The sequence below is a fragment of the Helicobacter saguini genome, assembly GCF_000762875.2.
Taxonomy (GTDB): domain Bacteria; phylum Campylobacterota; class Campylobacteria; order Campylobacterales; family Helicobacteraceae; genus Helicobacter_A; species Helicobacter_A saguini.
This window is the reverse complement of sequence record NZ_JRMP02000011.1, coordinates 1-57,671: the sequence shown is the minus strand read 5'-3', so window position 1 is coordinate 57,671 and position 57,671 is coordinate 1. Positions and strand designations below refer to the sequence as shown.

The following is a 57,671-nucleotide window of genomic DNA, read 5'->3' as shown; positions in this document are numbered from 1 at the left end:
AAATGCTTCTTAGAATCTCTCTTTACAAAAAAGGCGGAGTAAATTTGCAAGACTGCGAAAATATCACAAATTTAATCTCGCCCTTACTTGATGTGGAATGTCAAGAGCTAGAAAACTACACACTAGAAGTAAGCTCACCAGGGCTAGAGCGAGTGCTAAAAAAAGAACGACATTTTTTACTAAGCAAAAATGATTTAATACAAATAAAAATGAATGATAAAAGCACAATTAAGGGCATTTTAAAAGACTTTAAAGATAATATTTTAAGCGTGGAAGTAAAAGATTCTAAAGATTCCAAAACCTTACAAATCCCACTTAGCGAATGCAAAAAAGTTAAAACATTTTTTGAGTTTAACTCATAAACATATATTTATTATATAATGGTCGGTCTTTAAATATTCCCACCAAAAGGACACCTATGAAATTTTTTCAAGTTATAAAAAATCACGGCTCAAAAGATGTAAGATTATTTAACATTTCGCTATTTAAACGTGAAAGACAAGTGCTAAATGCAACGGGGGGGGGGGGGGTAGAGTATGTTAGATATCGTTATAGAATCTTAAATATCCCCATTTACCGCACTTATATACTTACAGAGCCCATACTTTATGATGGCATTTATCAAAATCCTATTAGCAAAGCCGTGAGCCTCCTTGATATTATGTGGCAAAGCCAAATTCAAGGTGTGCCATATCGCGGGCAGCTTGGGCAAGATTTAATCGCTTATGTGATTTTTAAGGGTAAAAAAGATGGCTTTTTTGCCGACATCGCCGCACATGATGGTGTGAATATCAATAACACTTATATGTTTGAGAAGCTCGGCTGGCAGGGCTTTTGTGTCGAGGCTAATCCTAAGACTTTTGAGACTTTGCGACAAAATCGCAAATGTGACTGCTACAATGTCGCTGTGTTTAGCGAAAATATCGGCAAGACGCGATTTGCCATTACAAATGATGCGACTTCTGTGCTAGATTCACTAGAGCTTACCTTGAGTGATGCTCATAAGAAACGCATGGAAGATTCAGCCAAGATGAATGTGGAGTATATCGAGGTGCAAACGACTACCTTTAATGAGCTGATGGCACATTATCCAAATGTAACACATATTGATTTTCTATCCCTTGATATTGAGGGTGGTGAGCTAGATGTGCTAAAGGGCATTGATTTTGATAAATATAGCTTTGGTCTTATGACAATTGAGCATAACTTTATAGAATCTACGAAGCGTGAAATCATTGATTTACTGCGACAAAAAGGATATAGAATCTTATTTCAAAACGGCTGGGATATTATGTTTGTAAAAGACGATAGAATTATTTTTGTGTAAAAGTTTGTTTTAGAATCTTTCAAATTTGTTATAATTGTGCTATATAAAAAGGAGATTTTTTATCTTCCTTTACGTAAAATTTATAACTTTTGGCTTTAAAAATGATTTATATTTATTATTTTTTAATTTGTTTTCTGCATATTTTAGCTCTTCCTGTTCTAATTTTTCTAACTTTTAAGGAAAAATATAAGGAAAGTATCCCGCTTAGATTCTTTAAACCGACTAACTTTAAGGACAAAAAGTTTCATATTTGGATACATGTTTGCTCTTTTGGTGAAGTAAATTCTTTACAAAAAATTCTAGATTCTATAACTTTTGATAAAAATATTTTCTTAAGTGTAATCACACACACAGGATTTTCACAGGCTAAAAAATTATATGGAAGCAGAAAAAATGTTACGATTAGTTACCTTGCTTTTGAATCTCTGTTACCTTTTGTAGCACCAAAATGTGAAAAATTATTTGTTTTTGAGGCAGAATTATGGCTAATGCTTTTTTATTTAGCTAAAAAAAATGGCGCGAAAACTAAGCTAATAAATGCGCGAATTTCTACGCGGAGCTTCCCACGTTATCGCAAACTAAAGTTTTTTTATAGCTACCTTTTTAGCTTTATAGATTCTATACTCGCTCAAAGTGAAATTGATAAAATTCGCTTGGAGTCTTTAAACGCGAAAAATGTGAAAATTATAGGCAATATAAAGGCACTCAATGATATAAATGTTACAAAATGCTACATTAAGCCAGAGCGACTTGTGATTTTGGCTGCTAGCACGCACGCGGATAAACCTTTGAGTGAAGAAGAGCAGATTCTAAAAGAGTTAGAAAAATTGCAACTTTTTTGGGATAAAGTTATAGAATCTAAGTTGCAAGATTCTAACATAGATTCTAAAGAATTTATAGAATCTAAACTGCATAATTTTGCTCCTACAAGCCATATAAATAAAGATTTAAAACAGGCTAAAAACGCCCTATTTATCGTAGTTCCACGTCATCCAGAAAGATTTCTTAGCGTATATAATACTTGTAAAAAATATTTTTCAACGATAAAATTTAGCGAGATTTTAGATTCTAAAAAGTTACAAAATTCACAACAATTTAAAGAAAAAATTATAGAATCTAATTTGCAAAACCAAGATTCTAAGTTACAAAATTCCCAACTTAATACACAAAAAGTTATAGAATCTAACCCCATAGATTTGAATAAAATCACACAAAAAGTTCTAATAATTGATACTTTAGGCGAGCTAATTAATTTTTACGCGATAAGCGATATTGTGATTTTAGGCGGCGGCTTTGCTAGCGTTGGTGGGCATAATCCACTAGAGCCAGCCGCATTTCACAATATCCTACTTAGCGGTAAAGAAATTTTTAATCAAAACGCCCTATTTTCCTGTGTGCAAAATTACTACATTATAGAATCTAGTGAAATTTTTGAAATTTTAAAAAACTACAACGCCCTATACACCGCCCAAATCGCCCTAGATTCTAAAGAAATACTAAACGAAATTTTAGAATAATAACACAGATTTTAAATCTCAAAGAAACTATACACGCAACCAAAACTCTTTAACCTAAATCATATACAATGCAAAGGTAATAATATATTTAAGGAATCTAGTTTTATAAAAATAAAAGCAAACTTCAAACAATAAAAAAAGCTTTAATAAATGGTATTTGCAAACTTAAAAAACTTTGTTAAAATTACACTTTTAAAAGGATAAAAAATGAAAATAAGCTTAAAAAACATAGGTATGCTAGATTCTGCAGAGTTTGAAGTGGGAGAGTTAAGCCTTATTTGCGGGGAAAATAATACCGGGAAAACTTATGCTACTTATAGTCTTTATGGATTTTTAGATTTTATGCGAAATATACAAAAAAATACTCTTGAAACTACAGCAAAAGATTTTGATAAAATGATGAGAAATATGGATAAATATAAAAAATTAAAAGATAGTAAAATAGATATTCAAATTGATGATGTTGTAAAGTTATCATTTGAAGAAATCAAGGAAAAATTTGAAGCATCTATGCGTAAAAAAGAAAAGATTTATGTAGATTTTTACCTAAATGAAATGTTAGCAGGAAAAAGGAGTGATTTTTTAGATTCTACATTTAGTATCAATTTTATAACTTTAGATAAACTCAAACAATCTATAAAAACAACTTTGAATAATATTCCACCTACTTTTAATAGTATATTTAAATTTGATATTAATGAAGAGTTTTTAACTATAACCATAGTAGATTTGTATAAAGATAAAAAGGAGAGTTTGGATATATATATACATCAAATATTTGAGTATATCTTGATAAATTTGTTGCCAGAACATTTTATTTTAAGCGTTGAGAGAACAGGAGCGGCTATATTTAGAGAAGAGCTTGATTTTATTAGCCTAGCACAGCTAAAGACTATCAAGGAACTCACAACACAAGCTCGCATAAAATTACTTAATATGGAAGAAGAAGTAAAAGAAAAACAAGAGTTATATCCAAAGCCTGTGCGTGATAATATTGATTTTATTAGAAATATAAAGCAAATTGCTAAAAAAGAAAGTATGTTTAAAAAAGAAAAAGAAAAATATAAAGAAATTTTTAATCTTTTAGCAAAAATCTTAGGTGGTAAATATAAGGCTACGGATGCTGGAATCTTATTTCAACCTAAAAAATCTAAAAAGGCTTATAATATTGAAATTTCTTCTAGTTCGGTGCGTTCGCTTTTAATGCTAAATTATTACATTTTGCATATAGCTCAGCCAAATCAGATTCTAATGATAGATGAGCCAGAGCTAAATTTGCATCCTAAAAATCAAATCTTAGTCGCGCGTCTTTTGGTATTGCTAGTAAATGCGGGGGTCAAAGTCTTTATCACTACGCATAGTGATTATATCGTGCGTGAGTTTAGTAACTGCATTATGCTAAATAATCTAAGTGATAAACAAATCGCAAATTTAGAAGGCTATACAAAGGAATTAAAGTTAGAATCTAATAAGGTGCGAGCCTATATCGCGGAAAATAAAAAGGGCAAAAATGTGCTAGATTCTATAAAAATAGATTCTAAACAGGGCATTTTTATGAAGACTTTTGATGAACCTATCGATACGCAAAATGAAAATCAGGGCTTAATTTTTGAAGAAGTGTTGAAAAGTGAGAATCTAAATGAATAATGTAGCACTTAAGGATTTACAAAATGCCTTACATAAAGATTTAAAAATCTTACCAAAAGGTAGCAATTTTATTGTTAAAGAAAATGCTGAATGTAGCGCCATAAAAGAAATTCATTTTACATTTAAAAATAAAGATGATATTGTTATTATAAGGCAATTTGAGAATATACATACAATAGATTTATTTGATAAAATTTCTACAAATTGTTTTTGCGACTTTATTGTGTTTATGAATATTAATAATAATTTGCAAATTGCTTTATGTGAGTTAAAATCAAGTTATTGCGATAAACATTTAAAAAAAGCGATAGAGCAGTTTAAATCTTCCAAATTATTTTTGCATTATCTGCTGCATTCTTATGTATATTATTTTGAAAACAACGACTTTGAAAGTATCAATTTAGATTCTATAATAAAGTTGTATTATATCTATCCAAAACCTCCTATTTCAAATAAAAAATCCACACACATAAAAAATATCACACAAGAAAATATTATTTTTAGAGAAATTGAAATTACCAACAAGATTCATATATGTAGTGATGGTTATGAATTTTTTAACAAAAGATGAAAAATGACAAATGGAAATTTAATATTAAAGAAATAAATTTGAGTTTTGTAAAATCTTGCAATTGCCATTCTATATTATTATTCACTCACATCATTTGTTTGTATTAGTCTGGTTGCCATTTTCATACTTTGGCGGAGTTCCATTATTTCGCGTCCCTTACTACGGATAAGTTTCTCGTTTTCTTTACTCTCGTTGGTTAAAAGTGTGGAAATTGCGCTAAATTCCTTTGAGCCTAAAGTGCAGAATAAATTGCTTATTTCCAAAGGTAAAAACTCAATTATAGAATCTATTATAAAATCTCTATCCACTGCCTTTATCTGTGCGACTTGTCGCTCTTTTGCTAGATTCTTATCATTTTGAAATTTATCATTCAATTTTTGTATCACGCACTCTAGCAAAATCTTTTTAGTCGTATCCACCCAAATACTAAGCGTCAAAAGCCTTGTGTGAATGTTATCCACATAATCTTTAAGCGTATCAAAATGCGTAGCCGTAAGGCGATTAAACGCACCCAAATTAAACTCTTCTAGGCTAAAATATGTATCCATACTTATCACATTTGGCTTTTTTTGCAGCACTAAATGATGCCCTTTTTCTATCCACTCTTGCACCACATTCCCAAAGTCCCGCAGGGAATCTTGTATATTTTGCTCGATATAGATATTAAAATGATTTATACGCGTAATTAAACTTTTGTGTTTTCTAGCCAAAAAGCTTTGTGAATCTAATAGCTCCTTAAAAATCCCATCGCTATTTACCTGAAAGCTATTATACACAATAAGCCTATTTGTAAGATTATCAAAAAAGCTAGGATTTGCCGGACGCGTTCGCACCTTAATTACTTCAATATTATCAAGTATAGAATCTACGATAGAATCTAAATATTTTTTAATGCTTTTGCTAATGGTATTTCGCACATCTTTATTAAATTGGTCATTTAATTGCAAAAACTTGCTAATTAGCTTCAAAGTCGCGGCGTGATAGGCATTATCAAGGCTTTTATAATGCTGGAATAGAATCTTATAGTGAGAATCTACTAGCTTATTTTGATTTAGGGCTTCTTTTAGCAAGGTTTTGCTGCGTTTATTTCGGGCAAATTTTAGCTTAGATTCTATAAGCTCACTAATTTTACTTAGCTTATCGCTTGATGTTTTATCATTTGTTTGTAGTGTAGGGTTTTCTTCTTTTTGTGAGTAAAAAGATTCTATATTTGTTTTGGCATTTTTTAAAGAATTTAGGGCATTTTCTAAACTCTTAGTCTTACTTAAAATGGCTTGTTTATTAAGTGTGCCAAAGGTTTTATAAAATACAAATTTTTCATCCAAGCGATATTCATAAAAAAGATTCCATAAATTTATATCATAAATATCATTTAGCCCAAAGGTTTTATCTAGATTTTTACTCTCGCTTGATATTAGCTCAAGTAGTTCTTGCTCCTCATAAGTCTTATTAATATGCGTTAGTATCGTAATACTTTGTTTCTTTTTTAATATTTTTTCTACAATATCAACTTTATTAATCTTACTTTTTAAATCATATATCCAAAGGATTAAATCCGCACTTTTAGAATCTTTTAACGCCTTTTTATCCAAAGTATCACAATCTTTTATAATCTCAATATTTTTCAAAATCTCAGCATTACAAAACACTTCAAAATACTCGACATCATCTAATAAACTCATATCAAATGTATGCAAATTAATAGGCATCATATCAGCCTTGTAAAAATAAGCACGCACAAAGGAATTACTCGCATTATATTTAATAATAAATTTCTTAGCCAAAAGGGCGTTATTACTAATAGGAATGATAGAATCTTTAGCCAAAACATTGATAAAAATAATCTTAGATAATGCACTACTACCCAAAAGATACACGCTATAAGCCTCGCTATATCGCTCTTTTAAGGCTTTATAGAATCCTTTTAGCTCAGCGGTGGGGTGGAATTTAGGATTAGTCATAATCTTTTCTACTTGACGAATTTCATTTAGCCCATCGCTTAGATTATCCTTTGCCGCCTTATTCAAACTCTTGTAATAAAGCTCGTTATACTCGCTTAAAAACTGATTTAGAATGCTAACGCTACTCATATTTTCTCCTTTTATTTTGGATATTATAAGATAAAAATACAATTTAGATTCTATAAATTTTATTAAAATATAAAAAAGGATAATTTATGGGTTTTTGTGAATGCGAATATAATATTACAGAATCTATTAAAGCTACTAAGTTTTTAAGACGTTTAGGATATACTAACGCGCAAACTCAAAAGATTTTAGATAAAAAACGACTTTATCAACATGGAAAAATAATAAAAAAAGGTGATATATTACAGGTAGGACATGTGGTTTTAATTGAGTTTATACCAAAAGATTTAGGTTTGAAACCTATATTTAGTGATAGCTTTCATCTAGATTCTATAAATTAAATAGATTTTAATATAATTTATTTTTAGAAATATCCAAAATAAACCAGTACTTTTTATATAAGATTCTAATAAATTTAATACATATAAGGTTTATAATATGCAAAATAACGACATTATCCTAAAAATTGAGCGAGTAGTCCTATCTGCCATACTTTTTAACCCTGATAAGTTTGATGATGTGGCAGATTTTATAGAATCTAAGGACTTTTTACAACCTTTGCACGCAAAGATGTTTCAAGCCTTTGGGACATTGCGTAAGGAAAATAAGGCGGTAAGTCCAGAGATTTTATGTATGGAAATCAAAAAATCAATGGATGTAAGTCTAGATGACATAGCCAACATCGCCGCAGAATCGCCCATTGCCGATATAGACACTTACACAAAAGAGATTAAAAACGCTTCAATGAATCGTGCTTTAATAAAACTAGCCAGCCAAATCCGCGATGAAAGCATGAAAGATGGCGCACAGGCAAAAGATATACTAGAAATAGTCGAAAAAAATGTGTATGCGTTAAGCCTAGATGACTATCAAAGCGACTTTAGGGACGCACGTGAAGTAATAGCCGCCGCACTAGAGCTAATCAAGCTAAATAAGGCAAGAGAAGGGGCACTAAAAGGCATTGACACGGGCTTTAGCGAGCTAAATATCGCTACTACAGGCTTTAATGCGGGCGATTTAATCGTAATCGGCGCACGACCAGGAATGGGAAAAACGGCACTAATTCTTAGTATGGCGTTAAAAATGCTAGCAAGTGGCGAAGGCATTGCACTATTTAGCCTTGAAATGCCAGGTGAGCAATTAATGCTAAGAATGATGTCGGCACGAAGCCAGATTCCATTGCAAAAGTTGCGTTTGGGCGATTTGGACGATAACGAATTGCAACGACTAAGCCAAACATCAAGCGAGCTATGCGACAAAGCAAACTTTTACATTGATGATAGCACAAATATCACATTAGCAGGACTTCGCTCCAAAATCCGCAAATTAAGCAGCAAAGATAGCGGCGTAAAAGTCATAATGATAGACTACCTGCAACTAATGGAAGGTGCGGAAAAATCTAATGCGTGGGCAAGACATGAAGTAATCGCTGAAATTAGCCGTGGCTTAAAAAACCTAGCACGTGAGGTAAAAATGCCCATAATAGCACTCTCCCAGCTAAATAGAACACTAGAAAGTCGCGAAGACAAACGCCCGATATTATCGGATTTAAGAGAGAGCGGTGCAATCGAGCAAGACGCTGATATAATCATATTTTTATATAGAGATGAAGTCTATAAAGAGCGAGAATCTAAGCAAAACGCCAAGAAAAAACAAAAAGAGGGCGTGCCAAAAGAGCAAATAGAAATCCACAAAGCCCCACTCATAGAAGATGTCGAGCTAATCCTAGCCAAAAATCGAAACGGCGAAACAAAAACTATCAAAATCGAATACAAAAAACAATACACACTATTCCAAGACAAAAACGAAGACAAACTAAACACATTAGCCATGCAAAACGCCACGACATTCAACATCGACTCATTTAACGACTTTCAAATTGACGAGCAAATCGACAGCAGCGAAATGCCAAGTTTTTGAAATATCATGTATTTTATGGAATCTTTATGCAATAATATAAATATTTGATTTTTAGGTATTTTTTATTGCAATATTATATTTTTTTAAGTATATTTTTAAGTTTAAAACACAACTAAGATTCTAATAAATAGGGCAGATAAAGGCGTAAAATGCGGCATTTTCTAACGATAAATGATTTTAGCAAAGATGAGATTTTGGCTATGCTAAAACTTGCCATTGATATAAAGCATAAGCACGAGCGTGGAGAGCAAACGCCCTATTTAGCGGGTAAAACCTTAGCTATGATTTTTGAGAAAAGCTCCACACGAACGCGCGTTAGCTTTCAGGTTGGAATCTATCAGCTTGGTGGTTTTGGCATTTTCCTATCAAATAGCGATTTGCAGCTAGGGCGTGGCGAGATTATCCGCGATAGCTCGGCTGTGATTAGCTCGATGGTGGATATGATAATGATTCGCACGCACATGCACGAGCGGCTTTTGGAGTTTGCGAAGTATTCGAGTGTGCCTGTCATCAATGGTTTGAGTGACGCCTTTCACCCTATGCAGCTTTTGGCTGATTATCTAACAATGATTGAGAATGGAATCTATGTTGATAATAAGATTCTAAACACGCCACAAAAGTGCGTCTCACAGCCGATTGTAGCATATATCGGCGATGGGAATAATATGGCAAATTCTTGGCTTATGCTAGCTAGCAAACTTGGCTTTGAGCTGCGGTTAGCTTGTCCTAAAGCATATTCTCCTAAAAAGGAGATTCTAGATATTGCTTACAAAAATGCTGAATCTAGCGGGGCAAAAATCACTTTATGCGAAGATATTTTTGAAGTAGCAAAGGGTGCAAATGTGATTACGACTGATACGTGGGTTAGCATGGGACAAGAAGCGGAGAAAGAGCAAAGGATGAAAGATTTTAAGGATTATAAAGTAGATTCTAAAGTGATGAGCTTGGCAGAAAAGGGCGCGATTTTCTTGCATTGTCTGCCGGCATATCGCGGATTAGAAGTGAGCGAAGATGTGATAGATGGAGCGCAAAGTCGCATTATACAAGAGGCGCACAACCGCCTGCATGCGCAAAAAGGAGTAATGGTATGGCTAGATTCACAAAACAGCAAAAAAGCGACACTACAAATATAGAATCTTTTAAGCTTGATTCTATGGAATCTAAGGGCATTTTAGATTCTAAAGATTCTAATTCTAAGGCTTCTAAGGCTTCTAAGGCGGAGCGAAAAGATTCTAAATACGACCCGCAAAAACTCGCCGCTAGCCTTAATAGCGCGGATAATATCGCCTATTTGAAAGGCTTGGATAACGACACTTTTGCCCTGCGGTTTGTGCATGGGAGCTTGCAGGAAAATGAGGCGACTTTCATTAAAAGCGAGGAGGGCGATGAGTTTGTCATGCTGCCAAAGGAGGCAATAACGCATATTTTAAGCATTTTGCAAGATACTCGCGAGGAGAGCCTAAAAATTATGCTGCGATATGCAATCCGCGATTTAATGCCCTTTGATTTAGAGGATGCAATGGCAGTAGCCTTAAGCGAGTTAGAATCTCAACGGCTAGATAATGGCAACCTCCCCTTTATTGATATGAAAATCCTAGCGAAAAAAGTGCGCCTAAAACACCCGAACCTCTTTTTTGCATAAGAATTGTAATTTTGGAATCTTTTCACACTTAGATTCTAATATTTTCAAAACTTTTATAGAATCTAGCAAATGGCGAGGGCGGTGTAAAGCGTGAGTTTAGATTCTATAAATTGTGTGGCTAGACGTTTGATTTCGGCTAGATTTTCGCTGTCGCTTTCTAGAATCTGTCCGTTTTTTACATGCTTTCTATCTTGCGGTTTAAATGCCGCGAAAACATACTGCGTAAGGTAAGAAATTAACGTTTCTTTATTATTAGAATCTATTTTTAATCTAGGGGAAAACGCGATAGAATCTAAAGCGATAGAATCTAAATTAGATTCTAAAGAAGCACGATTGTTAGAATCTAAAACCCCCGATTCCAAAGAAGCCACAACACTAGATTCTAACGCACTAAACAATTCCACCAAATTATTCTCCACGCCGCTATTTTCAGCCAAAAAAGAAGCGAAAGTAGCGTCACGCTCGCACAGCTCATTATACGCCTTTGCAAAAATCTGCTCACTCTCACTCATCACAACCGCGCACGCCGCCACAGGAGACGCCACATAAAGCGAACTTAAACGCATACTTTGCTCCTTAAACAAAAACGCGTTATACGCCCTAGTTTGCGATAAAATCGCCGCATTTACATCTTGAGCCACACTTGCCATTCCTTGATGGATGAGAACCATTATCGAACTCATCGCCTGTGGAAAAGTAAGCCTTGATAGCGTAATAATCTCACGCAAACTCTTTGGCTGATACGCACTAGACGCAAGAATTTCAAGCAAATTTTCATATCTGTCACGCATTAAATCAATCACGCCGCGCGCCGTATCCGCCTTAAAATCAAACTCGCTTTTAAGCCGCGTTAGCATAAATTTGGTATTTAATAGCTTTTCGCGCGCCTCAAAAATGCTAATACGCCGCATAGCGCGCGCAAATAAATCCACCCGAAACTGCCGATTTATAAAATAATCCTTAAGCTGCTCTCTAAAAATCTTATTATCGATTGTATTTAGGAATGCCACGCCCTCTGCGGTAATGCTAAACTCCTCAAAATGTTCAATTACTTTCCCGCTGCAAAGGAAACTTAGCTTCGCTTTATCAAGCAATTTCACCATATCGCTAAAATAAAAAATCTCCCAGTCAGCGTTAAGATACTCGTGTGCGATGTAGCTTTTTTGGGAGTTTGGCAGGTTTTTCATTTGTTCTAAAAAGTCTAAGTTTTGCGGATTTAACTTAGAAAACATAGGCTCACAGGCTAACAATTTCTCAAAAAAAGTTACACAATTTGTAATTCTATCAAAAGGCGCATCGTGGGCGAACTGATTATACAATGCAAAAATGTGCCGCGCAGGCATTTTAGACGCCCAGCCGGGCAGACAATTATAGCCATTATACACAACGCCGCCTAGCTTTAAATATTTGCGAATAATTCGCAGAATTATCTCTTGATTTTCCTTATTAATCCACGAGAAAACGCCGTGCAGCACGATATAATCAAACTTTTTGAAGTCCGGGGCGTCCACTCCTATGGTGGAATCAAGGCGAGATTCTAACTCCGCGAAACTATCATCATAGATTTTAATATCAGCGCCACTTGCCCTGCCAAAAGTGCGTGCGTATAGGGCTTGAGCGGGGTTAAAGTCATTGCCTATGAATGTGGCTAAGGAACTTGCGGCATGGACATTTAGGCTTGTGCCTTTGCCAAAGCCTAGTTCTAGGTATTTGTAGGGTTTTAGGCTGCCGATTTTGTTTGGTTTTTTATTTTTAATAATAGGGTGGTGGGTGGGCGATAAGGTGTTTTCTTTAGAAGGGCGGTGGGTGGGCGAAAGGTTAGAATTTTTAGAATCTTTAATGTGAGAATCTTGCGAATTTCCTAACTTAGATTCTATATTATTCTCATTAATAGGGTGGTGGGTGGGCGTTAGGTTCGTAGAATCTTCTAAATTTCCTAACTTAGATTTTATATTATTAGAATTTTTAGAATCTTCTTGCGAGTTAGATTCTATAGAATCCCCTTTATTTTTCAAACTAGATTCTATAGAATCTTGCGAAAAATCCTTATAATGTTTCGAAATAAAATGGCGATATTTACGATGATTTGTGCCTTTAGATTCTGTGTATTCAAGGCTAGAATCACAATCAAACCCAGCAATTGTAAGATTTAAATCAATATTTAGCGGAGATAGCTCGTGCGTATAACCATCATAGACTTCCAAATCTGTATAATACCCTTGATTCCAACTATTTTGCATTTTTTATCCTTAAATTCTAAAGTGGATAAATTTTAGCTTGAATGTGTTAAGAACATTAAGAACCTAATTTGGCACCTTAATTTCAAAAAACTTCCCATGTGTTGGTGTGGCGTTACTTGCACTCATTACGCCATTATGCGCGGTAGCAATTTGCTGAGATAGGGCTAGACCTAGCCCGTGACCTTTCAGCTTTGTCGTTTTAAAGGCTTCAAAAAGGGAGTTTATATCTTCTATTTCCTTGCCATTATCATAGATTCTACACACGATAAACTCGCTATTTTCACCCCCATTTTCCGCCCTATTTTCAGCTCCGGCAATTCCCAAAATATTAGAATCTAAACTACCAGATTCCTTAAAAAAACAAATCTTAATCTCGCCCTTTTCACACTCGCCCTCTTCAATCGCGTCAATCGCATTACACAGCATATTATGCAACACAATCTCAAATAGCGAAAAATCCACCATCAAATCGCCACTATATCGCAGCTCAAAGGCAAAATCAATCTCTTTTGTATAACCATACTCGCTAATGACCTGCTCCAAACTCTCCTTAAACTGCCCTACATTGCAAAGTTGCCGTTTTGCCTGCACGCCTTTTGAAAACAAAAGAGTGCTTTTGATAATACGCTCCACACGCCAAATCGAGCTTTTCATCTCATTGACAATCTCCATAGAATCCGCATCCACACGCTTACTTAGCACACCAGCAAGTAGCGAAATCGACCCGATAGGATTGCGTATTTCGTGTGCCAAATGCGCGCTAACCTGCCCCATATTTGCTAGTCGCTCTTGACGTTTTTGCTCCGTGATATTCGTGGCTGTAATGATTTGCTTATGCGAGACCTTGCTACTTTGCACCAAATATGTATTATTGTCTATTTTCAATTCCATTTCGCCACTTTTTGTAAGCTCGCTAAAATCGATATTTTGCAAACCGCTAAGCACGGATGCCTTTTTATTTTGGTAAAAAAGACTGCCATTGTCATTAAAAACAAGCACCGCCTGTGGTATCATTTCAAGCACAGATTCAATCAAAACCTTAAAATCCTTAAACTCCTTTTCAATCTTATAACTTTGCAAAATTAGCTCGTGCAGCAAGTTCAAAAGGCTTTGCGTATCGCCACCAAGTTCAAGTGCGTTTTTAATCTCAGCAGCTTTAGCCTCATCGCCTTTATACTCTTCAAGTGTAATTGTGTTTTTACTTAGCTTTTCATCTTTGTAATGCTGCTGTTTTTTTGTGTTTTTAGAGTGAATTTTGCGTTGGATTTTTTTCATATTTTACCTTTTTTAGATTCTATAGAATCTAGTTTTAAAAATTCCTTTAAGTCTTTGTATTCTTCTTTGTTAAAATAGCGTGATTTGCCGCAAGGCAGGGCGTTTAGGTTGATAAAGCCATAGCTAACACGCTTTAAATCAAGCACATTTGCGTTAAAGTGTGCGAAAAAGCGGCGGATTTCGCGGTTTTTGCCCTCATTTAAGGTTAGCTTAAGTTTGGAAAAATTCCCATTTTTAATGATTTTATACTCCATTTTTGGAATCTCCATTTGGCTAATTTTAGTGCGTGAATGCCCGCCACGACTATCTTTCAGGCTTACTCCATTTTCTAAACCATCAAGCATTTTAGAAGTGATTTTGCAATCAATTTTCACAATATAAGTGCGCGGCAGGCTAGATTCCATAAGTTTTGAGACAACTTCCTTGCTATCACTCAACACTAAAAGCCCCTCACTTGCGTAATCAAGCCGCCCAACAGGCATAAAATGCGCGAACTTAGAATCTAAACTATCAAAAATTAAGCGGCGATTTTTAGAATCTTTTTTGCTAACAAGCTCACCCTTTGGCTTATGATAAACTATCGCTGTATAGGGCGTTTCTTTGTAGTATTTTAGCTCGGTGTTATTAATAAAGATTCTAAAATTTTTAATGGCTTGACTTTTAGATTCTATAACTTTTATATTATTTTTATTAGAAATATTAGAATCTTTAGAATCTATTTTAGAATCTCTCGCCCCAAAATCTTTTAGCCCAAAATCTTTTTTGCCACAAAAATAATATAGAATTTCAAAAGGAATTTGGCTGTGCTGCGTTGCAATTTTATGATTAATTTTTACCGCGCCCTGCAGTATTAGCCTGTCTGCTTCACGCCGACTATACTTACTAAATAGCGAAATAAATTGATTTAAGCGCATATTTTCCCTTGCAAGATTCTATATAAAGATTCTATAAAAGCTTATTTATAATACTTACTGCCGCTTTGGAGTTTTTTATTTTGGGCGCGTTCACGCGTGGTTTCTTTTGTTTTGTATTTTGGTTTGGAATCTTTTCGCATTTTAGATTCTCTAGAATCTTTAGAATCTTTGCGAGATTTAAAGCTTGGTTTTGAATCTTTTTTAGGAGTATTGCGAGAAGATTTTGGGCTAACTTTTTTGCTATCAAGTTCTAAATTTTCTAACTTTGCGTTTTCCACTTCTTCCTTGCTTAAACCTATGCGAGAATTATTCTTAAGATATACGCTTAAAAGTCGCAAGATTAGCTGTGCGTTATCAATTTTATCTTTTACGCTTTCATACAAATCGATTGCATTATCGCTAACTTTTGCATTCAAAATGTTACGAATTATAGAATCATCACTCTCACATGGAATCTCATAAAGCTCCAAAGTTGAACGCGTCTCACTTTGAATCTTTTTTAAATCCTTATACTCAAGCGGCGTAGCAAGCGTAATTGCAATGCCCTTTTTACCCGCACGTCCTGTGCGACCTATGCGATGGACATAAGATTCCGTATTTAGCGGGATGTGATAGTTAAAAACATGGCTAATATCGCTAATGTCAAGCCCACGCGCCGCGACATCGGTGGCAACCAAAATATCAGCCTTATTATCGCGAAAGGCTTTGATAGAATCTCGCCGCAAATACTGGTCCATATCGCCGTGCAGCTCGACACTCGCATAGCCCTTTTCTTGCAAAAAGGCGTTTAAATCGTGCGCCTCGCGTTTGGTGCGTGTAAAAATGATACTTTTTGTAGGGCTTTGCGTGTCAATTAGCCGTACAATCGCGTCATTTCGCTCATTCTCATTGATGATATAATATCGCTGCGAAATGTCGGTATTTGCGACTTTGTTTTGCGTGATTTTTATCCGCACAGGCTCACACAAAATCTTATCAGCTAGCTGCATAATGCGCTCTGGCAGGGTCGCGGAAAAAAGCAGGGTTTGCACATTGCTAGGGATAAAATTGAAAATCTCCTCAATGTCGTCAATAAAGCCCATATCAAGCATTTCATCGCTCTCATCTAGCACGACAACGCTTGGGGCGAAATTTTTAATGCGGCTATTTTTAAGATTGTCAAGTAGCCGACCGGGCGTGGCAATCATCACTTGCGGTTTTTTTTCATTCATTAGCTCGACTTGCTTTTTGACACTTTGCCCGCCATAAAGGCAGATGGTTTTGGTTTTCAAAAACTTGCCGAGTTTGAAAATCTCCTCACTAATTTGCATTGCTAATTCCCTTGTGGGCGTGATTACAAGGGCTTGGATTTCTTTTGTATTTTTTAGATTATTTAGGATGGGAAGGGCGAAGGCGGCGGTTTTTCCCGTGCCTGTTTGGGCTTGGGCTATCACATCTTTTCGCTCTAAAATGGGCGGAATTGCCTTTGCTTGAATGGGGCTAGGCGTGGTGAAACCAGCCTCATCAATGCCTTTTAGCACTTCTTTTTTTAATCCTAAGGTGGCAAAAGATTCTAGTTTTTGGTCTAGTGGTTCGATGTTTTTAGAATCTTGTTTATGTTTGCTTGAAGCCTTCTTATAGAAATTAGATTCTATATCATTTGTGGTCTGCGTGATACTTGTGTTAAATGATTCTGTATTTATAGAATCTTTTTTGTGCGATTTTGCTTTTTCTCGTTTATTTTTATGTCCATGTGTGGAATCTAGATTGTATTTTTTATCCATTGTTGCTCTTTTTTAAGTTTTGCGTTATTATAGCAACTTTTATTTTATAATTGTGAAATTTTGAAAGGCACGAATGGTTATTTATGGGAAATATATTTATAAGAATCCAACTAAAAGCTTAGTAGCATTTGATTATAATGAATTATGTGAAATATTTAATGTAATAGAAAAATGGAGAAAAGATTCTAAAAAATCATATAAAAACTACAATTTTGCAAAATATTTGGTAGGCTATTTAAGCTATGAAGCTGGGGTAATATTGCAAGGATATTTACATAAAGAACATTCACTTTTTAATATCGCTAAAGATTTAGAATCTAAGCTAAAAGATTCTAAAATGCCACTGGCATATTTTAGATTTTTTAACAAACGAGTAAAATTTAAATATTCTAAAATTAATAATTTTATTAATAAAAAATTAGATATTATAGATTCTTTAGATTATCAAAAATACAAAATAGGTTTTAATAAAGCAAAAGAATTTATATCACAAGGAGATACCTATCAAGTGAATTTCACACAAGAAATCACATTAGAATCTAATAAACATATTAATGATTTTATGCTATTTAATGTATTACAAGGTAAGCAAAACACAAGATTCAAAGCATTTGTGGAAAATAAATATATTAAGGTTTTATCTTTTTCCCCTGAGTTATTTTTTAAACTAAAAGGAAATAAAATAAAATTACAACCTATGAAAGGCACTGCTAATAGAGCTTCTAAAGAATCTAAAAAAGCCTTAAAAAAAGATAGTAAAAATAGAAGTGAAAATGTTATGATAGTTGATTTACTTAGAAATGATTTGAGTAAAATTGCCAAAATCAACACTTTGAAAGTTACAAAACTTTTTAAGATTCTAAGTCTCCCTAGTCTTTATCAAATGGTTTCAAATATTAAGGCAAGGCTTCGCAAAAAATGCACACTTTTAGATATTTTTAAGGCTCTTTTTCCATCAGGTTCAATTACAGGTGCTCCAAAATTAGAAACAATGAAAATTATTTATGATTTAGAAAATCGACATCGTGGTATTTATTGTGGTGCTTTGGGTGTTGTATCACGCAAAAATGCAACTTTTAGTATTCCTATTCGCACACTTTTTTGCAATAACGGCGAAAAAGTTTTTTTATATGGTGTTGGTAGCGGTATTGTGTGGGATTCTACTCTTAAGGATGAATTTAGTGAGTTAGAGTTAAAATGCAAGTTTTTAGATTCTATGTAGTATGTGGTTTTTTACGATGTTAGAATCTAGTAAGAAGTTATCAGCTCTTGTGTTTAGGCTGGAGAAAATCTCGTTTATGTCGGCTTTTGTGATGTTATAAGATTTAAAATCTGTGCTAATGTTTAGTGTTTTAAAAAGATTTATTAAAGGCTTTTGGTAAGGTTTTAGAATCTTTTGGGCGTTTTTTAGGGCTTTTATAGAATCTATATTAGAATCTAAAATTTTTGCTTTTTTAGAATCTAAAGAATCTATAAACTTTTTTGTAGCAAAGTAAGAATTAGATTCTAAATTTTGCGTAGAATCTTGAGTGTTTTGTGAGAAAAAGTGCGAATTAGATTCTAAAGATTTTATAGAATCTGGGACGTTTTGAGATGAAATGCACGAACTAGATTCTAAGTTTTGCATAGAATCTTGGCTTAGCAAACACTCCAAAAGCAAGGGCAAAGTAAAGCTACACGCAAGTCCGTGCGGCATATCAAATTTCATACTTAAAGGGTAGCTAATAGCGTGGGCTAGAGCAGTCTTTGTATTGCTAAAGGCAAGGGCGGCGTAAATACTCGCAAGGGCTATTGTTTCGCGTAAAATCTTAAGTTTATTATAAATTTTAGAATATAGATTGATTTTAGATTCTATATTTCCTAATTTTTTATAATTTAAACTCGATTTTTTAGAATCTAAACGCCCTTTTAGCGAAATAGATTCTATAGAATCTAGTAGCTTTACTAACTTTGGCAAATTTGTCAAAATCAATTTTATAGCACCACACGCATATTGCGTAGAAATGGGATTTGCGTTTTTATTCCAAATAGATTCTATACTATGAGATAGGGCGTCAAGGGCAGTGTAAATGCTTAAATTTCGTGGCATAAAAGTAAGCAGCGAAATGTCATAAATAGCACATTTACAATACAAATCATCTAAGTGCAGTGAATACTTTTTATTTTTTTTCTTATCCCAAATGGTAGCCCAAGGGGTTAGCTCACTACCGCTACCTGAAGTCGTGGGAATGGCGTAAATATCGCTTTTTTTGATACTAGATTCTATATTTTTGCAATCTTTAGAATGTGCGGAGTTTTTATTTTTAGAATCTTTAGAATCTAACTTGCCAAATTTTAGCAAATTCTCAAATTCAGCGAAACTCACTTGCAAGCAAAACGCTTTAGCGCTATCAATCACGCTCCCACCGCCAAGTGCTACAATATCGTTAAACCTGCGCGTTTGCTCCCACATTTGCAAAATAAAGTCAAGCTGTGGATTTGGCGGAATGATTAGAATCTTCTTTGCATTGATTTCTTTTCGCAAAGCTTTAGCCTTATCTAAAAAGCTATTTGTGGTTAAAATCATAGAATCTTTTTTTATTTTTTCCTTTAAAATATCTATAAAACTAACATTAAAATAGATTCTAACAGGATTAAAATATCTAAATCTCATAACTTTTTCCTTAAAAAATAATTAAATTATAACAAGTTATCGTTTAATATTTTGTAAAATTATATCCCACGTTTCTTTGTTAAAACGTTTAGAATCTAATCTAGTGTATTTTCTTGCTCCCACATTTTTGCATAGATGGCGTTACGCTCTAAAAGTTCATTATGTCTCCCATGTTCTGCTATTATGCTACCATTTTTGGTTTTTTCTAATACGATAATGTTATCACAATGACGGACACTACGAAGTTTATGTGCGATTATTATTACACTTTTTTGTTTAGTTAGTGCATTTATTGCTTGCTGCATTTGCACTTCATTTTTTATATCTAGACTTGAAGTGATTTCATCTAGCAATATTATAGGAGAATCTTTTAGCAAACTTCTAGCGATTGATAGCCGCTGTTTTTGCCCACCACTAAGATTTTTCCCACCTTCTGCTATTGAGTAATTTAGGGTATTTTTTATAGAATCTAGTGAATTAGATTCTAAAAACTCTAGTGCATTTGCCTTTTTTAGCACATCTAGCATCTCAGCTTCACTTGCATTATCTTTAGCAAAGGCTAGATTTGATTTCACATTTCCTTTAAACAAATACACTTTTTGAAATACCATTGAAAATTTCTGCATTAAACTTTCATAATCTAATGTAGCGATATTTTTTAGTCCTTTAGAATCTGCCAAACTAGATTCTATACAATCTCCTATATAAATCTCCCCACTACTTGGCTCATAAAAACGTGCTATAAGTTTTACTAATGTGCTTTTCCCACAGCCACTCTCTCCTATTATAGCAAGACTACTTTTTGCTTTAATCTCTAGGTTAATATTATTTAATACAGGCTTTTCTCCATAGCTAAAGCTCACATTTTTTAGCACAATATCATTTCCTTTTGGCACATCTTTATCACTCCCGCTTATCACAGGCGTATTAAGAAGTGCTAAGATATTCTCCCCAGCCTTTGAGAAATATCCTAGCTCAATAAAATTAATACAAAAGGTCATAAGTGGCACAAATGCCTTGCTACCAAGTAGCAAAATAGCAATATACTCAATCACATTAATTTCTCCACTAATTAGCTCATTTCGCCCTACAATTACCATAATGCCTATTCCAGCCCCCATACAAGTAATCACACTTAGTGCAAAAGGCATAAGGCTTACTTCTATCCTAATACTCTCTTTTCTTAATCTATCAAACGTTTTTTCAAGTCGCTCAAACTTGCTACCTGCCATATTATTCGCCTTAATTGTAGTAATGCCATCGATATATTCATTTATCACATTTGAGGCATTTAGTATCGCAGAGCGGTGTCGCAGGGTTAAAATGCTACTTAGTCTCCTTACACCATAAAGGATAATTAAGGCTAAAGGCACACAGGCAAAAAGGGCTAATGCCATTTTAAAATTATAAATACTAAGGGCAACAAAGACTAAAATAGCTAGTATGAGTGAAGAAAAAAGTTGGGGTAAAAGGTGCGAGTTAGCCCCTTCTAGTGCGGCAAAATCACTCATAAGGCTGTGACTAAGCCTTGAAGGGTTACTAGATTCTAAAAAGCCTAAGGGAAGCTTACGAATATGCTCTGCTAGCTCTAGTCTCTTTTTGGCTGACTGCTTATATGTGCTTTCATAATTTGCTTTATACGCCGGGATTAATGCAAGATAATAAAGTATCATATATACAAATGCACTTATACAGATTCCATACATTAATGCTGGGCTTACTTGCGTATCATTTGTAAATGTTTTTAACATCACACTTACAAAATATATGACAATGAATATCCCTAAAAAGCCTACCATATCGCCAAACACGCTAAGTGCCAAAGATTTATAGAATCTTTTCGTATCATTTAGTGTTACATTTTTTATGATTTTAAACATTGTTGCTCCTTTTTATTTTTAATTAATAGGTTAAATATTTTTATAGAATCTAGATTCTATATTTCGCTTCGCTCATTTCCTATCGCCCACCCACCGCCCTTTGAGTGGATAGAATCTATTCTTGCCACCACCACCCTTTTAGAAAACAGAATCTAGCTTTTCCTATCGCCCACTCTTTTAGTGGATGGCTTAAATCACGCTCCACTCCCTTGCTTTATGCTGCATTTGCCACATATCTTTATACATTTGACAAGATTGCAAAAGCTCACTATGACTGCCAAAGGCAATAAGTTCACCTTTATCAATTAGGGCGATTTTATCAGCATATTTCACACTTTGTAATTTATGAGTTACCATTATTATGGTTTTATCTTGCTTTGATAGTGTAGAAATTGATTTATTTATCGCATTCTCATTATGCGTATCAAGATTTGCAGTAATCTCATCTAGTAAGAATATGGGTGCATTTTTTAGCATAGCACGAGCAATATTTACCCTTTGAGTCTCACCACCGCTTAAAGAATCTTTATTTATTATAGAATCTAGCCCGATTTTTTGGACTATCTTAGCACAATTAGAATCTTTAATTGCCTTTAGCACTTCTTTTTCACTAGCATTTTTACACCCAGCCTTAATATTTTCACTCAAAGTATCTAAAAATAAAAAGCTATCTTGAAATACCAAGCTTAAAAGATTCATTAAATCCTGCGTTTTAATATCTTTAATATTTACTCCACCTATTTTAATTTCACCAGATTCTATATCAAAAAATCTTGCAAGTAGCGAAAGTATCGTGCTTTTGCCTCCGCCACTTTGCCCTAAGATTACTAAAAATTCTCCTTGTTTTAGTGTAAAATTAATATTTTTTAGAGCAAATTTTTCCGTTTTAGATTCTGTAGAATTTGCATTAGAATCTTTAGAATCTAAAGGATAAACAAAATTTACATTTTTAAAAGTAATATCATAGTTTTTTGGTATTTGTGGATTACTAGATTCTAATAAGGGCTTAATTTTAAAAATATTATCAATTCGCCTTACCCCTTCACTTATTTGCATTACTTCACTACTAAGAGTTAGAATCTTTAAAAGTGGCGCTATTAGCCCATTACTCATCATTACAAAAAATAAAATAGTTAGCACAAAGACTAAATCCTGTGTATCCTGCAAGATAAAATATGCACTTAAAGGCATAATAAAAAATATAAAGCAATTTGTTAACACATTAAATGCTGCAAAAGTTGGCATACATTTATATGTAAAGCTTAAAGTGTAGTTTTTATACGCATTTATGCTATTTGCTAGATTTGAAAAGCTAAAGGCAGATTTATTAAAAAGCTTTATAGCACTCATACCATCGACATACTCGATACTTCTAGCATTTATTCTCTCTTGCATTCCATAAAATCGCTCAATTTCTTCTTTCATACTCCCCTTTTTATAAATGCTAAATTGCACTCTCAAGGCAATAATATACACTGCAATGCAAACTAGCCCTAGCCAAACATTAGCCCACAAAAATACGCCAAATATGCTTAAAGCACCGATTAAAGTCATTAAAAACTCTGGAATCTTATGTGCGATAAAATTTTCAATCTTTTCAACATTTTCTTGCACATTTTTATGAATCTCGCCCTTTGTTGTCGCAGTAAAATAGCCTAGCGGTAAAGTGGCTAGGTGAGCTAAGATTCTAAGGCGAATGTTATATAAGATTCTATATGCGGCAAAATGGCTTAAAGTAAAGCTAACTCCTGTGCAAACCATAGATGCAAATACGCTAACAATGGCTATTAAACCACAATAAAGCACATAAGCATTATCTATAGAATCTAGTGGATATAAGATAAATTCACACGCTATTAAATAACTAGCAAAATAAGGCACAAACTGCAAAATGGCAGAAAGTGCTGAAAAGATTCCAGAAAACACAAGCATAAAGCTTTTTTGACTACTTAGCTCTAAAAGCCTTGCTATACCCTTTTTTTTAGAATCTAAAATAATAGAATCTAGTTTGGTATTTATAGAATCTAAATCATTTTTCATTTTTAACTCCTTTAATTGATATAAGTCCAAGTAGTGCGAATATTGCACTTAATATAAAAATATAAAAATACGCCTTAGATAAATTATTATCTATTCCTTTGTGAGTAAAAATTAGTGATATTGAGCTAAGATTTATAGAATCTAAAGATTTAATATCATTAATATTTGCTACAAATATCCCTACAATTTGACTAGCTATAATCCCAGCGATGATAAATCCAGCATTTTCACTCATTCGCAAAAAGCTAAAATCTACACCACTTTGAGACGAATCTTCACACCATCGCATCCCCAAAGTGTAGCAAAATATAAACTGCGCTCCAAAGCAAAGGGACGCCAAAAATAGCGTAATAATAATATACAAATGTGACTGCCAAAGCACCATATTTAAAGCCATAAAAGTAAAAAGCAAAACTTCAAAAATTAGCGTAATTTTTAACGCATTATAAAAGCCACAGAATCTAATAAAGCTATACATTAATGGCGAGGCAATAACAAGAGCTAGTGAGCTTAAAATACCACTTAAGATTCCAACCACACTTACCTCAAAGCCTAAGTATATAAGTAGCGTAGAACTCATAGAATTATTTAATACTAAAGGAAAAATAAGCAATATTAGACTTAAGATATTTTTCCAGCTTTTCTTTGATTTTAATGTGTTTAGAATCTTTTGAGGTATAAACTTTATAGAATCTACATAATGTAGTCTAAATAAAGGCAGACACGATATTAGAATGCTAAAACCTAAAAAAATATTGCAGATTCTAAAGCCAAATTTATCATATATTATAAGACTTAAAATAATGCCTATAGCACCACCTAGCCCACTTGCAAGTAGCATTATGGTATTTAGCGTTATTTTTTGATTTCTATTGCTTTGCTCAATTCCTACGCCATTTAGACATACTATACTACAAGAGCAAAGGATATTCATAATCACAAAGATACCAAGTATGATATAAAAATCATTAATTAAATCTAAAAATGCAATTAAAAAATACAAAAGACCTAAGGCTAGATTACAACCACACATTAGAATCTTTAGTGCGGATTTTTTACGTTTGCGAAAAGATTCTATAAAGCCAGAGTAAAAAAAACTAAGCATAAATGGTAGCATACTCATAAAAACTAATCCGCTATACTGCGGCGATAAACCTTCCTTTGCAATCATAGCTGGCAAGGCAGTATAAAGCATAAATGTGAATATGCTAACGATTAGATATACACAAAAACTTAAGATATAAAGTTGCTTAATATTCATTTCATCTCTCCTTTTAATTATCAAATAGGGTGGCGGACGGGCGATAGGATAAAAATATAGAATCTAAACTTTTAAATATTTTTATCTATTTCCACTTAAACCACATATTTTTATAGAATCTAGATTCTATAATTTAAAAAAATAGGGTGGTGGGTGGGCGATAGGATATTTTATAAATATCTTTTATTTAGCCTAACCACCACTTAAAAAATATTTTTACAGAATCTAGATTCTATAAATATTTTTCATCCTTAAAGGGTGGCAGGGTGGGAATAGATAAAAATATTTAAAAATCAATTTTAGATTCTGTAATACTGATAGATAGAATCTAGATTCTGTTTTTCTTAAACCTATCGCCCACCCACCGCCCTTTGAGTGGATAGAATCTATTCTTGCCACCCACCACCCTATCAGTTACATCGAATAGCTAATATTCACTCCTATATTCCATGGATTTGCTGGGATATAATACGCAGGTCCCCCAAGTGAGCGTGCATATATCGCATGGCGTGAATTTGTGCTATTTTGACTAAAGATTTTTACTACAATATTTTTATACGCATATCGCATATTTAAATCTAATAGAATATAAGCCTTCTCTTTTAAATCATCACTAGCATTAGACCTATCATAATCATAGTGATATTGTTCTGTATAAAATCTTGCATTACCACCGATATAGAATCTATGATTTTTCACATTCCACACATTATAATCTACATTTGCCACAAGGCTTAAAAGTGGAGAATATTTTAGATTTTGCCCTCTTACATCATAGTTTCCTAACTGCCCTGCAATTACTACTTGTCCTACATTTTTCGCACCATTTAGATATTTTGCCACGCCGATATTTATACCAAGACTTGCTTGTAATCTATCATCATAATATCCTATGTCAAAATCTACTCCACTACTAAAAGCATCGCCCACATTTACAATACTTTGATTTAGTGCAGTCCCTGCATAAGTTTGTCTATCCTGTATATACATATAGTATGCCGCTACATTCGCCCTAAGTCTAGAATCTAAGAAGTTTAAATGGCTTCCTAGCTCTGCACTATACACTTGCTCTATATTATAAGGCTCTTCATCCTTATCAGCATAAGGGAATTTAGCAAAGCCCCCAGCTTTTGTGCTTTGTGTCCCTGCGATATAAAGCTTAATTATTTCATTTAGCTTGTATCCTATACTTATTCTAGGATTAAAAATATTCCAGCCCTTAGAATTACTAAAAGGCTCAGTTATCCCAGCTCCAGGGCTAAGTGGTGAATCTACTTTCGCGTGATAATACTGATAGCGCGCCCCAAGTCCTAAGTCAAAATGCTCTCCTAAAGGAATGCTAGTATCTCCAAAGATTGCTATGGTATTTACATACTCTTTTGTATTCCAATTTGCCCTAAAGCCAAAGGCAGTAAAATCATTAGGCAAATTTGCTATATAGCCTCTCATACCATTATCAACTAATAGATATTTATAATACAGCCCTATGCTAGATTTTATACCATTATCATATTCGCTATCAAGTCGCAGTTCTTCTAAAAACTGCGTAGTATTGTAGAAATATCCGCTGTCACTTTTTCCATCTGTTTGCACGATAGGATAAGGATTAGCTAAGCTCCCTGCGTAGTTAAAGGCTGAAATGGAGCTAAGGATATGAGAATCTAGGCTATATTCTAGCTTTAAACTAGCAGAATGAGCGTTTATCTTTTGGAATGGATTGTAGCTATATACGGCGTTTTGATTACCTAAGGTTGAATTATTTGGGGTGCAAGATGTAGGGTCGCTAGGGTCCGTGCAATCGCCCATCATATTATCCACACTTGGCGCACCTACATTAATTTTATAGCCATTTTCATATTGCGTCTTTGTTAGATAAAATGTTTTTTTATTCTCAGGTATAACATTAAAGTTATAACTTAAAGTCGCTAATAGATTACTAAAAGGCTGATAATACACACTTACGCCACCTAAAATGCTTTGAGCCGTATTTAGATTCTTACTTCCTTGCGTTATAAAGCCATTTTCATAAATATATCTTAGATTTGCCTTTATCCATAATGTATCTTTTATCAAATTATGACCGATATATGCGTTTATATCTTCATATAGCCTTGAGCCTGTAAGTGAGATATTTGCATAATTTCCTTTTAAAGGATTTTTAGTGCGAATTATTATTAGTCCAGCTTGTGAATTTTCGCCATACAACGTTCCTTGTGGTCCTCTTAACAACTCGACTTGCTCCACATCGCCTAGTGCTTGTATAATAAAGTTTGGAGCTTGAGGCACACCATCTACATAAAGATTTAGCGTAGTAGAGTAAAAATCAGGACTAGAAATCCCACGCAAACTAGCCATAGGAAAGGCAATACCACCATTATTTAGAATCTGCAATCCTGCAAAGAGACTCCCTAGCTCATCGCTATTTTTAATCTCTGCGTTTTTTATTTCTTTTTCAGTTGCTACTTGCACACTTGAGTTTATGGAGCTTAGCAATGCTTCATATTTATTTGCAGTGGTTACTACGCCTTGTATTTTTAGGGTGTTAGAATCTGCTTTATCACTAGGGCGATTAGCGGTGTTTTGGTTTTTAGATTCTATAGAATCTATATTATTAGTAGGGCGGTGAGCGGCGTTTAGGCTGGTAGAATCCGCATCCGCCATATTAAGTGATAGCAACATATTTTGGTTTTTAGATTCTATAGAATCTTTTTTCTCAGTAGGGTGGTGGGTGGGCGATAGGTTGGCAAAATCCGTGTTATCTGTCATGTTGAGTGATGGCAACATATTTTGCTTTTTAGATTCTATAGAATCTTTTTTATCTATTCCCGCCCGACCACCCCTTAAGGAGTTAGATTCTATAGAATCTTTAGAATCCGCCGCATTCAAAAGTGCGTTTAAAGATATAGCCACAAAAGCCATAATTGATATATACTTTTTCATAAGTTTTCCTTTTAACATTTTAAAACTCGCATTTTATTTCGCCAACATTTTTATTTCTACCCCAAAATCACAAAATAACTCAAAATCACAAAAATAAAATTCATTCTTAACATTTTTAGCATTATAATTTTTCACAAAAAGAATGTATTTTTGGAGTATCAAATGGCATATTTAAATTTTATAAAGGCAAATAAATCTTGGGAAGTAAGCGAATTTACAAATGATAAAAACCCAGAATTTACCGACTTAAAAGTTTGCTCTAAAAATTTTAATATAGATTCTAAAGGGATATATTTATTTGATGGAGTGTATCTTAATATAGGTAATTTTAATGGGAATTTTAAAGATTTTAGTAACACAAGCAATGATATGCACTTGCATTTTGGAATCTGTCTTAATGGCGAGTATAAAGGCTTTTTTGATAAAAATAAAGAGTTTAATTTAGCTAAAAATAGTATCTGGTGTTGCAATTCAGCTCAAAAATACACCGCTACAAATATTAACTGCCAAGCAATAGAATTTCATATCGATATAAATTATGCTATAAAGCCTTTGCAAAGCTTATTAAAATCGCTCAAACTAGCAAGATTACACGATAGATTTAACACCCCAAAAGTGATATTAAACGTCCCAAAGCTAAAGCGTATATTTTCACAAGTAAATATTCGTGCAAATAGCGATTTTCTTAGGATACAGACTTTAAATTTATTATTATTTTTGCAAGAATATATAGAATCTCCACTAGATTATCTGCAAAATGTAGTAGCATTTTTAGAGAGAAACTGCCAAGATGATATTACTTTAAATGCTTTAAGTGAAGAGTTTGGCGTGAGTGTAAGTAAGCTAAATGGCGACTTTAAGGCACGATATGGTAGTAGCATTTATCAATTTATCAAATATCTTAGGATAAAAAAGGCAACTAGTTTGCTAAAAACAACGCACAAAAGCATTTCTCAAATCGCAAATGAAGTAGGCTACATAAACATTTCTGCTTTTTGCAAAAACTTCAAAGACTTCCACTCCTGCACTCCAAAGCAGTATCAAAGGTATTGCAATATTTAGATTCTAAGTTTTTATAAACTTATTTAAACGAGTGGCGACTTGCTTAGGTGTGATTTTTGGGCGACCTAGATTTTCTTTACTACCTTTTGTTATTTTTAGATATATAAAAAATGCACCTTTATTAATAGAGTGGTTGGTGGGGCTTTTAGACTTTTTATTGTCATTGCGAGATTTAAATTCGCTAGAATTTAAATCGTGGCAATCTACATTCTTAGAATCTTTTTTGCTAATTTTATGGATTGCTTCGCTTTCTCTCGCAATGACTATGCTTTTAGATTCCATAAACATTTGCAAATAAGATTCAAACTCACTTAAATTTTTCGCCACAAAAATGTGTTGATACCCACACGCCTTAGCAATTAAAGCAAAATCAATAAAGGGCGAGAGATTATCCTGTCCGCCGGTGCTATCATGGCTTTCATTATCTAGTAAAATATGGCAAAAGTTATTGCGTTTTTGCGTGTAATACGCATTTGCCGCCATACTACCTAAACGCATAAGGAGGGCTGAATCGCCATCGATTGCTATAACTTTTTTATTCGTGCCTAAAGAGATTCCAAGTCCTAAGGGCGACACACAGCCCATCGAGCCTACCATATAAAGCTGATTTGCCTTATCGCCTAACTCATAAAGCTCTCTGCCACACTTGCCTGTGGTAGCAAGGAGTATAGAATCTTTAGCGATTTTTTGGATAGATTCTAAGGCGTTTAGACGCGTTATTTGTGCGGGTTTAGTATTTTTAGATTCTATAATATTAGATTCTATGTTGCTAGATTCTAAGCTTTTAGATTCTAAGCCAACCTTGCTAAAAGTGCCTTGCCGCACGATAAAAAAGAAACTCTCCCTTCTTTTTAGAATCTTTTTTGCGTGTTGTAGTTGCATTAATGCCACATCCATATTTTCGCTTAAAATCTCATATTTGATTTTGCAAGTTTTTAGCAATTTATCTGTGATAATGCCTAGCAACTCGTGCTGGGGCTCATCTGTATTAATGTTATTAGAATCTCGCTCCCCACGCAAAGATACGAAGCCCAAAATGGGGATTTTAAAGGTGTAATTAAGGCTTGTTAAGGGGCTTAAAGCGTTACTCAAACCGCTATTTTGCATAAGAGTTACACCGAAAAAATCGGCGTCTTTTCGGTAATTTTCAGGGGGATTTGTTTGTTTAGAATCTTGTGTAGAAATTCTAGTATCGTGCGTAAGATTTGCGGGTTGCGTAGATTTTTCTGCGGAGACTAGCCTATCAGTGCTGTCGCACAAAGAAAAATCAAGCTCCCGCAAAGATTGCGTACGAGACGAATTTTCACCCATTCCACAAAGAGACACACCCGAAGCAATCGCTACCGCATCACCCTCATTATTTGCCATAATAAACTTTCCACTATTTATACTACAATTAATTAAAGGGCTAAGATAGCTACAAGGCACGCCGCTAATATACTCACAGCCTAGATTAAACATTTCATTTACAAACTTTTTTGTATCAAGCATTTTTGTCCTTTAATATAGAATCTAAGTTTTCAAAATCGCAATGCTTAAATTATCACCGATAGGAAATTTGTGAAAAGTAGGCAATTTAGATTCTATAAAAAATTCATCTACTGCCTTTTTCACGCCCACATAGCCATTTGAAAAATACTCATGCACTAAAATTATGCCACCTTTACACATTCGCGGATAGAAAAACTTTAGTCCAGCCAAAATCGGCTCATACAAATCGCAATCTAGATTCACAAAGCAAAATTTCTCTTTAGAATCTAAATCGCTAGCACTACTAGGAAACCAGCCCTTTTTTATAACACAATTTTGCGGAAAGGGCATCTTGCCTAAAACCAGCTCCACGCTTGTATTTGCAAAATGTTTCACGCCCAAATTCGCCCTCATAACGCCATCTCTGCTAGATTGCATATCATTCACACTAAAGCCCTCAAATGTGTCAAAAAGATAGAATCTATTCTCCTTAAAACTCTCATTTATCACACGTGCAAAATCGCCACGATACACGCCCACTTCGGCTACGGCGTAATCTTTTTTAATAGTGCGGTGGGTGGGCGTTTGGCTTTTAGATTCCATAGAATCTTTTTCATTAGTAGGGTGGTGGGTGGGCGATAGGATTTTAGATTCTATAGAATCTGTTTTATTGTCTAAAACTTCGCTCTTATTTAGCACGTCCATTGTAGATTCTATAGAATCTGTTTTTTCTTGGGCGGTCGTTTGGCTTTTAGATTCCATAGAATCTGTTTTTTCTTGGGTGGGCGTTTGGCTAGATTTTATAAAATCTTTATTATGGTGGTGGGATTTTTGGTGTTTAGATTCTATAGAATCTTTCCCATCAAAAGGGTGGTGGGTGGGCGATAGGATATTAGATTCTATAGAATCTGTTTTATTGTCTAAAACTTCGCTCTTATTTAATGCGTCCATTGTAGATTCTATAGAATCTGTTTTTTCGCTCACTTGAGATTCTATAAATTCCTTTGCAAAATCACGCACAAAGTTTTCACGCGCCTTAACGCTTACCTCGATGTAGCTTGTATCGATTTTTTCACGTTTTATACCCATTTGAATTAGTTGCTTTGATATTTCATAAAGCCCGGTAAAAGTCCCAACGATGATTCTATCAAAATCTAGATTCTGTAACATGTTACTATTATACACAATTACCCCCCCCCCCCCCGTATATTATGTGTATTATTAGAATCTATTTTACTAAAAGGGCGGTGGGTGGTCGTTTGGCTAGATTCTATAGCTATACTAGAATCTCCATCCACTTTATTAAACGATAGCGAAATATCCAAGCCATTGTTTATAGAATCTATTTTATCTTTCATATTGAATGTGGGCGAAATATGCGTTTTTTTATTAGATTCTATAGAATCTAATGACCTATCGCCCTCTTGCCGCCCTTTTGAAAACTTAGATTCTATAGAATCTATTTTATCTATTCCCACCCTACCAGCTCTTAAGGAGTTAGATTCTATAGAATCTATTTGTATAAAACTCCCTTCTTTATTCTTATCATTATCAATAAATGCGACAATTTCAATCTTAGAATCTAGAGCAATCTGCGAAGCAATAAGCCTCCCACAATTCCCCGCCCCAAAAATCACCACCTTTTCTTTCTTAAAACCATCTTTTAACCCTTGCATAACCTTTCTCCATATAAATTTCACCATATTTTTACTAAAAATTATATGAATTTTAGCATATATTTAATTGTAACATAAAATAAAACACTCGATAGTTTTACTTTTAAAACATCTATTCAATAAAATTTTTAATAAAATTATATTTTTTATTTGTTTTTTTGTAATTTTATACTAAAATGTAGAATCTTTACATAAATTTTACAAAGGAAATAAACAAATGGAAAATATTAACCAAAAAGTAGCGAGTAAAAAATATATGGGCATAGGGCTAAAGCTTATGCTTGTGCTAAGTGCGATTGTGCTTATTTGTATGTGCCTTATGGCGTATATTATTGTTAAGAGAAGTTCAATAGTCCAGCTAGAGCAAAGCAAAAAGCTATTGCAAAATGTGGCAAATGCAAATGCAAACCGCGTAAATGGCTTTTTTAACGAAGTCTATGTCGCTTTGAAAGTCGATAAAGGCGATATTGAGGAGCTATTACACGAAAATGCTAGTGAGAGTATGATAGAAAAAAATCTAATGACATTAGCTGATGGTAGTCGCTGGGCAAATTATGCCTTTTTGTATATCAAAGGTGAGAGTGCGAGTTTCACTAATCCAAAGTATAAAGTCCCAAATAATAGCGATTATTTGATACTTGCCATTGATACCGAGCCTGATAGCAATGGTGGCACGCAGATTTTACAAGCTAGTCCTGATATTGCTAATTTGCCATATTTGCAAGAGAGCCTTAAAAGTGGTCAAATGACTATCGGTTCGCCTATTAGAATCAACTTGCAAGGGCATGAGTTTGTCGGTGTGAGTGTGAATATGCCTATATTTGATTCTAATAATCGTATTATGGGCGTTTTAGGTATGTTTGTAAATATTACGCGGATGAAGCAGGCTGTGCTAAGTAGCAACCTTGACTTTGAATCTAGCTATCAATTCCTAATCACAGATAGGGGCATAATGGGCGTGCATAAAAATGAAGACCTAATCACAAAGCCATATATGCAAATAAATCCTACATTAAAAGAAATGGTAGATATTATCGCGGCTAATAAAAGTGGCGTGTTTAACTACACAAATATTAGCGGTGTGGAGGGCTTTGCATCTGTTTCTAGCTTTGAAGTTGGTCGCAATAGTAACGCACACTGGGGCGTGGTGGTCTTTTCGCCGACAGATTCAGTATTAGAATCTGTTAGCATTTTGCGAAATATTATAATCGGGGCTGTGTTTATTTCAATGATATTTATTTTAGTTGGCGCGGCGGTGTATGTGCGAATGCGTGTTACTACAAGGGTGCATAATATCTCAAGGCATTTGGGCGAATTTTTTGGCTTTTTACGCCATGAGAGTAGCACGCCACCTACTATAAAGATAAAGGCAAATGATGAAATCGGTCACATGGGTTTAATGATAAATGCAAATGTGGAAGATATACAAAAATCTTTGGGAAAAGATTCTATGATGATGCACGCTACACTTGATATGGCTAAGGCTATAGAATCTGGGAATCTTACTTTGCGTATCGCTCCTATCCCTGCTAATCCACAGCTACTAGAATTGCGTGGTGTGCTAAATAATATGCTTGATATTTTGGAGAAAAATATCGGGAGTGATATTAATACGATTTTAAAGGCGTTTGAGAATTATTCATCTTTGAGATTCAATGAACGTATAGAATCTGCGCGTGGCAAGGTAGAGCTAAGTGCAAATGAGCTAGGGAGTGAAATATGTAAAATGCTTAATACTTCGCTTGGCTTTGCTAAGAATCTAGATTCTAAAAGTAAAGAGTTGGAAAGCTCAGTTGAGACTTTGCGAGATTCAGCAAATACACAGGCTAGTAACCTAGAGCAAACCGCTAGTAGCATAGAGCAAATAACATCAAGTATGCAAAATGTAAGCGATAAAACTAGCGAAGTAATAGGGCAGAGCGAAGATATAAAAAATATCATAGGAATTATACGAGATATTGCGGAGCAAACAAACCTTTTGGCGTTAAATGCAGCAATAGAAGCCGCAAGGGCTGGAGAGCATGGTCGCGGCTTTGCCGTTGTAGCCGATGAGGTTCGCAAACTCGCCGAAAAAACGCAAAAAAGCTTGGGTGAAATCGAGGCAAATGTAAATATTTTGGTGCAATCAATAAATGATATGGGCGAATCTATTAAAGAACAAGCCACAGGCATAGGACAGATAAATGAATCAATCGCAAAATTAGAATCTATCACACAGCAAAATGTGGATATAGCCAACCACGCAAGAGACATAAGCACCGCAGTAGATTCTGTGGCTAATGAAATCCTAGCGGATGTGGAGAGAAAAAGTTTTAAGTAAGAATCTAAAATATACAATATTAATTGAACATTACATATTATTTAAGTATTCCAAATATTTTGTTATCTTGTCTTTTACATATTTTTGTAAATGACTTGGGCTTAAAACTTTTATATGTGGTAGATAGTAGAAAATTATTGGGGTTATTTCCATTTCATGTGTGATTTTTATTTGGATTTCTAAATCACCATTTGTATATCGACTTTTTATAATCTGCGTAGGTAATGGTTTTCTTAAAAAATATTTTACTATGATTTTATCGATTAAAAGATTAACATTAATAGGCTCTTGTAATTGAAACCAAACATTATGTGCGTTTTTTAGCTGTTTTTGTAATTTATTTGATAGCTCAAATGTTTCATTAAGTAAAGCAATATTATTAATATCTTTTATATAAAATTTTTTAAAAACTTCACGCGTTATATTAGAATCTTTTTTAGATTCTATATCAAAAGCCAAAAGATACCAAAAGCCATCAAAAAATGCGAGTTTTAAAGGTTTTACGCAAAACTTTTTCACACTTTTAGACTTTCTTTTTTGGGAATCTAACACAAAATCTACTCCATCATTAGAAACTTTTGTATAAGAAAAGCTAATTTTTATTTTTTTGTTAATTGCAGATTCTAAAATTTTGAATATTTTAATATCATCATTGCTTAACTTTTCACTATTTAGATGTGCATAAATTGGACTATTTATTTGTGCTTGAAATTGCCTAAAAAATTGTTGCACTTTGTTATGAAATTCATCACCAACTCCCTTTGCCATTTCATCCAAGATTCTAATAATAAGCTCTTCATCATTTTTAGAATCCATGCTATCTTTTAAATACCAAGTGTTACCTTTACGCTCCACAAATTCATTTAGGCACTCATGCAAATCACGTGAAATTGTTTTACTACTTACATCTAAGATTTTACTTAAAGATTTGATACTTAAGCCACTATTTGCTTTTTTGGCTAAATCTAGATTTGTTATTATGTCTGCGTGACGTCTCGCCTTGCTATTAACTAAGATGGCTTTGTACATTTAATTTATTCCTAGTTTTTATGTTTAGAGTTTATTTTTAGTATCTAGATTCTGTATATTGTAACTTTTTGTTTTCACAGGTACTTAATAATGACATTTGTATCCTAAGATTGTATAGAATCTAACCTTAAAGGAAGCTGAATTTAAGCTAAATTTAATAAAAACTTACCAAAAATCAACCTAGATTCTAAAAAATTTTGTATAGAATCTTGTAAATTAAAAATTTTAAGGACAAAAAATGCAAGTAATTCGGGCGGAAAAATATGGCTTTTGCTTTGGCGTAAAGCGCGCGATAAAAATCACTGAAAAAATAGCAAAAAAAAACAAAAACACCTTGACACTGGGACCTTTGATACATAATCCACTTGAGATTAATCGCTTGGAGAGCGACTTTGGCGTTAAAGTGCAAGAGGATATTAATAATTTGGGTGATTCAAAAAGCGTGATAATAAGAACGCATGGCATTACTAAGCAGAATTTAGATGAGCTAAAAACGCGTGATATTGCCATCACTGACGCGACTTGTCCTTTCGTCACAAAGCCGCAAAAAATTGTCGAGCAGATGAGTAATGAAGGCTATCGCATTGTCATTTTTGGTGATTCTAAACACCCTGAAGTGCGAAGCGTGATGAGCTATTCTGTCACGCCGCCCATTGTCGTGGGCGATTTGGATAGCATAAAATCGCTTGAAAAAGTGCCAAAAAAGATTGCGATTGTAAGCCAGACGACAAAGCAAATTGAAAAATTCCTTGAAATTGTGAGCTATCTTGTAAGCAATAGCCTTGAAGTGCGCGTGTTTAACACGATTTGCAATGCGACTTTTGAGAACCAAGAGGCGACACGCGAGCTTAGCAAAAAGGCGGATATAATGATAATCGTAGGTGGTAAAACTAGCTCAAACACGAAACAACTTTTTTTTATTTCTAAAAATCACTGCCCAGATAGTTATTTAGTCGAAAATGAGAATGATATAGAATCTAGCTGGTTTAAAGGCAAAAAAATTTGCGGAATTACCGCCGGGGCTAGCACACCAAACTGGGTTATAAAAAATGTAGAGGATAAGATAAAAAACTTATAGAATCTTTTAGTGTTGATTGTAACTTATAATTATATTATCAACATGCAGTCGCCATAAGAGTAGAATTTGTAGTTGTGTAGTATGGCTTCATGGTAGAGTTTTAGGGTGTTTTCTCGTCCTATGAGTGAGCTTACTAGCATGATTAGGCTTGATTTTGGTAAGTGGAAATTTGTTAAGAGTGCATTTACTTTTTTTGGTTTATTTTGTGGGTGTAGGAAAATGCTATTTTGTCCGATTAGTTTAGATTCTATAAAATCTTTAGAATCTGGGCTAACTTTGAAATTTTCTAAGTTAGTATTTTTAGAACTTTTTAAGATATTATCATTTAGCCACTCTACGCTTCGCATAGCCGTGCTACCTACACATAGAATCTTTTGTGTGTTTAGAATCTTTTTTGCGTTTTTTAGAGAGATTTCACAATATTCTTCGTGCATTTTATGCGTGGTAATATCTGCGGTTTCCACAGGCTTAAAAGTGCCTGCGCCAACATGCAAGGTAACATAAGCGACATTAAAATTAGATTCTAAAAATCCTAACATTTCACGCGAAAAGTGCAGGCTAGCAGTAGGCGCAGCAACGCTTCCATTTACCTTAGCAAAAAGGCTTTGATAGTCTTTGCAGTCTCTTTTTGTGCTTTCGCGTTTAATGTAGGGTGGTAGCGGGATTTTGCCTTTATTTTCAAGCAGACTAAAAATCTCGCTTTGGTTTAGAATCTGTATATTTTCGCCGAATTTAGATTCTAAAAAGTTAGGAATTTTAGAATTTATTGTGCTAGATTCTATAAAGTTATTATTTTTAGAATTTTTTATAGAATATAATTTGCTAGATTCTATAATTTTAAAAAAAACAACTTCCCTAAATCCGTCATTGCGAAGTTTCACAACGCACATAAAAATATTAGAATCTAGTTTAAAAATATCATTTTCTTTTACTCGACCTTTTATCTGCACTAAATGATTATTAGAATCTAGGGCTTTATGATAAAAGATTTCGCGAGATTTTTTATGAAAAGTCGCGTTAGATTCTAAATCGCAAGTAACTTTAAAATTTTCAAAGTTAGTATTTTCATAACTTTTTATAGAATCTAGATTCAGTATTTTCTCCCCAAAAATCCTAGCCTTTATCACACGCGTATCATTTAGCACTATCAAGTAATCGCGTGGCACAAAATCAAAAAAATGCTTAAAAGTTGTGTGGATAATTTCACCATTTTTATACACAAGCAATTTTGCATTTTCCTTAGGATTGCACGGCTCAAAGGCTATTAAATGCGAAGGCAAAATAAAATCATAAGATTCTAAAAGGCAATCTTTAGAATCTATGTTAATAGAATCTTGCAAAATCTCTCCTTAAAAAAGCCTTAATAAAATGTTATAATATCAAAAATTCTACAAATAAGGCTTAAAGTGAAAAAACCTATTGTTTATAAACTAAAAAGAGAAAGCGTTCGAATAATACACCAACTACAAGATGTTATAAAAAATCCACAAAAAATATTAAAAAATATTTCTAAATACATTCATAAATTAAAAAATATTTTAATATTTAGCGACAAAGTATTACGGGGGGGGGGGTAATAGCATTTAGATTCTATAAAATAAAAAAAATTCTACATACTTTAGAGTCTAAAAAAATATTTTATCCTATAAACAACAAAAATATTTTACCTAGTTTTGATATTAAATACAAATCTTTAATTGAAACATTTATAGAATCTAGTAAAGATTCTAAAAAATATATAAAACAGATTCTAAAAGATACAGATTCTATAACTTCTTGGCTTAACTCAAATGAGTTTAAAAATGAATATGGAGATAATCCCTATCCACCGATATTTGACCCAAAAAAAATTGATTATGCAAAGCTGCCTTTTGGCTTTTGTAATGCGTTGAATTTACCTATTCCGCACAATTATAATTATGTATTTTTTGCCTTTGGGGCGAGTGCTCATGGGACTATTATTGATTTTTTAGAGCTTATTTTAAATATTAAAATTGATAAGATTCACACAAGCTATTTTGATTCTAAATATAATAGTATTCCATCGTATCTACCATATCCTAATAATAAAAAGGATATGTATGTGTATGATAGAATCTTTGTTATGCATCATTTTTATGATTATAAATTTCCATATTTAGCCCGTGAAATGCCCTTTATTATCTTAGTTCGTGACCCTATTTCTCGCCTTAAAACAATGGTAAATCACGGATTTTTACATCCTAATGTTAAAAGCAATACATTTTTTCTGCACGATGACCTAAAAGTAGTATTAGATAGAAGATGTTATTATGGTTTGGAAAAAAATTTTATGGGTAATTCGTGGGATAATCTTTCATATTTTGCTAGATTACCTAGTGTAGATATTACAAGATATTATGTAGATATAGCTAAGTGTATGAATTATCCATACTCAAGTATTGCAAATATATGTAAAAACAACGTTTTTTATATGGATATGAGCGAGTTTTTACCACAAAATGTTATAGAATCTTTAAAGAAATATGCAAAGTTTTTTAATAAAAATATAGAAGATTCTATATTAGAAAAGCATAAGGCATATTTGCAAGAGAAAAAATGGAGTAATTTAGCATACGCAATTCCTTTAAACATGCAGATTCCTTTAAATAACACAATCTTAACACTACATATTAATCTAAAAAATGAGATTCCAAAAAATATGATAGAAATTAGCGATTTACTATTTGATAAAGACTATGAGATTCTAAAAATAGTAGGTTTTGGGATGAATAGTTATGATTTATGTATGTTAAAAAATAATGAAATTGCATTAATTGATGTTAGATTCTATATGCAAGAATTTTTGAGCGAATTAATAAAAATAGATAAAAAGATACTAGATTCTCAAGTAAAAGAGAGCGATATAATCGCCTATTTTAAGGCTAATAAAGCCCTAGCAAACGACTTTAAATCCTTGCTAGATAAAGAATTAGAGCATATAAAAAAGCATCGCCCAGATATTGTAGAATCTTGGAAATTTTATCAGCAATTTGAAAAATTATTTTAGAATCTACTTTTTTACAAACTCAAAAAGTCCTGTGTGTCCATTATTCACAAGGTCTGGGATAGAATCTAGATTTTCTTTATGCACGATTAATTCGCCATTTACACGCTCATAACACATAATAGTGTCAAGTTTATAAATATAACTCATTTCTACAACATCCATTTTATCAAGTGCATTAATGATTTTTTCTGGCTTAAAAACGCGATGTGCATTAAAACACACTTTATTTGCTTGTCCTACAGGCACACTAAAATAAAGACGCCCACCGGGTTTTAACACCCGCTGAAACGCCTTTAAAGCCTTCTCCCACGCATCTGGCTCAATTTTATCGCCATATCGCCCAAGCCCAAAATGCTCCACACTGCATAACGCTGATAAAGATTCTATACTACAATCTGCTATATTTTCAAGGTTTGTAGCATCTGCTTGGATATAGTTTACCCCCCCCCCCCCCGTTAGTTAGAAAATTAGATTCCATACTTGACATAGGTCGAATGTCTATTAAACAAACATTTTGATTAAAAGTAAGCAAGTGAGCAATAAAGCCATCCACACGAGAGCCTACATCATAATGGATAAAGCTTTTTAATTTTTGACTTGATTGTCGCAAACTAGATTCTATAGAATCCTTAGGGCCAGATTCTAAACTATCAAAAAATCGTCTCATTCGCTCCTTATATACTTTTCTAGCCCCCCAAATATCTTGCACAAAATATCCTATCTCATCATCTATACTACCAGCATTATTTGTATATTTTTCAGTTTTGCAAATGTAGTCAAACTCTTTGCTAATGATAAAATCTTTGTCTTTATTAAGCGAATTAAATAACGCCCTATCATTTTCTACCTCAAAATCAGTCATTCTTGTCTTTTTAGGTTTCTCAATAAAACCAAAAAATATCCCTATTTTTTTATACAATTTATTGTATATCTTTTTGAATGGTCGAGCAATCTCCTTGCCCACTTTGTAGAATACATAGCCTATATTCATTTTGTTCTCCTAAAAAATAAGTGATATTATATAGAATCTTTTTTGTGTTTTAAACGTTTTTGCTAAATACGTCCGATACTACTCATTATTTTATTTTAATAAAGCACAAAAATCTAAATGTGACCTTAACATTTGCTAAATATTTCTTTTTTATCAATATAATCACAAATTAGAAATTTTTGTAAGGAATAAAAAATGTTACGTTCACTTCACTTTCGATTGCGTGTTATCCACATTATCGGGATGCTTAGCCTCGCTATCAATGCCTACTTTTTTACCGACAATATAATCGGTGAGTGCGTGCAGTATTTTCTCATTTTCGCCCTTATTTTGCATGATTTAGATGAGAAAAAATGGGGCGCTGATATGAATAAAGTAATTGCTAATGAGCTAGAAAAAATGACGCTAAATTCTAAGCTAAAAGCCGATACGTCCTTTAGTTTGGAGAGTGGGCAAATACTAAATTTAATCTCGCAATTTAAGGAAAAAATAAGCACAATCGTGCAAACCATCGACAAAAAAACGCATGCAAACCAAGACAATATCAAAACGCTTGAAAACATTTCGCACTCGCTTTACACTGAATCTAGCGATATGCGCGACATCGTGAATACCGCCAACACCCGCGCACAGCACATTGATTCTGCCATGAGCGACTTTATAAATGATGTCAATCAAACAGGCAGCCATCAGCAAGAAATGCTAAAGATTATGCAAGAAATTAAGCAGCTTTTAAGCGACGTGCAAGACTCTTTTGAGGATACGGCGCGTCATAGCGAGGAGCTTGTAAGCCATTTTAGTTCGCTTCAAAATAGCACAAATTCGATTGCAAATATCGCTAAAAGCGTAGGCGACATCGCCGACCAGACAAATCTTTTGGCGTTAAATGCGGCTATTGAGGCAGCTAGGGCTGGAGAGCACGGACGTGGCTTTGCGGTTGTGGCTGATGAGGTTCGCAAACTCGCCGAACGGACGCAAAACTCGCTTGTAGAAATAGATTCTAATGTTAAAAGCATTATTCAAGAGGTTAGTGAGAGCAATGTATCGTTAAATTATAATAAGGAAAATATTGCAAATTTAGTAACTAAAAATCAAAATACCACGACAAAAATTCTAGATTTTGAAACTATTTTCCAACAAAGCTCGACAAATATCGAGCATATCGTAGCAAACGCAAACGCTACAAAAAGCGACCTAGATAGCATTATCGCGGATATTAAGCAAATCGTAACTTTTGCCCAAAATAACCTCAATAATTCGCAACATATTTCAAACATTTCAAGCGACATTCAAAAAGATTTCAACGAGCTAGAAAAGAGCATTTTGGTGCTGGAAAAGTAGATTCTATAGAATCTAGATTCTATAAACATCCTTTCAAAATGGTTTTTAAGTTATAAGATTCTTTATAGAATCTATATTACCCATATTTTTATATATATCACAGGCTTTGCTCTGGTCGCATTACTCAAAATTATTCCAACTCAAAATTATTATAACTCAAATCCATTTTTACTAATTTTTTTAATTCCCTGATACCTTCAGGCGTGCTAGTCAATTTATTACCTGTCACTACCAATTCTTCCAAAAGTTTTAAATGCGAAATCTCACTTGGAATCTTTTCTACTCCAGTGTCCTCCAAATTTATACGCCACAGATTCACTAAATTTTTTATACAAGCAGGCAGGGCTTTAAAAGTGCCGCCACATATATCTAGCGTCTCTAGTTTAGTCATATTGCAAATGCACTCAATGGGAAATTCGCATGCTTTATCAAATCTAATACACAAATACTGCAAATTATGCAAATTTGCAATCTCTTTTGGCACAGAGTGTGGTTCTAAAAAACAATCCAAAATCTCTAGATTCTCTAAATCTCCTATGCTAGCTGGCAGGGCTTTTACTTTACCAATCTTTAATTTTTTAAGTTTTTTTAAATTTCCTATATTTTGTGGCAATGTAATCAAATAATCATACGCTCCATCCGTTATGAAAATCTCTTCTAGCTTTTCTAGCTCACAAATCTCATCTGGCAGACTGCTTAACTGATGATATGTAATATTTAAAACCTTTAAATTACGCAGTTTGGCAATCTCTTTTGGAATCTTTTTCATATCAATACCATACAAATCTAGAGACTCCAAAGTCTTTATATCAAAAATGCTACTTGGAATCTCACCTAAAATCCCCCCCATTTATTAGCCTTAGTCCTTTAAGATTTTTTAGAGTGCTAAAATCAGTTGCTAAAATGGCTTTTTTATACGCAGGGGCGATTTGTGCTGCATGAGATTCACACTCAATGGTTAAAGATTCTAAGGTTTTAATTTGCAAGATAGTTTGCAAAATTTCCTTATATTGCGTTGTCTCTGTTTCTTTTATAGTAATATAAAGCTCTTTTAAAGGCAAAGTGGCAAACTCGCTAGGCAGACTTTTCACATTCCGTAGCCATAAATCATCTTCGCTAATATCCACCCCTTGCTCTTTAGCCCATATTTCCAAATTTGCATTACTATCCATTTTATTTCCTTAGCTTTTATTGTTTTTAAAATCGCAATTTTTATTCTATCATAAATTTATAGAATCTAGATTCTAAGTTTTAAATATTAAGCGGGTCGATGTCTATGTCTATGGAATCTAAAATGTGTTTTGGGGCGATTTTTAAGGCTTTTTGTAGCAATTTTTGCAGTGCAAATTTTTCCTTGCTTCTTAGTAAGATTTGGTAGTAAAATTTGTTTTTTATCTTTGGGATACTTGCTTGGGATATGCCAACAATCTCGACTTTAGATTCTATTGTTTCATTTTCCCTAATAACATACCCTAAAATATTAGCAAATTCATAACTTAAATTTTTCGCTGTATTTTCGATTTTGTGGCTAAAAGTAATTAAAGCCAAACGCGAAAATGGCGGATAAAGCGGAAAACGCACCTTAATTTCATACTCCAAAACAAGCCGAAAGTCCCTAATCATCGAGTTTATAAACGAGCTTTCACTACTTTGAATAATGCTTTTACCACTCTCCTTTCGCCCACTTCGCCCTATAACTTGAAAAATCAGGCTAAAAGTATTCTCAATAGCCGCAAAATCAGGCATATTTAGCATAAAATCTACGCCCAAAATCACGCTCAGTGCGACATTGTGATAATCATGCCCCTTTGCAATCATCTGCGTGCCTATCAAAATGTCAATTTTTTGAGAATTAAAATCGCTTAAAATTGCTTCTAACTTCTTTTCCGTGCTAACATTGTCTCTATCAAAAATTGCGATATTTGGAGCTAAATCATAAAAAAGTAATATATTTTCTAACTGCTTTTTAATCTCTTCAGTCCCAAAACGCATACCACTTAAATCATCGCTCCCACACGCTTCACACGCACTAGGAATGCTGCGAGAAAAGTTGCAATAGTGGCAAACTAGGCTATTTGTCTTATTATGCACGCTAAGTGAAATGCTGCAATTTGGGCAGGTGAATTTACTGCCGCAATTACGACAAAGCAAAATCTTAAAATTAGCACGAGTTGGGACAAAAATAATGCTCTGTTTTTTAGAATTTAATGTCGAAATAATTTCATTTATTATAACTTGGCTAGATTCTAATGTTTTGGCTTTTTCATAAATTATTTCTTGAGCTGAGTTATAAAATTTAGAATCTAGATTCAGTAAATAATGATTTAAGTTAGCTAAATAATAACTTTTTACGCTAGGAGTTGCACTTCCTAGAACTACTTTTACGCCCTTTGTGCTAAGATACATCGCCAAATCTCGCGCGTTATATTTTGGATTTGAGTTTGATTTATAGGAGCTATCATGCTCTTCATCGACAATTATTAGCCCTAAATTTTGATAAGGTAAGAATAGGGCGGAGCGCGCTCCAGCAATGATTTTTATTTTTTTATTTTGCAGATTCTCTAAAATTTCACTCTTTTTTTTCGCACTTTTTTTGCTATGCCAAATCTCATTAATGTTTGGAAAAGCAGATTCTAAACGTTTTTTCATTTGTGGCGTGAGCGAGATTTCTGGCATTAAAAGCAAGACTTCTTTATTTTGTTTTAAGGTTTCATTCATTAAGTGGAAATAAATTTCGGTTTTTCCACTGCCTGTCGCGCCAAATATTAGGGATAAGTTTTTTTTTAACGCTTCGTTGAATATTGCTTCTTGCTCTTTGGATAGGGTTTTTAAATTAGATTCTATATCAATAGTAGGGCGGTGGGTGGGCATTTGGCTAGAATCTTGGGCGTTTATTGAATCTAATTTAGAATCTAGATTCTGTAAATTATTAGATTCTATATTTTCTAATTTTTTATTATTAATATTATTAGATTCAATACTTTTATTAATTTTTACACAAGCTGTTTTATGGTTTGCAATTCTAGCATCGTGCGTAAGATTTGCGGGTTGCGTAGATTTTTCTGCGGAGACTAGCCTATTTTGGCTGTCGCACAAAGAAAAATCAAGCTCCCGCAAAGATTGCGTGCGAGGCGAATTGCTTGCAAGGGTAAAAAGAGAAGCGGTAATGCCTTTATGCACCACATAATATTTGGCAATAAAATCTAGCAAACTCAATTGCAAAGGCGTTAGAAAAAATGCAGATTTTGTAGCTTTTAATACCTTAAAGTTATAATTTTTAGAATCTAAAATCTCTCTTACAATGCCTAAACATTTTCTATTTTGCAAGGTCACATTTACAATATCATTCACCTTAATATTTTCGCTAGATTCTACAAAATATGTAAGGGAAAAAAGCTTCGCCCCGATTATATCCACTAAGATATAAATTTTAGAATCTTGCGTCATGTTGAGCGTTTGCGAAACATCTATGTTATTTTTTTTAGAATCTATGTTTTTAGATTCTTTAGAATCTAATTTTTGAAAGTCGTTATTTTTCGACAAAACGTTTTCTTGATTTTCAATTGCACTTTGCGCAAAAAAGTGCATATCCCCCACCCCGCGCCCCCCAAAAATTTCTTTAGTGTCAAAAAAAGTAGCCGCACTTTTTCTAAAAGGGGGCGAGCCCCGCTTTTCTGTCGCTTGCGAAAAAGCGGACGCACGCACTTCTGCGTGCGTTGTTTCCGCTTTTTGCGCACCACGCGACAGGCGGGACTCACAAGGTTGTGCTTCGCACGATTTTTTTAATGTCAAGCTATCGCTTGACTCTTTTTTTTCATTTGTCTTAGAATCTAAGCTAGATTTTATATTTTCATTATCCATTTCTAAATTTCTCAATTAGTTTTATTATTTCAAACTCGGCACTTGCTTGGTCTCTAAGATTTAGAATAAATTTCTCCAAAATATTCTCAATACTATAACTTGTATTTTCAAAAGATTCTATAATTCTTAGTCTAGTCTTGGAATCTAAATGCGATAAATTGATTTTGAATGAACGCTCACCAGCTCTATCAGTGATTCTAATATGCAGGATTTCAGGCACATTATCACTTTCAGTAATTTCTATATTTGCTAACTTTTCATTATTAATATTATCCATTTTATAACCATTAAAAAATTTATAGAATCTAGATTCTAAAAAGACAATATTTTAGCATGTAAGTTTAAATTTATAGAATCTAAATATTTAATACTTTCCACCAAAACTTCCACATTTCCTAACTACAAAATTTTTTACATTATTTATTTACATATTTTTTACTAAAAAATATTGATAATTTGTATATAACCTGTTATAATAAGTTCAATAAAGATTCTATAAAAAGGATAAAAAATGGCTAAGAAAAATAAAAAACAAATAAATTTTAACGCATTTGATATGAATTGTATTTCACATTTAAGCCCGGGGCTTTGGCGTTATCCAAACGATGAAGCCGTGCGATATAAAGATATAGAATACTGGCAAAATATCGCTAAGATAGCGGAAAAAGGGCTATTTGACGCCGTTTTTATCGCTGACGTGCTAGGCGTGTATGATGTCTATAAAGGCAATGACTTTGGCGCGCTAAGGACCGCCCTGCAAGTGCCTGTAAATGACCCAGTCCAGCTAGCCGCCGTAATGGCAAGTGTAACGCAAAATGTAGGCTTTGGAATCACGGCTGCTACGGCATTTGAACATCCTTATCCATTTGCACGTCGCCTTAGCACGCTAGACCATCTTACAAAGGGTAGGGTAGGGTGGAATATCGTCACAGGCTACCTACCCGCCGCTAATCGCAATATGGGCGCAAGCGAGTTGCCGCATGATGAGCGATATGATATGGCAGATGAGTATATGGAGGTGATTTATAAGCTTTTGGAGGGTAGCTGGGAGGATGATGCCGTCATTGCGGATAAGGAGAGTGGCGAGTATATCAACCCGCACAAAGTCCATCACATAGGGCATCATGGCAAGTATTATGATGTGCCGGGCATTCACATTTGTGAGCCTAGCATTCAGCGAACGCCGGTGCTATTTCAGGCGGGGGCATCTTCGCGTGGGCGGCGATTTGCTGGGCGTCATGCGGAGGCGATTTTTGTTACTGCGCCTAGTAAGGAGCACGCACGCCTTGTCGTAAGCCAGATTCGAGATGAGCTAATAAAGGCTGGACGCGACCCACATAGTGCGAAAATCTATCTTGGCGCGACTATTATTACAGATTCTAATGATAAGCTAGCGGAGGCGAAATTCAATGATTTGGCGAAATATGGCAGCACGGAGGGCATTTTGGTGAAGTATTCTGGCTGGCTTGGCGTGGATTTGAGCCGATATAAACTCGATGAGCCACTAAATAATATTAAGTCAAATGCGATAATTGCACTAGTTGATGCCCTGCGTGAATCTACTACAGAATCTGGCAAAATATGGACACTGCAAGACTTAATCCATAGCGAAAGGATAGGCTCGCTAGGACCTAAAATCGTGGGCGGTAAGGAAAAGGTAGCGGATATTTTAGAGGAGTTTATTGAGTATAGCGATGCGGATGGCTTTAACTTGGCGTATGCTACAACGCCTGGCACTTTTTTGGATATAGTGGAGTTTATCGTGCCGACCCTGCAGGAGCGTGATGTGTATCGCCGTGAGTATAATGAGGGTAGCTTGCGTAATAAGCTTTTTGGCAAAGGCGATAGGCTTCCATACTCGCACACAGGGGCGAAATATCGTGTCGGCGGACCAAAAAGCACCATAAATGACTATGCTAACACAGGTCGCCGCCACATTAGCGATGAGGAGTATTTTATATAATGTCTGTTTCATAAATTTTATTCTTATGTAAGTAATTAAGCTAAATAATTCATAGAATCTAAGTTTTACTAAGATTTTGAGATAGTTACAAAATACCCAAAAATTACACAACCCAGATTCTACAAAACACAAAAACTTTCTGTAAAATTACAAAATTACTAACCAAAGGAAACCTATGCTACAGATACCACAAGATAAAAAAAAGCGGCTTTCACTCGTGTTTATCGGCATCCTTGCGGTTCTTATTATCACTTGGCTTGTCGTTACATTTTATCGTGCGTATCTCCCTAAAAAGCAGATGTTTCAAGGGCAAATCGCCGCGCGCGAGTATAGCGTAAGCTCCAAACTCGCCGGTCGTGTCGATAAGATTCTAGTGCATAAAGGCGATGTGGTGAAAAAAGGCGATGTGATTTTCACCATCGCAAGTCCTGAGCTAGATGCCAAATACGCCCAAGCCCAAGCAGGCTATGAAGCCGCAAAAGCCCTGAACGCCGAAGCCACGCACGGCAGCCGCGATGAGACCATAGAATCCGCCAAAGATGTCTGGCAAGCCGCCGCCGCACAGGCAAAACTCGCCCAAAAGACTTACAGCCGCATAGAGCAGCTTTATAAAGATGGCGTGGTGAGCCTGCAGCGGCGAGATGAGAGCCACGCCGCGTATGAGAGTGCGAAATATAACGAAAGCACCGCGTATCAGCAGTATAAGTTGGCACTTAGCGGGACGCGTGATGAGACCAAACGGGCGGCTTTGGAGAAGGAGCGCGCCGCACTAGGGCAGTTGCAAGAAGTCGAGGCGTATATGGCAGACATTGAGGCGTTAGCGCCCGCTAGCGGCGAGGTTAGCAACATTTTGGTGCATAGCGGCGAGCTTGCTCCTAGCGGATTTCCGGTGGTTATGCTTGTGGATTTGGCGGATTCGTGGCTAAGAATCGGCATTGATGAGAACCATTTGTCGCGTTTTAATAAAGATTCTGTCTTTAGCGGCTACATTCCAGCGCTTGATAAAACGATAAATTTTAAGGTCACACATATCGCTGTGATGGGCGATTTTGCGACATGGAAAGCCACTGCAAGCACGCAAAACTATGATATGAAAACCTTTGAGGTAGAAGCGCGTCCGGTAGAAAAAGTGGATGGACTTCGCGTTGGCATGAGCGTTTTGGTCTATGGAGAATAGAATCTAGTATTTGTTAAATTTCATAATTATGTTATTTGGAATTATTTTGCTTAAAAACCTATAAAATTTGTAGAATGGTAGGGCGGTGTAGATTTTTTCGCCACGCTCTGCTTTTTGCAAGATAATGCGCGTTTCTTTTTTGATATTTAAAAAGGGCAGTTTTGAGAATTTCCCACCACGACTTATCGTATCAGCGCGGCTATTCATCTCAGTATCCATATTTCCGGGGCAGAAAAGCAGCACATTTACATTAGAATCTTTTAACTCAAACGCCAAAGCCTTGCTAAAATACTCAATATAGCCCTTGCTAGCGGCATACACGGCTTGATTTGGAATGGGAGCAAAGCCAGAAACTGAGCCTACCATCACAATAAAGGCAGTAATTTCCTTATCTAAAATATTAGGATTTTTAGAATTTTTTATAGAATCTTGCGAAGTAGATTCTGTAATTTTTTTGTCTAAAACTTGCGAATTTTGTAACTTAGATTCTATAGAATCTTGTGGATTTTGCAAATTAGATTCTATAACTTTTTCCTTAAAAACTTCTAAATTTTCTAACATAAAAGGCAGCACAATTTTACTAAGCAAAGTCGCACCCTTAATATTCAAATCTAAAAGCGTGATAATGTCGCTATTTTGCATATTTATAAACGCGCCATCGCGTTCAAAACCAGCGTTATTTATTAAGATTCTAACATTTGGCTTCCCATTATTAAGTGCATTTTGCAAAGTAATAAAGCTAGAATCTTGCCCTAAATCAAGCGAAAAATAAACAAATTTAACACCGCTATATTTAGATTCTAAGGCATTTAAATCCAAGTGATATTTTGACTTTTCACGTCTTGCAATTAGCCAAATTTCATTAATTTTTATAGAATCTTGCAAGTTTTCAAAAGTAGGTTCTATAATTTTTCCCTTAGAATATTCTAAATTTCCTGACCCAAAAATAGCATATTTCTCCAAAACCGCGACCACAAATTCACTCCCTAGCCCAGAACTAGCCCCAGAAATAATCGCCACATTTTTCATAAAATCTCCTTAAAAACTCAAACTAATAAGCTATTCCCCAAAAAATTTCGCAATAGATTCTAAGGCGCTATCCGCCCCAGCCTCTTCGCTCATCGCGCGTAAATTCATCGTTGGCGTGTGTAAAAATTCATTAAAAATGCTATGCGCCAAACGCGTGATATTTTCACGCAAAGCCTCAGGCAAAAAGCCCTTTTTTATCGCGCGATTTATCTCTTTTAAACTTGCCATTTTTGCCTTGTGACGCATTTTTTTGATAAGCGGGTCAAGCTCCAAATTGTTAAGATAAATCGCAAAATCACGCACAAATTTATCCACGATTTTAAGGGCAGATTCCAGGTTTTCGCGGCGAGATTCTATGTGCTTGGCGGCACGTTTTTTAAGGTCATCCACGCACACAACCTCGATATTTTTTAGGATATTTTTGAGCCTTTTATCGCGGCTTTTTATCGCCGTAGAGCCAAATGAGTGGCTGCCAAATGAGATATTTCTAGGGATTGATAAATCAAAAAAGATTCTATCATTTTTACGCAGTTTTAGCATATTTTCGGTGATTATCACGCCGCCGCTAACCGCTGTTATCACTATTTGATGCTCATTTATCGCGGTGGCTAAATCACTAAAAGGAATGATTTTTGCGTCTATTTTTGTAGCGTCCAGCAGGGCGTTTGCGTTTTGCTGCGTGCGGTTGGTTAAGCTTAGATTAAGGTTATGTTTTGCAAGATGTTTTAGGCTCAATTTTCCCATTTCACCAACGCCGATTATAAGGATTTTAGGGCTTTTTAGGGCTTTAGATTCTATAAATTCAAGAGCCAAAGTCGCCATAATCGAAGCAATCGAAACAGGATTTTTGGAAATATCAGTTTGACTACGCACCGCCGCAGCGCAGCGAAACGCGTAAGTAATAAGGCGATTTAGCCACTTTGAACTAAAATTATTCTCGCTACTTAGCTTAAAAGCGTCTTTGAGTTGCCCGCTAATTTGGCTCTCCCCGACAACGAGCGATACAAGCGCGCTAGCCACGCAAAATACGTGCTTTATAGCCTCTTCCCCGCTTAGAATCTGCGGATTTTCTAGCTCTTTTATATCGATTTTTTTGTAATCGCTAATGGCTTTTATTATGGAATCTGTAATTTTTTTTATAGAATCTTTGGGGGTAGATTCTATATTTTTATTTAAAAAAGGCTGGTGGTTTTTGTGATTAGATTCTATATTTTCTAACTTTTTAGAATCTTTAGTTAGATATTCTGTAATTTTTTGCGTGTTTTCAAAATTCGCACTTGCACCCTTTGCATTAATCTTAAAAGTGGGAGGTTGGGTGGGAATAGATTTATGCAAAGGGTGCGAGTGCGAATTTTGCATACTTTTAGAATCTAGATTCTGTAACTTTTCATTAAAATTATTACAAATATTAGAATTTTTAGATTCTATAGAATCTATATTTTTATAGAATCTAGAATCTTGCAAATTAGATTCTATATTTTCTAACTTTTTAGAATCTTTAGTTGTAGATTCTGTATTTTTATTTGTCATATTGAGCGGTAGCGAAATATCTACCTTAGTTTTCATAAGATTTTTAGAATCTAGATTCTGTAACTTTTCACTAAAATTATTACAAATATTAGAATCTACAAAGGCATAAATCTCGCAACGATTGCAAGTAGAAAGCAGCATTACTTCTTTTATACCATTTATTTGTCGCAAAAGTGGCAAGATTTTTATACACTCTTCATCGCTAAAGTGCAGCTTCTCACGCACTTCCACACTCGTATTTTGATGCGAAAAACTAACTATAATATACATATTTTTACCCAAAATTTATAGAATCTAAATCGTAATTTTATCAAAAATCAAATCTTAGATTCTAAACTTTTAACTTAAATATTTTTATATATAAGATTCATGGCAAAATCACTTAAAAACACTCATCATTTTTTATAAAAAAATATAGAATTAAATTCTAAAAAATGTGAATTTATTACACAATAAAATAACGCAACATTACCAAATGAAACATTTTGAAACAGATTCTATAGAATCTATTTTTTTAATAGGGTGGTGGGTGAATGAAAGGGAATCTTTAGAATCTGCATTATCAAAAATAGCATTTTTAGATTCTAACTTATCGTTTGCCATCCGCCCTTTTGTTAGGACAGAATCTTTAGAATCTTCTTTATCTATTCCCGCCCAGCCACCCCTTAAGGAGTTAGATTCTATAGAATCTAATTTGTCAAAACGCTGATTTCATTTTCAAGCTTGTTAAAATCTTGTTTTATATCAAGTGAAATGTTAGAAATATCCTTGCTATGGCTTAAATTATTATTCGAAAAAATTACGATTTTTTGAATATCTTGCACGATTATACTTAGATTTTCCCTAACTTTTTGCGAATTTTGTGCGATATTTTGAATGCTTTTCATACTCATATCAAACGCCACTTCAAAGCTCTCTACGCTTTCACTCGCACTCTTATTTTTCTCTAGCAAATCCGTGATATTTTCGCTACTTAGATTCAATACATCGCGGCTAGATTCCACACTTTGCGTCATCGTTTTGACATTATTATTGATTTGAGATAGCGAGCTTTGCGTGCTTTCGGCAAGTTTTTTAATCTCATCAGCCACAACTGCAAAGCCACGTCCATGCTCTCCAGCCCTAGCTGCTTCAATCGCCGCATTTAAGGCAAGTAGATTTGTTTGCTCCGCAATTTTTCGCACCGCATCCACAATGCTAATAATTTGGGCGGTGTTATTTTCCAAAGTGCTAAAACACTCGGTCAATTCGGCATTTTGACTAGAAATCTTAGCGATTAAATCCTGAATATTTTGCAAAAGTGTATTTATTTCACGCACATTTAAAATCATGCTCTGCCCGCTAGATTCAGCATTTTGCACCTGCGTAATAAAGTCATTTAGCAAAGATTCTATTAGTAGCGTTTGCTTATTCGTGCTAGTCACAACCTTACTCATATCGCTTGAGCAGGTTTGCAAAAAGTTAGAAATGTCTTGCAGTCCCTTAATATTTTCTTGGTTGCTATGCGTTTTTTGCTTGATAACTAGGGCGATGTTTTTTATTTTTTCCTTAAAAATATCGATAAGTTTTAGAATCTGCGCATTTTCTTTGCTAAAAGATGTATCGACTTTTAGCTTGGAGTTTAGGGTCATATTTTGCAGCTCTTTAGTTATGATATTCGTAAGTTTTACGCCCCAAAACTTCTCGTCTAAATCATGGAAAACAAGGGCAATCGCAAGGGCAACCTGAACGATTTGCGAGATAGAATCTTGCGTAAAAAAGGCTGCATTGCAAAGCAAAATCACAATTCCTAAAATGTGCGTAACGCGCATTCGCAAATATAATGAACGAAACATTTTTTATCCTTAAAGTTATGAAATTTGAAACTTTGGACTTTTTTCTTAAAATAGGGCGATGGGATTCTAAAAATATAGAATCTAGATTCTAAGTTTTTTAAAAACAGGGCGTTTAGGCAATTTCCAAGGCAAATATAGAATCTAAACGCAAAAGTCGCAGTTGCAAACTTTTTAATCTATTCCCACCCTACCACCCTTTTTTAAGATTAAAAAAAAGTTTGCAACTGCGACTTTTGCTAAAGATTCAAATTAAGATATAGAATCTAGATTCTATATTTTAAGCCAAAAGCCCTTTTTTAAGACGTGGATAGAATCTAAGATTCTAATTTTTTTATCCTATCGCCCACCCACCACCCTTTTTAAAGGAAGTTTTAAAGCCAAAATTTAAATGAGTATTTTAAATATATAATTATTTACCTACATTAGCAAGGGTTAAGTTTTGAAATAAAATTTTATAATAAAACTTGAGATTCTAAATTTAATATTTAGCTTTAACAATAAGTCTTTCTCTTGTGTATTTATCACGTGAAATAGTGTAATAAATTTTTTTTATCACAGGCGTTTGCTCTGCTCCATCCTTTTTCCAAAATTGAGCTTTAGACATCATACTACATGTAATTAGACCATTTTTTTCGCTCTCTTTTTTCATATTGTTGTAGTGAAATTCACCACTAATTACAGACGCATGAAATCCATCATCTGTGATATTAAACTTTGGCTGTCCATCGACATCATTTAAACTAACACTGCCGCCATTATACAAAGTGATTATCTCGCTTGGCATTAAATCCTCTTCCATAAGTTTTATTTTTACATCAAAGCTATCACAAGCTATTCTGCTAAAATCAAATGCAAAAACCAAACTACAACTAGTTAAAAAATTAAAAACTATCTTTTTCATAATTTTATCCTATAAAAATATAAATTTTTGGAATCTAGATTTTAAATTACACATTTATTATACAAAAAAAATTTGGTTTAATAGTTTCAAATGTAGCGTATCTGCATCTTCTTTTTTTAAATAACGCACATACCCGTTTCTTTGCTAAGTCTAATTAAATAATCATCGTGTAGCTCCTTATCTAGTCGTATTATTTCAATATAAAAATCTTCGCCAAAAATATCTTTATAAGTTAGAGCAGATTCTAAAGCGGCATTTTTGCTATTAGAATCTAGATTCAAACGCCAAGCAATCTTGCCTTTTAAAGACGCCGAAGTGCAAATAAGCCCTTCACAATGCTTTCTTAGAATCTCTTTAGTAATTGTGGCTTTTCCATAAACTGCGTGCAAACAACCTTTAGTTGCTAAATACATAAGATTCTTATATCCCACTTTATTTTTGGCAAATAAAGAAAAAAGCGGGGGTTTTCTATATTTATTGCTAACGCGCGTTTGAATATGCGTTTGAATATGCGTTTGAATATGCGTTTGAAGCCCTATAATAGGCTTTATGCCATGCTTTTTCATAATCTTATAAAATTCAATCGCACCAAACATATTTCCATTATCAGTAATCGCCACGCTTGTCATTCCTAGCTCTTTTAGGCGTTTAGCCAAAGATTCTATCTTTATTATGCCAGCTTGTGAATATTCAGTATGTAAATTCAAGTGCGTGAATTTTATGTTAGATTCTATATTTTTTGTTTCATTTTTTCTTGCGTTCACAAGATTCTCCTTAAACTTTTATAGAATCTTAGTGAAAAAATAAGACATTCTTTGTCCCTTTTTTTAGAATCTTTTTTGAAAATTAGATTCTATAATTGTATTTAAAAAAAAGGTGGTGTGCGGCGTAGTTTATCACAAATAGGGCGGTGGGTGGGCGATTAGGTTATGAGCGAAGCGAAATATAGAATCTAAAATAAGATTCTAGAAAAAATATAGAATCTAATTTTTAAATATTTTTCTTTTATCTATTCTCAAAGAAGCCACACTTAAGGTTAGAAAAATATTTTTCGTTTTGTGCCTTGCAATATAGAATCTAGATTCTAAGATTCTATAAAAGTATAGAATCTATTCCACTTCCTTTGCCACTAAGTTGACTTTAGAATCTTGCTATAATGTGAATTTTCCTCGCCATTACTTCTATCATCATATACTTTGGTGGCCCATTTTACGCTACAAGCACACTATTTTTATTTTTTAGTAACCTAAAATTGGTGTATTTCGCCTTGACAAATCCATCATCATGTTTTTAGCGTTATATGCAAAATATCACCCTCAAACCACACGCTAACAAAAGAGCCATCATTATGTATTATATAAAAGACGTTGTCATATCCGTCCTTTTTTGGCAATCTCTCAACCTCGCTTTCAATTATATTTAACCTGCTTATTATCGCACTTTAGCTCCGCTGTATTTAACACACTAAATCCACAAGGCTTACCATACATATAAGTAAATGTTTTATACAAACTCCTTTGGAAATTTTTAAGATTTATTGCGAAAACTTTTGCGTGATTTAGTGGCGTTAGAATCTTTGTTGAATGTTTTATCAAATTCTATTTTTGGCATTTCATCAATGCTTTCATTTATAGCTGAAATTAGCGTAGTTTTATCAAAGGGCAGATTATGCGAAGTGATAATCTTTGTAATGGTTGATTTGAGTTGCTCTTTTGTCATTTTTTACTTTCTAGCTTTTCTAACGTGATTCTGGCGGCTTCTTGTTGGGCGTTTTTCTTGCTATTGCCACTTGCGGTAGCATAAGGTTTCTCGTTTATAAAGACTTGCATTGTAAAGGTTTTATTATGGTCTGGACCGCTTTCACTTACTAATGAATAAGTCGGCGTTACGCCAAAAATCTCTTGGGTTAGCTCTTGCAAGCTTGACTTATAATCTTTCAAAAGCGTTTCATTAATATCAAAATTAGATTCCATAAGCGGATAAAACACGCTCTTTACGCAATCGAGTCCAGATTCTAAATAAATCACTGCCATTAACGCCTCAAATGCGTTAGATAAAATACTAGGCTTACTTCGTCCGCCATTATTATTTTCGCTCTCTGACATATATAAACAATCACCCAAGTTCAAAGCATTTGCAAGGCGGCAAAAGCTCTCCTCATTGACTAAAGAAGCACGCATTTTAGATAACACGCCCTCCTTTTTATTGCGAAACTTTAAAAATAAAAATTCCCCCACCACAATATCTAGCACCGCATCGCCTAAAAATTCGAGCCGCTCGTTATTATAGGGCTTGTGATAGCTTTTATGCGTTAAAGCCTCCTCTAGCAATTCGTGGTTTTTAAATGTGTAGTTTAGCCGCTTTTCAAGTTGTCTAATTAGTTGCAAAATGTAGCCTTTTGTTTTAAATTTTATAATGATTCTATCCAAAAAACATAAAATTCATATATAATTTTCTAATTGATAAAAATTCTTAACAAGGATTTGGCAAATGAGTGAAAATAAAACGAGTAAAAAACGGCGTGTGCTAATCAAGTTTAGCGGTGAGGCGTTGGCTGGGAAAAATGGCTTTGGCATTGATTTGGATATATTGAAATTTATCGCTCTTGAAATCAAGAATCTCTACGCGCATAATCTTGAAATCGGTATCGTGGTGGGCGGTGGCAATATCATTCGCGGTGTCACAGCGGCGCAAGGCGGGCTAATCAAACGCACGAGTGCCGATTATATGGGAATGCTAGCGACCGTAATCAATGCGGTGGCAATACAGGAAGCCTTAGAATCTTTAGGGCTAGATGTGCGGGTGCAAAGCGGCATTGACATTACTGAAGTCTGCGAGAGCTACATATATCGCCGCGCTATTCGCCATTTTGAAAAGGGACGAATAGTGATATTTGGCGCTGGAACGGGGAATCCTTACTTTAGCACGGATACGGCGGCTACACTGCGTGCGATAGAAATAGAGGCGGAGCTGATATTGAAAGCCACGAAGGTAAATGGCGTGTATGATAAAGACCCAAATAAGTTTGCCGATGCTAAGTTATTGTCGCACATTAGCTATGATGAAGCGTTAAAAGACCATATAAAAGTAATGGATGATACCGCTATCGCACTAGCTAAGGATAATTCACTGCCCATTTTGGTGTGTAATATGTTTAAAAAAGGGAATCTAATAGATGTTTTAGTGCATAAAAAGGGCGACTTTTCGGTGGTGAGCTGAGTTATAAAAATATTTGAAAGGAAATTTTATGCATCCATTGTTAGAATCTGATGTTATAGAATGCCCCCATAAAGGCAAGGTAATTTTACAAACAAATAACCATAATGCTTTTAAAATAAATAATTGCAATGTGATAGTAGAATCTGATTTAATTAACGCAAAAATACTAGGTTGTTCCTATACAACGTTGGGAATTCCTACACCTTGCACTTGTATTTCTAATATACCTAAATCTTGTGTGTCTAATCTTTTGAAAATAAATGATAAAGGTGTGATTTTGGCGGAAAATATAGGTATGATATTAACCGATAAAGGTTTTCCACTTATTTTAAATAATAAACCAAAATCAAGTGATTTCCTAACATTGCAATCATAACCACAATGTAAAAGGAAAAACCCATGAACTCATTTATTACCCTAAAGATAGATAATTTAGAATTTATTATTACAAAGGCTAGTATTACTGAGAGTTTAGAATCTTTAC

Annotated in this window: 49 protein-coding genes and 1 pseudogene (1 of these 50 running past the window's edge); 21 read left to right on the top strand and 29 right to left on the bottom strand. The window is 34.3% G+C overall.

Annotated elements, in window-relative coordinates; translation table 11 throughout:
- The 5 genes from LS64_RS07675 to LS64_RS07655 all read left to right on the top strand — a co-directional run.
- On the top strand, positions 1-362 hold the 3' portion of the coding sequence (locus LS64_RS07675; protein WP_034572022.1) for a ribosome maturation factor RimP. 91 nt of this gene lie to the left of the window's left edge; only the last 362 of its 453 coding nucleotides appear in the window; the start codon falls outside the window, past its left edge; its stop codon occupies positions 360-362.
- Between the two features lie 56 nt (positions 363-418).
- Positions 419-1,327, top strand: a complete 909-nt coding sequence (locus LS64_RS07670) for an FkbM family methyltransferase (protein WP_118988402.1) — start codon at positions 419-421, stop codon at positions 1,325-1,327.
- A gap of 101 nt (positions 1,328-1,428) precedes the next feature.
- A complete protein-coding gene (locus LS64_RS07665; RefSeq protein ID WP_034573676.1) occupies positions 1,429-2,844 on the top strand; it encodes a glycosyltransferase N-terminal domain-containing protein in 1,416 nt (471 codons plus the stop codon).
- Between the two features lie 207 nt (positions 2,845-3,051).
- Positions 3,052-4,491: an AAA family ATPase gene (locus tag LS64_RS07660; protein ID WP_034573679.1), complete on the top strand. Its 1,440-nt coding sequence runs from the start codon at positions 3,052-3,054 to the stop codon at positions 4,489-4,491.
- Positions 4,484-5,062, top strand: coding sequence for a hypothetical protein (locus tag LS64_RS07655; protein WP_034573682.1), 579 nt, complete (start codon positions 4,484-4,486; stop codon positions 5,060-5,062). Before LS64_RS07660 ends, LS64_RS07655 begins: the two co-directional genes overlap by 8 nt.
- Before the next feature lie 77 nt (positions 5,063-5,139).
- Here the strand turns inward: LS64_RS07655 and LS64_RS07650 are convergent, their stop codons facing one another.
- Positions 5,140-7,152: a hypothetical protein gene (locus tag LS64_RS07650; protein WP_034573685.1), complete on the bottom strand. Its 2,013-nt coding sequence runs from the start codon at positions 7,150-7,152 to the stop codon at positions 5,140-5,142.
- 86 nt (positions 7,153-7,238) lie between these two features.
- On the opposite strand from LS64_RS07650, the gene LS64_RS07645 reads away from it, so the two are divergent.
- The 4 genes from LS64_RS07645 (at position 7,239) to LS64_RS07630 (ending at position 10,711) form a co-directional block, all read left to right on the top strand.
- A complete protein-coding gene (locus tag LS64_RS07645) occupies positions 7,239-7,490 on the top strand; it encodes a hypothetical protein (protein WP_034573688.1) in 252 nt (83 codons plus the stop codon).
- A gap of 97 nt (positions 7,491-7,587) precedes the next feature.
- Positions 7,588-9,069: a replicative DNA helicase gene (dnaB, locus tag LS64_RS07640; protein ID WP_052062695.1), complete on the top strand. Its 1,482-nt coding sequence runs from the start codon at positions 7,588-7,590 to the stop codon at positions 9,067-9,069.
- Between the two features lie 149 nt (positions 9,070-9,218).
- Positions 9,219-10,202 (top strand): ornithine carbamoyltransferase, encoded by a 984-nt coding sequence (gene argF, locus LS64_RS07635; protein WP_118949119.1) that lies wholly within the window; start codon positions 9,219-9,221, stop codon positions 10,200-10,202.
- Complete coding sequence (locus LS64_RS07630; protein ID WP_237416224.1) at positions 10,157-10,711, top strand: DUF2603 domain-containing protein; 555 nt, start codon at positions 10,157-10,159, stop codon at positions 10,709-10,711. The genes argF and LS64_RS07630 overlap by 46 nt, the downstream gene beginning before the upstream one ends.
- A 62-nt stretch (positions 10,712-10,773) precedes the next feature.
- Here the strand turns inward: LS64_RS07630 and LS64_RS07625 are convergent, their stop codons facing one another.
- The 4 genes from LS64_RS07625 to LS64_RS07610 all read right to left on the bottom strand — a co-directional run bounded on the left by LS64_RS07625 (position 10,774) and on the right by LS64_RS07610 (position 16,903).
- The gene (locus tag LS64_RS07625; protein WP_034573984.1) at positions 10,774-12,951 is read right to left on the bottom strand and encodes a methyltransferase regulatory domain-containing protein; all 2,178 of its coding nucleotides are present in this window, start codon (positions 12,949-12,951) and stop codon (positions 10,774-10,776) included.
- Positions 12,952-13,014: 63 nt separating this feature from the next.
- Positions 13,015-14,226 carry a sensor histidine kinase gene (locus LS64_RS07620; protein WP_034573986.1) on the bottom strand — a complete coding sequence of 404 codons (1,212 nt, stop codon included), beginning with the start codon at positions 14,224-14,226 and terminating at the stop codon, positions 13,015-13,017.
- Complete coding sequence (locus tag LS64_RS07615; protein ID WP_034573988.1) at positions 14,223-15,140, bottom strand: pseudouridine synthase; 918 nt, start codon at positions 15,138-15,140, stop codon at positions 14,223-14,225. The genes LS64_RS07620 and LS64_RS07615 overlap by 4 nt, the downstream gene beginning before the upstream one ends.
- Before the next feature lie 41 nt (positions 15,141-15,181).
- Positions 15,182-16,903, bottom strand: coding sequence for a DEAD/DEAH box helicase (locus LS64_RS07610; protein ID WP_081948410.1), 1,722 nt, complete (start codon positions 16,901-16,903; stop codon positions 15,182-15,184).
- Positions 16,904-16,976: 73 nt separating this feature from the next.
- Here LS64_RS07610 and LS64_RS07605 point away from each other — a divergent pair, with 73 nt between their 5' ends.
- Positions 16,977-18,125 carry a chorismate-binding protein gene (locus LS64_RS07605; RefSeq protein WP_052062743.1) on the top strand — a complete coding sequence of 383 codons (1,149 nt, stop codon included), beginning with the start codon at positions 16,977-16,979 and terminating at the stop codon, positions 18,123-18,125.
- Here the strand turns inward: LS64_RS07605 and LS64_RS07600 are convergent.
- The 6 genes from LS64_RS07600 to LS64_RS07580 all read right to left on the bottom strand — a co-directional run bounded on the left by LS64_RS07600 (position 18,111) and on the right by LS64_RS07580 (position 27,677).
- Positions 18,111-19,556 carry an iron-containing alcohol dehydrogenase gene (locus LS64_RS07600; RefSeq protein WP_052062744.1) on the bottom strand — a complete coding sequence of 482 codons (1,446 nt, stop codon included), beginning with the start codon at positions 19,554-19,556 and terminating at the stop codon, positions 18,111-18,113. The two genes, LS64_RS07605 and LS64_RS07600, sit on opposite strands and share 15 nt — an antisense overlap.
- A 95-nt stretch (positions 19,557-19,651) precedes the next feature.
- On the bottom strand, positions 19,652-21,436 hold the full coding sequence (locus tag LS64_RS07595; protein ID WP_052062745.1) for an ABC transporter ATP-binding protein: 1,785 nt from the start codon (positions 21,434-21,436) through the stop codon (positions 19,652-19,654).
- 189 nt (positions 21,437-21,625) lie between these two features.
- Entirely contained in the window at positions 21,626-23,476 is a 1,851-nt protein-coding gene (locus tag LS64_RS07590; protein WP_034573990.1) for an ABC transporter ATP-binding protein, read from the bottom strand.
- The gene (locus LS64_RS07585; RefSeq protein ID WP_034573992.1) at positions 23,466-24,737 is read right to left on the bottom strand and encodes an MFS transporter; all 1,272 of its coding nucleotides are present in this window, start codon (positions 24,735-24,737) and stop codon (positions 23,466-23,468) included. Before LS64_RS07585 ends, LS64_RS07590 begins: the two co-directional genes overlap by 11 nt.
- A 225-nt stretch (positions 24,738-24,962) precedes the next feature.
- Complete coding sequence (locus LS64_RS12440; RefSeq protein WP_160659285.1) at positions 24,963-25,136, bottom strand: hypothetical protein; 174 nt, start codon at positions 25,134-25,136, stop codon at positions 24,963-24,965.
- 15 nt (positions 25,137-25,151) lie between these two features.
- The gene (locus LS64_RS07580) at positions 25,152-27,677 is read right to left on the bottom strand and encodes a TonB-dependent receptor (protein WP_160659286.1); all 2,526 of its coding nucleotides are present in this window, start codon (positions 27,675-27,677) and stop codon (positions 25,152-25,154) included.
- 162 nt (positions 27,678-27,839) lie between these two features.
- Here LS64_RS07580 and LS64_RS07575 point away from each other — a divergent pair, with 162 nt between their 5' ends.
- A complete protein-coding gene (locus tag LS64_RS07575) occupies positions 27,840-28,739 on the top strand; it encodes a helix-turn-helix domain-containing protein (protein WP_034569557.1) in 900 nt (299 codons plus the stop codon).
- A gap of 3 nt (positions 28,740-28,742) precedes the next feature.
- Here LS64_RS07575 and LS64_RS07570 read toward each other — a convergent pair whose 3' ends face one another.
- The 3 genes from LS64_RS07570 to LS64_RS07560 are packed head-to-tail and all read right to left on the bottom strand — an operon-like array spanning position 28,743 to position 31,885.
- Complete coding sequence (locus LS64_RS07570; RefSeq protein ID WP_034569561.1) at positions 28,743-30,230, bottom strand: thiamine pyrophosphate-dependent enzyme; 1,488 nt, start codon at positions 30,228-30,230, stop codon at positions 28,743-28,745.
- Between the two features lie 21 nt (positions 30,231-30,251).
- Positions 30,252-31,394, bottom strand: coding sequence for a class I SAM-dependent methyltransferase (locus LS64_RS13270; protein WP_238699477.1), 1,143 nt, complete (start codon positions 31,392-31,394; stop codon positions 30,252-30,254).
- 2 nt (positions 31,395-31,396) lie between these two features.
- Complete coding sequence (locus LS64_RS07560; RefSeq protein WP_118949122.1) at positions 31,397-31,885, bottom strand: nucleoside-diphosphate sugar epimerase/dehydratase; 489 nt, start codon at positions 31,883-31,885, stop codon at positions 31,397-31,399.
- A gap of 217 nt (positions 31,886-32,102) precedes the next feature.
- Here LS64_RS07560 and LS64_RS13980 point away from each other — a divergent pair.
- Both LS64_RS13980 and LS64_RS13645 read left to right on the top strand, forming a co-directional pair.
- Positions 32,103-32,756, top strand: a pseudogene (locus LS64_RS13980) (PDC sensor domain-containing protein); the annotation flags it as partial.
- Positions 32,742-34,205 carry a methyl-accepting chemotaxis protein gene (locus LS64_RS13645; protein WP_420889403.1) on the top strand — a complete coding sequence of 488 codons (1,464 nt, stop codon included), beginning with the start codon at positions 32,742-32,744 and terminating at the stop codon, positions 34,203-34,205. The pseudogene LS64_RS13980 and the gene LS64_RS13645, both read left to right, overlap by 15 nt.
- Positions 34,206-34,235: 30 nt before the next feature.
- Here LS64_RS13645 and LS64_RS07550 read toward each other — a convergent pair whose 3' ends face one another.
- Positions 34,236-35,234, bottom strand: a complete 999-nt coding sequence (locus LS64_RS07550; RefSeq protein WP_034572197.1) for a WYL domain-containing protein — start codon at positions 35,232-35,234, stop codon at positions 34,236-34,238.
- Between the two features lie 238 nt (positions 35,235-35,472).
- On the opposite strand from LS64_RS07550, the gene LS64_RS07545 reads away from it, so the two are divergent.
- Positions 35,473-36,312: a 4-hydroxy-3-methylbut-2-enyl diphosphate reductase gene (locus tag LS64_RS07545; RefSeq protein ID WP_034572200.1), complete on the top strand. Its 840-nt coding sequence runs from the start codon at positions 35,473-35,475 to the stop codon at positions 36,310-36,312.
- A gap of 29 nt (positions 36,313-36,341) precedes the next feature.
- Here the strand turns inward: LS64_RS07545 and LS64_RS07540 are convergent, their stop codons facing one another.
- A complete protein-coding gene (locus LS64_RS07540; protein WP_118949124.1) occupies positions 36,342-37,652 on the bottom strand; it encodes an S-adenosylmethionine:tRNA ribosyltransferase-isomerase in 1,311 nt (436 codons plus the stop codon).
- Between the two features lie 548 nt (positions 37,653-38,200).
- On the opposite strand from LS64_RS07540, the gene LS64_RS07535 reads away from it, so the two are divergent.
- Positions 38,201-39,340, top strand: a complete 1,140-nt coding sequence (locus LS64_RS07535) for a DUF2972 domain-containing protein (protein WP_034572202.1) — start codon at positions 38,201-38,203, stop codon at positions 39,338-39,340.
- Between the two features lie 3 nt (positions 39,341-39,343).
- Here LS64_RS07535 and LS64_RS13260 read toward each other — a convergent pair whose 3' ends face one another.
- A complete protein-coding gene (locus tag LS64_RS13260) occupies positions 39,344-39,727 on the bottom strand; it encodes a DUF268 domain-containing protein (RefSeq protein WP_238699478.1) in 384 nt (127 codons plus the stop codon).
- Positions 39,728-39,746: 19 nt separating this feature from the next.
- Complete coding sequence (locus tag LS64_RS13255; protein ID WP_237416225.1) at positions 39,747-40,202, bottom strand: hypothetical protein; 456 nt, start codon at positions 40,200-40,202, stop codon at positions 39,747-39,749.
- 324 nt (positions 40,203-40,526) lie between these two features.
- On the opposite strand from LS64_RS13255, the gene LS64_RS13640 reads away from it, so the two are divergent.
- On the top strand, positions 40,527-41,672 hold the full coding sequence (locus LS64_RS13640) for a methyl-accepting chemotaxis protein (protein WP_034573829.1): 1,146 nt from the start codon (positions 40,527-40,529) through the stop codon (positions 41,670-41,672).
- Between the two features lie 130 nt (positions 41,673-41,802).
- Here the strand turns inward: LS64_RS13640 and LS64_RS07520 are convergent, their stop codons facing one another.
- The 4 genes from LS64_RS07520 to LS64_RS07505 form a co-directional block, all read right to left on the bottom strand.
- On the bottom strand, positions 41,803-42,522 hold the full coding sequence (locus LS64_RS07520; protein ID WP_052062715.1) for a leucine-rich repeat domain-containing protein: 720 nt from the start codon (positions 42,520-42,522) through the stop codon (positions 41,803-41,805).
- Positions 42,503-42,844, bottom strand: coding sequence for a hypothetical protein (locus tag LS64_RS07515; RefSeq protein WP_034573831.1), 342 nt, complete (start codon positions 42,842-42,844; stop codon positions 42,503-42,505). Before LS64_RS07515 ends, LS64_RS07520 begins: the two co-directional genes overlap by 20 nt.
- 79 nt (positions 42,845-42,923) lie before the next feature.
- Positions 42,924-45,533 carry a replication restart helicase PriA gene (gene priA, locus LS64_RS07510; protein WP_237416226.1) on the bottom strand — a complete coding sequence of 870 codons (2,610 nt, stop codon included), beginning with the start codon at positions 45,531-45,533 and terminating at the stop codon, positions 42,924-42,926.
- The gene (locus LS64_RS07505; RefSeq protein WP_034572927.1) at positions 45,526-45,810 is read right to left on the bottom strand and encodes a hypothetical protein; all 285 of its coding nucleotides are present in this window, start codon (positions 45,808-45,810) and stop codon (positions 45,526-45,528) included. The genes priA and LS64_RS07505 overlap by 8 nt, the downstream gene beginning before the upstream one ends.
- 234 nt (positions 45,811-46,044) lie before the next feature.
- Between LS64_RS07505 and LS64_RS07500 the strand changes: the two genes are divergently transcribed.
- Together LS64_RS07500 and LS64_RS07495 are read left to right on the top strand one after the other, a co-directional pair.
- A complete protein-coding gene (locus LS64_RS07500; RefSeq protein ID WP_034572929.1) occupies positions 46,045-47,496 on the top strand; it encodes an LLM class flavin-dependent oxidoreductase in 1,452 nt (483 codons plus the stop codon).
- A gap of 175 nt (positions 47,497-47,671) precedes the next feature.
- Positions 47,672-48,673: an HlyD family secretion protein gene (locus tag LS64_RS07495; RefSeq protein WP_052062596.1), complete on the top strand. Its 1,002-nt coding sequence runs from the start codon at positions 47,672-47,674 to the stop codon at positions 48,671-48,673.
- Positions 48,674-48,676: 3 nt separating this feature from the next.
- Here LS64_RS07495 and LS64_RS07490 read toward each other — a convergent pair whose 3' ends face one another.
- Both LS64_RS07490 and hemA read right to left on the bottom strand, forming a co-directional pair.
- On the bottom strand, positions 48,677-49,702 hold the full coding sequence (locus tag LS64_RS07490; RefSeq protein WP_052062597.1) for an SDR family NAD(P)-dependent oxidoreductase: 1,026 nt from the start codon (positions 49,700-49,702) through the stop codon (positions 48,677-48,679).
- A 30-nt stretch (positions 49,703-49,732) separates the two neighbouring features.
- Entirely contained in the window at positions 49,733-51,502 is a 1,770-nt protein-coding gene (hemA, locus tag LS64_RS07485) for a glutamyl-tRNA reductase (RefSeq protein ID WP_052062598.1), read from the bottom strand.
- Between the two features lie 205 nt (positions 51,503-51,707).
- On the opposite strand from hemA, the gene LS64_RS07480 reads away from it, so the two are divergent.
- Positions 51,708-51,941 (top strand): hypothetical protein, encoded by a 234-nt coding sequence (locus LS64_RS07480; protein WP_034572932.1) that lies wholly within the window; start codon positions 51,708-51,710, stop codon positions 51,939-51,941.
- Here LS64_RS07480 and LS64_RS07475 read toward each other — a convergent pair.
- The 5 genes from LS64_RS07475 to rnc form a co-directional block, all read right to left on the bottom strand.
- A complete protein-coding gene (locus tag LS64_RS07475; RefSeq protein ID WP_034572935.1) occupies positions 51,922-53,067 on the bottom strand; it encodes a methyl-accepting chemotaxis protein in 1,146 nt (381 codons plus the stop codon). The genes LS64_RS07480 and LS64_RS07475 overlap by 20 nt on opposite strands.
- Before the next feature lie 478 nt (positions 53,068-53,545).
- The gene (locus tag LS64_RS07470) at positions 53,546-53,968 is read right to left on the bottom strand and encodes a hypothetical protein (RefSeq protein WP_034572937.1); all 423 of its coding nucleotides are present in this window, start codon (positions 53,966-53,968) and stop codon (positions 53,546-53,548) included.
- 116 nt (positions 53,969-54,084) lie between these two features.
- Complete coding sequence (locus LS64_RS07465) at positions 54,085-54,732, bottom strand: PHP domain-containing protein (protein ID WP_034572939.1); 648 nt, start codon at positions 54,730-54,732, stop codon at positions 54,085-54,087.
- Positions 54,733-55,495: 763 nt separating this feature from the next.
- Positions 55,496-55,687 carry a hypothetical protein gene (locus tag LS64_RS07460; protein ID WP_034572942.1) on the bottom strand — a complete coding sequence of 64 codons (192 nt, stop codon included), beginning with the start codon at positions 55,685-55,687 and terminating at the stop codon, positions 55,496-55,498.
- Complete coding sequence (gene rnc, locus LS64_RS07455; protein ID WP_064773729.1) at positions 55,684-56,355, bottom strand: ribonuclease III; 672 nt, start codon at positions 56,353-56,355, stop codon at positions 55,684-55,686. The genes LS64_RS07460 and rnc overlap by 4 nt, the downstream gene beginning before the upstream one ends.
- A 103-nt stretch (positions 56,356-56,458) precedes the next feature.
- Here rnc and pyrH point away from each other — a divergent pair, with 103 nt between their 5' ends.
- Positions 56,459-57,187, top strand: coding sequence for a UMP kinase (gene pyrH, locus LS64_RS07450; RefSeq protein ID WP_118949127.1), 729 nt, complete (start codon positions 56,459-56,461; stop codon positions 57,185-57,187).
- A 28-nt stretch (positions 57,188-57,215) separates the two neighbouring features.
- Entirely contained in the window at positions 57,216-57,563 is a 348-nt protein-coding gene (locus LS64_RS07445; protein WP_034571740.1) for a hypothetical protein, read from the top strand.
- The last annotated feature ends 108 nt before the right edge of the window (positions 57,564-57,671 follow it).

Coding starts and splice junctions, on each gene's coding strand:
- LS64_RS07670 (WP_118988402.1), top strand. CDS start 419: ATGAAATTTTTTCAAGTTATAAAAAATCACGGCTCAAAAGATGTAAGA.
- LS64_RS07665 (WP_034573676.1), top strand. CDS start 1,429: ATGATTTATATTTATTATTTTTTAATTTGTTTTCTGCATATTTTAGCT.
- LS64_RS07660 (WP_034573679.1), top strand. CDS start 3,052: ATGAAAATAAGCTTAAAAAACATAGGTATGCTAGATTCTGCAGAGTTT.
- LS64_RS07655 (WP_034573682.1), top strand. CDS start 4,484: ATGAATAATGTAGCACTTAAGGATTTACAAAATGCCTTACATAAAGAT.
- LS64_RS07650 (WP_034573685.1), bottom strand. CDS start 7,152: ATGAGTAGCGTTAGCATTCTAAATCAGTTTTTAAGCGAGTATAACGAG.
- LS64_RS07645 (WP_034573688.1), top strand. CDS start 7,239: ATGGGTTTTTGTGAATGCGAATATAATATTACAGAATCTATTAAAGCT.
- dnaB (WP_052062695.1), top strand. CDS start 7,588: ATGCAAAATAACGACATTATCCTAAAAATTGAGCGAGTAGTCCTATCT.
- argF (WP_118949119.1), top strand. CDS start 9,219: ATGCGGCATTTTCTAACGATAAATGATTTTAGCAAAGATGAGATTTTG.
- LS64_RS07630 (WP_237416224.1), top strand. CDS start 10,157: ATGGCTAGATTCACAAAACAGCAAAAAAGCGACACTACAAATATAGAA.
- LS64_RS07625 (WP_034573984.1), bottom strand. CDS start 12,951: ATGCAAAATAGTTGGAATCAAGGGTATTATACAGATTTGGAAGTCTAT.
- LS64_RS07620 (WP_034573986.1), bottom strand. CDS start 14,226: ATGAAAAAAATCCAACGCAAAATTCACTCTAAAAACACAAAAAAACAG.
- LS64_RS07615 (WP_034573988.1), bottom strand. CDS start 15,140: ATGCGCTTAAATCAATTTATTTCGCTATTTAGTAAGTATAGTCGGCGT.
- LS64_RS07610 (WP_081948410.1), bottom strand. CDS start 16,903: ATGGATAAAAAATACAATCTAGATTCCACACATGGACATAAAAATAAA.
- LS64_RS07605 (WP_052062743.1), top strand. CDS start 16,977: ATGGTTATTTATGGGAAATATATTTATAAGAATCCAACTAAAAGCTTA.
- LS64_RS07600 (WP_052062744.1), bottom strand. CDS start 19,556: ATGAGATTTAGATATTTTAATCCTGTTAGAATCTATTTTAATGTTAGT.
- LS64_RS07595 (WP_052062745.1), bottom strand. CDS start 21,436: ATGTTTAAAATCATAAAAAATGTAACACTAAATGATACGAAAAGATTC.
- LS64_RS07590 (WP_034573990.1), bottom strand. CDS start 23,476: ATGAAAAATGATTTAGATTCTATAAATACCAAACTAGATTCTATTATT.
- LS64_RS07585 (WP_034573992.1), bottom strand. CDS start 24,737: ATGAATATTAAGCAACTTTATATCTTAAGTTTTTGTGTATATCTAATC.
- LS64_RS07580 (WP_160659286.1), bottom strand. CDS start 27,677: ATGAAAAAGTATATATCAATTATGGCTTTTGTGGCTATATCTTTAAAC.
- LS64_RS07575 (WP_034569557.1), top strand. CDS start 27,840: ATGGCATATTTAAATTTTATAAAGGCAAATAAATCTTGGGAAGTAAGC.
- LS64_RS07570 (WP_034569561.1), bottom strand. CDS start 30,230: ATGCTTGATACAAAAAAGTTTGTAAATGAAATGTTTAATCTAGGCTGT.
- LS64_RS07560 (WP_118949122.1), bottom strand. CDS start 31,885: ATGCAAGGGTTAAAAGATGGTTTTAAGAAAGAAAAGGTGGTGATTTTT.
- LS64_RS13645 (WP_420889403.1), top strand. CDS start 32,742: ATGTTTGTAAATATTACGCGGATGAAGCAGGCTGTGCTAAGTAGCAAC.
- LS64_RS07550 (WP_034572197.1), bottom strand. CDS start 35,234: ATGTACAAAGCCATCTTAGTTAATAGCAAGGCGAGACGTCACGCAGAC.
- LS64_RS07545 (WP_034572200.1), top strand. CDS start 35,473: ATGCAAGTAATTCGGGCGGAAAAATATGGCTTTTGCTTTGGCGTAAAG.
- LS64_RS13255 (WP_237416225.1), bottom strand. CDS start 40,202: ATGACTGATTTTGAGGTAGAAAATGATAGGGCGTTATTTAATTCGCTT.
- LS64_RS13640 (WP_034573829.1), top strand. CDS start 40,527: ATGTTACGTTCACTTCACTTTCGATTGCGTGTTATCCACATTATCGGG.
- LS64_RS07520 (WP_052062715.1), bottom strand. CDS start 42,522: ATGGGGGGGATTTTAGGTGAGATTCCAAGTAGCATTTTTGATATAAAG.
- LS64_RS07515 (WP_034573831.1), bottom strand. CDS start 42,844: ATGGATAGTAATGCAAATTTGGAAATATGGGCTAAAGAGCAAGGGGTG.
- priA (WP_237416226.1), bottom strand. CDS start 45,533: ATGGATAATGAAAATATAAAATCTAGCTTAGATTCTAAGACAAATGAA.
- LS64_RS07505 (WP_034572927.1), bottom strand. CDS start 45,810: ATGGATAATATTAATAATGAAAAGTTAGCAAATATAGAAATTACTGAA.
- LS64_RS07500 (WP_034572929.1), top strand. CDS start 46,045: ATGGCTAAGAAAAATAAAAAACAAATAAATTTTAACGCATTTGATATG.
- LS64_RS07495 (WP_052062596.1), top strand. CDS start 47,672: ATGCTACAGATACCACAAGATAAAAAAAAGCGGCTTTCACTCGTGTTT.
- LS64_RS07490 (WP_052062597.1), bottom strand. CDS start 49,702: ATGAAAAATGTGGCGATTATTTCTGGGGCTAGTTCTGGGCTAGGGAGT.
- hemA (WP_052062598.1), bottom strand. CDS start 51,502: ATGTATATTATAGTTAGTTTTTCGCATCAAAATACGAGTGTGGAAGTG.
- LS64_RS07480 (WP_034572932.1), top strand. CDS start 51,708: ATGAAACATTTTGAAACAGATTCTATAGAATCTATTTTTTTAATAGGG.
- LS64_RS07475 (WP_034572935.1), bottom strand. CDS start 53,067: ATGTTTCGTTCATTATATTTGCGAATGCGCGTTACGCACATTTTAGGA.
- LS64_RS07470 (WP_034572937.1), bottom strand. CDS start 53,968: ATGAAAAAGATAGTTTTTAATTTTTTAACTAGTTGTAGTTTGGTTTTT.
- LS64_RS07460 (WP_034572942.1), bottom strand. CDS start 55,687: ATGACAAAAGAGCAACTCAAATCAACCATTACAAAGATTATCACTTCG.
- pyrH (WP_118949127.1), top strand. CDS start 56,459: ATGAGTGAAAATAAAACGAGTAAAAAACGGCGTGTGCTAATCAAGTTT.
- LS64_RS07445 (WP_034571740.1), top strand. CDS start 57,216: ATGCATCCATTGTTAGAATCTGATGTTATAGAATGCCCCCATAAAGGC.